Source organism: Rhizobium sp. MHM7A (genome assembly GCF_005862215.1).
Taxonomy (GTDB): Bacteria; Pseudomonadota; Alphaproteobacteria; order Rhizobiales; family Rhizobiaceae; genus Rhizobium; species Rhizobium bangladeshense.
The window spans coordinates 113,035-168,411 of the sequence record NZ_VCHT01000010.1 but is presented as its reverse complement, the minus strand read 5'-3'; the positions used below and the strand labels follow the sequence as shown (position 1 = coordinate 168,411).

Annotated in this window: 57 protein-coding genes and 2 tRNA genes (2 of these 59 cut by a window edge); 24 read left to right on the top strand and 35 right to left on the bottom strand. The window is 61.1% G+C overall.

What is annotated here, in order from left to right; genetic code table 11:
* On the bottom strand, positions 1-318 hold the 5' portion of the coding sequence (locus FFR93_RS27565; protein ID WP_138395570.1) for a RidA family protein. The gene continues 81 nt to the left of window position 1, outside the view; the window shows 318 of its 399 coding nt (coding positions 1-318); the start codon lies at positions 316-318; the stop codon falls past the left edge of the window.
* A 159-nt stretch (positions 319-477) separates the two neighbouring features.
* On the opposite strand from FFR93_RS27565, the gene FFR93_RS27560 reads away from it, so the two are divergent.
* Positions 478-1,071: a TetR/AcrR family transcriptional regulator gene (locus FFR93_RS27560; protein WP_064709817.1), complete on the top strand. Its 594-nt coding sequence runs from the start codon at positions 478-480 to the stop codon at positions 1,069-1,071.
* 75 nt (positions 1,072-1,146) lie between these two features.
* Here the strand turns inward: FFR93_RS27560 and FFR93_RS27555 are convergent, their stop codons facing one another.
* Positions 1,147-1,374 (bottom strand): hypothetical protein, encoded by a 228-nt coding sequence (locus tag FFR93_RS27555; protein WP_138395487.1) that lies wholly within the window; start codon positions 1,372-1,374, stop codon positions 1,147-1,149.
* A gap of 147 nt (positions 1,375-1,521) precedes the next feature.
* On the opposite strand from FFR93_RS27555, the gene FFR93_RS27550 reads away from it, so the two are divergent.
* Positions 1,522-1,896, top strand: a complete 375-nt coding sequence (locus FFR93_RS27550) for a hypothetical protein (RefSeq protein ID WP_138395486.1) — start codon at positions 1,522-1,524, stop codon at positions 1,894-1,896.
* Between the two features lie 63 nt (positions 1,897-1,959).
* Here FFR93_RS27550 and FFR93_RS27545 read toward each other — a convergent pair whose 3' ends face one another.
* The gene (locus tag FFR93_RS27545) at positions 1,960-2,331 is read right to left on the bottom strand and encodes a hypothetical protein (protein ID WP_138395485.1); all 372 of its coding nucleotides are present in this window, start codon (positions 2,329-2,331) and stop codon (positions 1,960-1,962) included.
* A gap of 127 nt (positions 2,332-2,458) precedes the next feature.
* Complete coding sequence (locus FFR93_RS27540) at positions 2,459-3,907, bottom strand: S41 family peptidase (RefSeq protein ID WP_138395484.1); 1,449 nt, start codon at positions 3,905-3,907, stop codon at positions 2,459-2,461.
* Positions 3,908-4,590: 683 nt separating this feature from the next.
* On the opposite strand from FFR93_RS27540, the gene FFR93_RS27535 reads away from it, so the two are divergent.
* Both FFR93_RS27535 and FFR93_RS27530 read left to right on the top strand, forming a co-directional pair.
* Positions 4,591-5,616, top strand: coding sequence for an efflux RND transporter periplasmic adaptor subunit (locus tag FFR93_RS27535; protein WP_138395569.1), 1,026 nt, complete (start codon positions 4,591-4,593; stop codon positions 5,614-5,616).
* Complete coding sequence (locus FFR93_RS27530; RefSeq protein ID WP_138395483.1) at positions 5,613-8,750, top strand: efflux RND transporter permease subunit; 3,138 nt, start codon at positions 5,613-5,615, stop codon at positions 8,748-8,750. The genes FFR93_RS27535 and FFR93_RS27530 overlap by 4 nt, the downstream gene beginning before the upstream one ends.
* Before the next feature lie 333 nt (positions 8,751-9,083).
* Here FFR93_RS27530 and FFR93_RS27525 read toward each other — a convergent pair whose 3' ends face one another.
* From FFR93_RS27525 to FFR93_RS27510, 4 genes are all read right to left on the bottom strand, one after another.
* On the bottom strand, positions 9,084-9,857 hold the full coding sequence (locus tag FFR93_RS27525) for a DUF3313 domain-containing protein (RefSeq protein ID WP_246661364.1): 774 nt from the start codon (positions 9,855-9,857) through the stop codon (positions 9,084-9,086).
* Positions 9,858-10,003: 146 nt separating this feature from the next.
* On the bottom strand, positions 10,004-11,161 hold the full coding sequence (locus FFR93_RS27520; RefSeq protein ID WP_138395481.1) for a patatin-like phospholipase family protein: 1,158 nt from the start codon (positions 11,159-11,161) through the stop codon (positions 10,004-10,006).
* Between the two features lie 488 nt (positions 11,162-11,649).
* Positions 11,650-12,396, bottom strand: a complete 747-nt coding sequence (locus tag FFR93_RS27515; RefSeq protein ID WP_138395480.1) for a response regulator — start codon at positions 12,394-12,396, stop codon at positions 11,650-11,652.
* A 219-nt stretch (positions 12,397-12,615) separates the two neighbouring features.
* Positions 12,616-13,407, bottom strand: a complete 792-nt coding sequence (locus FFR93_RS27510) for a MipA/OmpV family protein (RefSeq protein WP_246661363.1) — start codon at positions 13,405-13,407, stop codon at positions 12,616-12,618.
* Positions 13,408-13,774: 367 nt separating this feature from the next.
* On the opposite strand from FFR93_RS27510, the gene FFR93_RS27505 reads away from it, so the two are divergent.
* The 8 genes from FFR93_RS27505 to FFR93_RS27475 all read left to right on the top strand — a co-directional run bounded on the left by FFR93_RS27505 (position 13,775) and on the right by FFR93_RS27475 (position 22,145).
* Positions 13,775-14,113 (top strand): hypothetical protein, encoded by a 339-nt coding sequence (locus FFR93_RS27505; RefSeq protein WP_138395478.1) that lies wholly within the window; start codon positions 13,775-13,777, stop codon positions 14,111-14,113.
* Between the two features lie 171 nt (positions 14,114-14,284).
* Positions 14,285-15,670 (top strand): ATP-binding protein, encoded by a 1,386-nt coding sequence (locus tag FFR93_RS27500; RefSeq protein ID WP_138395477.1) that lies wholly within the window; start codon positions 14,285-14,287, stop codon positions 15,668-15,670.
* Between the two features lie 250 nt (positions 15,671-15,920).
* Complete coding sequence (locus FFR93_RS27495; RefSeq protein ID WP_138395476.1) at positions 15,921-17,177, top strand: arsenic transporter; 1,257 nt, start codon at positions 15,921-15,923, stop codon at positions 17,175-17,177.
* 322 nt (positions 17,178-17,499) lie between these two features.
* Positions 17,500-17,676, top strand: a complete 177-nt coding sequence (locus FFR93_RS41060; RefSeq protein WP_171049272.1) for a hypothetical protein — start codon at positions 17,500-17,502, stop codon at positions 17,674-17,676.
* Between the two features lie 53 nt (positions 17,677-17,729).
* Positions 17,730-17,981 (top strand): hypothetical protein, encoded by a 252-nt coding sequence (locus tag FFR93_RS27490; protein WP_138395475.1) that lies wholly within the window; start codon positions 17,730-17,732, stop codon positions 17,979-17,981.
* 125 nt (positions 17,982-18,106) lie between these two features.
* Positions 18,107-18,427, top strand: a complete 321-nt coding sequence (locus tag FFR93_RS27485; RefSeq protein WP_138395474.1) for an ATPase inhibitor subunit zeta — start codon at positions 18,107-18,109, stop codon at positions 18,425-18,427.
* A 56-nt stretch (positions 18,428-18,483) separates the two neighbouring features.
* Positions 18,484-21,168, top strand: a complete 2,685-nt coding sequence (locus tag FFR93_RS27480; protein ID WP_246661368.1) for an HAD-IC family P-type ATPase — start codon at positions 18,484-18,486, stop codon at positions 21,166-21,168.
* Positions 21,169-21,437: 269 nt separating this feature from the next.
* The gene (locus FFR93_RS27475; protein WP_138395472.1) at positions 21,438-22,145 is read left to right on the top strand and encodes a CBS domain-containing protein; all 708 of its coding nucleotides are present in this window, start codon (positions 21,438-21,440) and stop codon (positions 22,143-22,145) included.
* Positions 22,146-22,291: 146 nt separating this feature from the next.
* On the opposite strand, the gene FFR93_RS27470 is transcribed toward FFR93_RS27475, so the two are convergent.
* Positions 22,292-22,591 (bottom strand): hypothetical protein, encoded by a 300-nt coding sequence (locus FFR93_RS27470; protein ID WP_138395471.1) that lies wholly within the window; start codon positions 22,589-22,591, stop codon positions 22,292-22,294.
* A gap of 499 nt (positions 22,592-23,090) precedes the next feature.
* Here FFR93_RS27470 and FFR93_RS27465 point away from each other — a divergent pair, with 499 nt between their 5' ends.
* Positions 23,091-23,306 carry a hypothetical protein gene (locus FFR93_RS27465; protein ID WP_138395470.1) on the top strand — a complete coding sequence of 72 codons (216 nt, stop codon included), beginning with the start codon at positions 23,091-23,093 and terminating at the stop codon, positions 23,304-23,306.
* A 132-nt stretch (positions 23,307-23,438) separates the two neighbouring features.
* Here FFR93_RS27465 and FFR93_RS27460 read toward each other — a convergent pair whose 3' ends face one another.
* Positions 23,439-23,702 carry a hypothetical protein gene (locus FFR93_RS27460; RefSeq protein ID WP_138395469.1) on the bottom strand — a complete coding sequence of 88 codons (264 nt, stop codon included), beginning with the start codon at positions 23,700-23,702 and terminating at the stop codon, positions 23,439-23,441.
* Positions 23,703-23,776: 74 nt separating this feature from the next.
* Positions 23,777-24,760, bottom strand: coding sequence for a zinc-dependent alcohol dehydrogenase family protein (locus tag FFR93_RS27455; RefSeq protein WP_138395468.1), 984 nt, complete (start codon positions 24,758-24,760; stop codon positions 23,777-23,779).
* A gap of 220 nt (positions 24,761-24,980) precedes the next feature.
* Here FFR93_RS27455 and adhP point away from each other — a divergent pair, with 220 nt between their 5' ends.
* Both adhP and FFR93_RS27445 read left to right on the top strand, forming a co-directional pair.
* The gene (gene adhP, locus FFR93_RS27450) at positions 24,981-26,054 is read left to right on the top strand and encodes an alcohol dehydrogenase AdhP (RefSeq protein WP_171049271.1); all 1,074 of its coding nucleotides are present in this window, start codon (positions 24,981-24,983) and stop codon (positions 26,052-26,054) included.
* 211 nt (positions 26,055-26,265) lie between these two features.
* The gene (locus FFR93_RS27445; protein ID WP_064713812.1) at positions 26,266-26,988 is read left to right on the top strand and encodes a CBS domain-containing protein; all 723 of its coding nucleotides are present in this window, start codon (positions 26,266-26,268) and stop codon (positions 26,986-26,988) included.
* Positions 26,989-27,104: 116 nt separating this feature from the next.
* Here FFR93_RS27445 and FFR93_RS27440 read toward each other — a convergent pair whose 3' ends face one another.
* The 6 genes from FFR93_RS27440 to FFR93_RS27415 form a co-directional block, all read right to left on the bottom strand.
* Positions 27,105-28,595 carry an acetyl-CoA hydrolase/transferase family protein gene (locus FFR93_RS27440; RefSeq protein WP_138395467.1) on the bottom strand — a complete coding sequence of 497 codons (1,491 nt, stop codon included), beginning with the start codon at positions 28,593-28,595 and terminating at the stop codon, positions 27,105-27,107.
* Position 28,596: 1 nt separating this feature from the next.
* Positions 28,597-28,869 carry a hypothetical protein gene (locus tag FFR93_RS27435; protein ID WP_138395466.1) on the bottom strand — a complete coding sequence of 91 codons (273 nt, stop codon included), beginning with the start codon at positions 28,867-28,869 and terminating at the stop codon, positions 28,597-28,599.
* A gap of 173 nt (positions 28,870-29,042) precedes the next feature.
* Positions 29,043-29,540 (bottom strand): DoxX family protein, encoded by a 498-nt coding sequence (locus FFR93_RS27430; protein WP_138395465.1) that lies wholly within the window; start codon positions 29,538-29,540, stop codon positions 29,043-29,045.
* On the bottom strand, positions 29,537-30,313 hold the full coding sequence (locus FFR93_RS27425) for a DNA-binding domain-containing protein (protein ID WP_138395464.1): 777 nt from the start codon (positions 30,311-30,313) through the stop codon (positions 29,537-29,539). Before FFR93_RS27425 ends, FFR93_RS27430 begins: the two co-directional genes overlap by 4 nt.
* 2 nt (positions 30,314-30,315) lie before the next feature.
* The gene (locus FFR93_RS27420; RefSeq protein WP_138395463.1) at positions 30,316-31,203 is read right to left on the bottom strand and encodes a DUF692 domain-containing protein; all 888 of its coding nucleotides are present in this window, start codon (positions 31,201-31,203) and stop codon (positions 30,316-30,318) included.
* Positions 31,204-31,266: 63 nt separating this feature from the next.
* Complete coding sequence (locus FFR93_RS27415) at positions 31,267-31,554, bottom strand: DUF2282 domain-containing protein (protein ID WP_138395462.1); 288 nt, start codon at positions 31,552-31,554, stop codon at positions 31,267-31,269.
* Between the two features lie 333 nt (positions 31,555-31,887).
* On the opposite strand from FFR93_RS27415, the gene nhaA reads away from it, so the two are divergent.
* Both nhaA and FFR93_RS27405 read left to right on the top strand, forming a co-directional pair.
* Positions 31,888-33,069: a Na+/H+ antiporter NhaA gene (gene nhaA / locus FFR93_RS27410; protein WP_138395461.1), complete on the top strand. Its 1,182-nt coding sequence runs from the start codon at positions 31,888-31,890 to the stop codon at positions 33,067-33,069.
* A 392-nt stretch (positions 33,070-33,461) separates the two neighbouring features.
* Positions 33,462-34,283, top strand: coding sequence for a hypothetical protein (locus FFR93_RS27405; RefSeq protein ID WP_138395460.1), 822 nt, complete (start codon positions 33,462-33,464; stop codon positions 34,281-34,283).
* A 122-nt stretch (positions 34,284-34,405) separates the two neighbouring features.
* Here FFR93_RS27405 and FFR93_RS27400 read toward each other — a convergent pair.
* The 10 genes from FFR93_RS27400 to FFR93_RS27355 all read right to left on the bottom strand — a co-directional run bounded on the left by FFR93_RS27400 (position 34,406) and on the right by FFR93_RS27355 (position 40,419).
* Positions 34,406-34,481, bottom strand: a tRNA-Phe gene (locus FFR93_RS27400).
* Positions 34,482-34,694: 213 nt separating this feature from the next.
* The gene (gene yacG / locus FFR93_RS27395; RefSeq protein WP_064709799.1) at positions 34,695-34,907 is read right to left on the bottom strand and encodes a DNA gyrase inhibitor YacG; all 213 of its coding nucleotides are present in this window, start codon (positions 34,905-34,907) and stop codon (positions 34,695-34,697) included.
* Between the two features lie 31 nt (positions 34,908-34,938).
* Positions 34,939-35,559 (bottom strand): Maf-like protein, encoded by a 621-nt coding sequence (locus FFR93_RS27390; protein ID WP_064709798.1) that lies wholly within the window; start codon positions 35,557-35,559, stop codon positions 34,939-34,941.
* Between the two features lie 36 nt (positions 35,560-35,595).
* A complete protein-coding gene (gene infA / locus FFR93_RS27385) occupies positions 35,596-35,814 on the bottom strand; it encodes a translation initiation factor IF-1 (protein WP_003545338.1) in 219 nt (72 codons plus the stop codon).
* A gap of 123 nt (positions 35,815-35,937) precedes the next feature.
* Positions 35,938-36,423 (bottom strand): low molecular weight phosphatase family protein, encoded by a 486-nt coding sequence (locus FFR93_RS27380; RefSeq protein WP_138395459.1) that lies wholly within the window; start codon positions 36,421-36,423, stop codon positions 35,938-35,940.
* Positions 36,420-36,893: a UPF0262 family protein gene (locus tag FFR93_RS27375; RefSeq protein WP_138395458.1), complete on the bottom strand. Its 474-nt coding sequence runs from the start codon at positions 36,891-36,893 to the stop codon at positions 36,420-36,422. The genes FFR93_RS27380 and FFR93_RS27375 overlap by 4 nt, the downstream gene beginning before the upstream one ends.
* A gap of 8 nt (positions 36,894-36,901) precedes the next feature.
* Entirely contained in the window at positions 36,902-38,197 is a 1,296-nt protein-coding gene (gene hisD / locus FFR93_RS27370) for a histidinol dehydrogenase (protein ID WP_064709795.1), read from the bottom strand.
* Positions 38,198-38,254: 57 nt separating this feature from the next.
* Positions 38,255-38,686, bottom strand: a complete 432-nt coding sequence (locus tag FFR93_RS27365) for a DUF2948 family protein (protein WP_064709794.1) — start codon at positions 38,684-38,686, stop codon at positions 38,255-38,257.
* A gap of 153 nt (positions 38,687-38,839) precedes the next feature.
* Positions 38,840-40,132: a UDP-N-acetylglucosamine 1-carboxyvinyltransferase gene (gene murA / locus FFR93_RS27360; protein ID WP_138395457.1), complete on the bottom strand. Its 1,293-nt coding sequence runs from the start codon at positions 40,130-40,132 to the stop codon at positions 38,840-38,842.
* A gap of 92 nt (positions 40,133-40,224) precedes the next feature.
* Positions 40,225-40,419, bottom strand: a complete 195-nt coding sequence (locus tag FFR93_RS27355) for a hypothetical protein (protein WP_011423945.1) — start codon at positions 40,417-40,419, stop codon at positions 40,225-40,227.
* A 156-nt stretch (positions 40,420-40,575) separates the two neighbouring features.
* On the opposite strand from FFR93_RS27355, the gene FFR93_RS27350 reads away from it, so the two are divergent.
* Positions 40,576-40,650: transfer RNA gene (locus tag FFR93_RS27350), tRNA-Thr, on the top strand.
* 46 nt (positions 40,651-40,696) lie between these two features.
* Here FFR93_RS27350 and FFR93_RS27345 read toward each other — a convergent pair.
* Entirely contained in the window at positions 40,697-41,089 is a 393-nt protein-coding gene (locus FFR93_RS27345; protein WP_138395456.1) for a hypothetical protein, read from the bottom strand.
* A gap of 255 nt (positions 41,090-41,344) precedes the next feature.
* Between FFR93_RS27345 and FFR93_RS27340 the strand changes: the two genes are divergently transcribed.
* On the top strand, positions 41,345-41,587 hold the full coding sequence (locus FFR93_RS27340) for a DUF982 domain-containing protein (RefSeq protein ID WP_064709792.1): 243 nt from the start codon (positions 41,345-41,347) through the stop codon (positions 41,585-41,587).
* Positions 41,588-41,808: 221 nt separating this feature from the next.
* Here the strand turns inward: FFR93_RS27340 and FFR93_RS27335 are convergent, their stop codons facing one another.
* On the bottom strand, positions 41,809-42,072 hold the full coding sequence (locus FFR93_RS27335) for a hypothetical protein (protein WP_138395455.1): 264 nt from the start codon (positions 42,070-42,072) through the stop codon (positions 41,809-41,811).
* Positions 42,073-42,121: 49 nt separating this feature from the next.
* Between FFR93_RS27335 and FFR93_RS41055 the strand changes: the two genes are divergently transcribed.
* The 3 genes from FFR93_RS41055 to FFR93_RS27325 all read left to right on the top strand — a co-directional run bounded on the left by FFR93_RS41055 (position 42,122) and on the right by FFR93_RS27325 (position 44,745).
* Complete coding sequence (locus tag FFR93_RS41055; RefSeq protein WP_171049270.1) at positions 42,122-42,289, top strand: hypothetical protein; 168 nt, start codon at positions 42,122-42,124, stop codon at positions 42,287-42,289.
* A 17-nt stretch (positions 42,290-42,306) separates the two neighbouring features.
* Positions 42,307-42,582 carry a hypothetical protein gene (locus FFR93_RS27330; RefSeq protein WP_082928056.1) on the top strand — a complete coding sequence of 92 codons (276 nt, stop codon included), beginning with the start codon at positions 42,307-42,309 and terminating at the stop codon, positions 42,580-42,582.
* A gap of 102 nt (positions 42,583-42,684) precedes the next feature.
* Entirely contained in the window at positions 42,685-44,745 is a 2,061-nt protein-coding gene (locus FFR93_RS27325; RefSeq protein WP_138395454.1) for an ATP-dependent helicase, read from the top strand.
* A gap of 41 nt (positions 44,746-44,786) precedes the next feature.
* On the opposite strand, the gene FFR93_RS27320 is transcribed toward FFR93_RS27325, so the two are convergent.
* From FFR93_RS27320 to mscL, 5 genes are all read right to left on the bottom strand, one after another.
* Positions 44,787-45,725: an MBL fold metallo-hydrolase gene (locus tag FFR93_RS27320; protein WP_064709789.1), complete on the bottom strand. Its 939-nt coding sequence runs from the start codon at positions 45,723-45,725 to the stop codon at positions 44,787-44,789.
* Between the two features lie 237 nt (positions 45,726-45,962).
* Positions 45,963-47,015, bottom strand: a complete 1,053-nt coding sequence (locus FFR93_RS27315; protein WP_138395453.1) for an enoyl-CoA hydratase/isomerase family protein — start codon at positions 47,013-47,015, stop codon at positions 45,963-45,965.
* Positions 47,016-47,154: 139 nt separating this feature from the next.
* On the bottom strand, positions 47,155-48,189 hold the full coding sequence (galE, locus tag FFR93_RS27310; RefSeq protein ID WP_064709787.1) for a UDP-glucose 4-epimerase GalE: 1,035 nt from the start codon (positions 48,187-48,189) through the stop codon (positions 47,155-47,157).
* Between the two features lie 202 nt (positions 48,190-48,391).
* A complete protein-coding gene (locus FFR93_RS27305; RefSeq protein WP_138395452.1) occupies positions 48,392-49,558 on the bottom strand; it encodes a pyridoxal phosphate-dependent aminotransferase in 1,167 nt (388 codons plus the stop codon).
* Positions 49,559-49,680: 122 nt separating this feature from the next.
* Positions 49,681-50,118 (bottom strand): large conductance mechanosensitive channel protein MscL, encoded by a 438-nt coding sequence (gene mscL / locus FFR93_RS27300; protein ID WP_138395451.1) that lies wholly within the window; start codon positions 50,116-50,118, stop codon positions 49,681-49,683.
* Between the two features lie 220 nt (positions 50,119-50,338).
* On the opposite strand from mscL, the gene FFR93_RS27295 reads away from it, so the two are divergent.
* Positions 50,339-53,842, top strand: a complete 3,504-nt coding sequence (locus FFR93_RS27295) for a PAS domain-containing hybrid sensor histidine kinase/response regulator (RefSeq protein ID WP_138395450.1) — start codon at positions 50,339-50,341, stop codon at positions 53,840-53,842.
* Between the two features lie 8 nt (positions 53,843-53,850).
* Here FFR93_RS27295 and FFR93_RS27290 read toward each other — a convergent pair whose 3' ends face one another.
* Entirely contained in the window at positions 53,851-54,408 is a 558-nt protein-coding gene (locus FFR93_RS27290) for a TetR/AcrR family transcriptional regulator (RefSeq protein WP_138395449.1), read from the bottom strand.
* A 194-nt stretch (positions 54,409-54,602) separates the two neighbouring features.
* Between FFR93_RS27290 and FFR93_RS27285 the strand changes: the two genes are divergently transcribed.
* Positions 54,603-55,377, top strand: the 5' portion of a protein-coding gene (locus FFR93_RS27285; RefSeq protein WP_138395448.1) for an MFS transporter. 428 nt of this gene lie beyond the right edge of the window; 775 of the gene's 1,203 nt are visible here — the first part of the coding sequence; the start codon lies at positions 54,603-54,605; its stop codon lies off the right edge, out of view.

Sequence of the window (55,377 nt, the reverse complement as noted above, 5' to 3'; positions counted from 1 at the left end):
GTTCGGATAGGGCGGCTCGGAGAAAATCTCCTGCTTGACGGCCATGATCGTTTCGAATTGATTCTGGGGATCGGTATGGAACGTCGTCACATCCACTATGTCGTCAAAGGTGCAGCCTGCAGCATTGAGCGTTGCCTTGAGGTTTTCGAAGGCCAGCCGAACCTGGCGTTCGAAGTCCGGTTCAGGTGTTCCATCGGAACGGCTGCCGACCTGGCCGGAGACGAAGAGAAGGTCGCCGGTTCGGATTGCGGCTGAATAAGCATGGTCCTCGTAAAGGGCATGTCTGTTCGCCGGAAAGATTGCTTCGCGTCGGTTCATTGTCATCTCGCTTCCTATTGTTGATTGGATGAGCAGCAGGCGATGAAGGAGCTTCACAGGTCGCCATGCCATCTGATATACGGAGCGTATATGAAATACGCCGAATACGGATCGTATGTCAAGCTTCATATACGATTCGTATGTGAAATTGGAGGTTAGATGGCAAAAAAACGCAGCGAGACGATGGAGGAAAATCGTGTGAAGCTGATCGCGGCCGCCCGAAAGGCCTTTGCCGAGAAAGGGTACGCGGCCGCCTCGATGGACGAGTTGACCGCCGAGGCAGGCCTGACGCGGGGAGCGCTTTATCACAACTTCGGAGACAAGCGCGGGCTGCTTGCGGCGGTTGTCGAGCAGATCGACACGGAAATGGCGTCGCGCGCCCAGGCGATCGGCGCCCGCGCCGGAGACGATTGGCAGGGCCTGCTCGCCGAGGGCGCGGCTTATATCGAAATGGCGCTTGATCCGGAGGTCCAGCGCATCGTTTTGCTCGACGGGCCTGCCGTATTAGGTGATCCTTCACAATGGCCGAGCCAGAGCAGCTGCCTTCAGGCAACCAGGCAGACAATCGATCGCCTTATCGCGCAGGGCGCCCTCAAGCCGGTCGACGCGGAAGCAGCCGCCCGGCTGCTCAATGGTGCTGCGCTCAATGCCGCCCTCTGGATCGCTGCCAGTGACGAGCCGCAGCATGTGCTGCCGAAAGCTGTCGAGGCCTTCGGCGCTTTGGCTGCAGGCCTTCTCAAGGCGTCCGCCTAAGCTTGCGATATCTAGCGGCAAATGGGGAATCTTGATGGGAGAGATATGGCGCTGATTGGCCAACACTGTCTTCTGTCACCAGTAGCTGCCGAAAACCAGAAAAACCGCACCGACCGCGATGACAACCATCGCCGGCCAGTTCCGCGCCAAGCTGAGAAACCTCAGGCCTTGACGCCGCGGTTCGAGCGTGGCGCCGCCTTGCGGCATCAGGTGCGGATCACTCGGCTTTCGACGAAGCGTCGGCCGGAAGAGAAAAACAAGGCCACCAATTATGAGAGCGGCACCAATTAGAACTGCCCACATCGTCGCCTCCGCCGAGGACACGGATTAGGATTAAACAAGACCCGATCGGGATTGTTCCGTTGTGTGCGCGATATCTCTTAACATTAATTGATCCATCTTTACGTCGGCCCGTGTCTAAGTCGCATCCGCTCAACAGGATGCATGATGATGACGAGGAGATTGCCCCGCGATATTCCGCCCATGCGCCACAGGGTCAAGGTGCGCCAAACACCGGTAGTCCGGCCCTATTGGCTGATCGTTGCGACCGCGATTATCAATTTCGGCCTCTGCGCCCTTGCGCTGGTTCTCGTCGGCGGGACGCCGACGCAATACGTCATTCTTTCCGCACTCGCTGTTTCGGCGTGTGTTGCTGTCATGGCAGCGCGCCGGCGAAGAGCCCGCGAGAAGAGCCGCCCTGCCGCCGACTATCTGCTGTCTAGCACAGCTACAGCACTGACAATGCTGCAGTGGTGCTATACTGCCATCGTCACCCTCGGCAGCCTTTCCGGCTCACAGTCGATTATCCTGCGGAGCATCGATTAGGCGTAACGCCTGTTGCGAGCGCGAATGCTCAGCATCGCGAGGGTTTTAGCCCTGGCGCCACCATCATCGCTTCAGCACCCAAACCGTCCTGCCATTCTGCGAGGCCGCTATACCATCTTTCGTCCGGGCCAAATCCAGGCACCTCTCAGCATCGCCAGGCTTCGGCCTGACACAAATCCCACCCGGGACAGCCCTCCACGTCGGATGGATGCTCGCCAAGCCATCGCTGATCGTGCCGCCGCCATCTGGCCGGAATACGAGAATATTGGAAGCGCGCCGTTTCACGACGAACATTTCCCAGGGCTTGCCGTCAGCGATGACCTTGGCCAGCGGCTCGTCGGCTCCGGCGGGTTCGGCGGACAGAGCGGCCAGCATGGCGAACGGGATAAGCGGCGCTTGAATGAAACAAGTTCGTAGCAGGCGCGCGACGGACATGGAGATTTCCTTTCCCTTGATGGGTTTGTTCCAGGCATGCCGGATAGGTTGTTTTCGTGACGTCGTCCTGCTGACCATTCGCCGGAGGCGTTTACCAGCTTGGAAATCCGGCATATCAGCGAAGCCGCTATTCCAGGTGTCGAGCCTGACCATTTCCGGGATCGGCCGGGTAGGCCGCGTGGTGAACCTGCCCCAATACGAGCTTTACCGCATATTGAAGCTGTTCATCATCAGCGCGACCGGAAGGGACATAGATCGAGGAGGTGAAGGTCGCCTCCCCCTGCTCACCCGGCAAATGCCGCGCAAGTCCAGCTTCACCGGCAATGGTGTGGCTGCCGGCAAAGTCCTGGGGAACCGTCTGCATCACCTCGATATCGGGCGCGATTCCCAATGCCTGGATAGACCGGTTGGACGGCGTATAGACGCGTGCCGTGGTGATGCTTATTCCGGCATGCTGGCCGAGCGGGACGATCGTCTGAACGACGCCCTTGCCGAATGTCCGGGTGCCGACGAGAGTTGCCCGACGGTGATCCTGAAGGGCGCCTGCAACGATCTCTGCGGCAGAGGCCGTGCCGCCATTGACAAGGACGATCACAGGCACCGCGGCAATGAGCGCGTCGACCGCATCGGGACGTGCGGCATAGCGGCTGATCCGTCGATCTCGTCCGCGGGAATAGAAGATAGCTCCTCGGGCGAGAAATGCGTCGGCAACCAGCCGAGCCTGATCGAGGGGACCGCCGCCATTGTTGCGCAAGTCGAGGATGATGCCTGCAGGCGGCCGCCCGGTGGTCGAAACGGCCGCGCGGATCACTCGCTCCATACCGTCAGAGGTTCGTTCGGAAAAGGACGCCAGCCTGATGACAGCGACGGCCTGCTCGTAACTCAGGCGTGGCGTCCCCAAAGTTATGATCGCACGCGTGAGCGTCAATCTGATCGGGCTGGCGACGCCTTCGCGAAGGATCGCCAACTCGATGACGCTGCCCACCTCGCCGACAAACAACGCCGCCATCTGTTCCAGAGTCTTTCCTGATGTCGGCTGACCGTCAACCTCAACGATCCGGTCGTTCGCCCGGATCCCTGCTCGCTCGGCCGGGCTGTCTTCGATCAGCGCGGTCACCTTGACCACGCCGTCTTCTACCGCCGCTTCGATCCCCAGACCGCCAAAACTGCCATCATCCTGCCGACGCATCTCGTCGAAACGTTCCGGTGGGAGGTACGAGGAATGCGCGTCAAGCGCCGTGAACATGCCGTCAATGGCGTCGCGGATGAGTTTCGGATCCTTGGGTGCGTCGAGATGCCGGTTTCGCACCTGCTCGAGGACCTCTCCGAAGAGTGCGAGCTCGCGGTAGGCCGCCCCTCCTTCGGCCGATCCGGCGCGGGGGCGTTCGTCTGGCGCGCCGCTCTCGATGGGCAGGAACGCGAGAGCGGCGACTGCAGAGCTTGCGACAATGCTCATCGCAACGGCCAATCGCGCGACAGCACGGTTGTGCAGTGACGCAAAACCGCTCTCCCGTGACCGATTGTCCCGCGGCGGGGTCGGCGCCGGACGCTGGCCGGCAATGGGCTTGATTTTCATCGACGCGCTTCCCGAAAATGCGTTCGTCGAGCAAGCGAAATAACCATGTGTCTACCTGTGATCTTTACAGCCGGCGCACCGGCGGCTGATGTTGCATGCGGGCAGGCTTCGGCTTGCCGCAAAGCAACGGCACGCCTTTGCCCGCGAGCGGCAGCTCACGAGGTCCACATCAAAGGTGCATTTGATCGTCCTAATCGCCCGCTTTGTTACAAAGCCGGCTATGCTGACCGGCATGCGCGGAGTCGATGCCCGCTTTTAGGGTATTGCGCTGTGACTTCCATCTGACGTCGTTCACCTCGAAACTGAACCGGATCGCAAACCAAGGCGATGTGGCCGGATCATCTTCAATGCAGCCTGTCTTGTCATCACGAGTTATGTTTTGATTTGTTAAGGCCGGGCGGCATGACGGGCGTCTCATCGCGCTGCGCGGCATACAGAAGTCAGCCGGCCGGCTTAATCTAACTTAACCGAACTTTGCCGATCTTTGACCGCACAGAGCGGTCTATCCGCTACATCCGGGCTGACAAAGGCGGCACCAACAGCCGTGCGACCGGCGACGACAACTCGTCGCCCCCGCCATCGGCCTTGCGGGCACAATTTTCGTATCCGCTGCGACCACAGCATGAAAGGAGTCCGTGTTGACGCAACGTCTTCCCTTGGCCATTGGCCTTGTTCTCTACGGGTTGTTTGCCGGCCAGGGAGCCACATTGGCGCAAGAGCGCGGCGCGGCACTTACCGTTGCTGTCGAAGCGCTCGCGGAACGAGTCTGGCCAGAAACGGTTCTCGCCGGCGGCTGGCTGAAGCCCTGGCACGAGGCGATCAGCGCCGCCGAAATCAGCGGCCTGCGCATCACCGATGTTTTCGTCGATGTCGGGTCTGTCGTGACGAAGGGACAGGCGCTCGCTCAGCTGGCCGGCGATACCGTGCGCGCCGATCTGCGAAAGGAGGAAGCCCTTTTGGCGACTGCCAAAGCCGATCTTGCGAAAGCCGAGGCCAATGCCGAGCGCGCCCGGAAAATGAAAGGCAGCGGCGTTCTCTCCGATGAGAAGATCATCGAATATCTCAGCGCCGAGCGAACGGCGATGGCGAGTGTCCAATCCGCGCAGGCTCTGGTTGACAGCCAGAAGATCAAGCTTTCTCAAACAACCATCGTGGCGGTCGACGATGGCCTCATCACCTCTCGTACCGCCCAGCTTGGCGCCGTCGTCACGTCAGGCACGGAGCTGTTTCGCCTCGTGCGCCAACAGCGCATCGAGTGGCAGGCCGAGGTGTCGGCGCGGTACGGCCCTCTTATCAAGGAAGGCATGACGGCAACTATCGAGGGGCCCCGCGGCCAGCAGCTGAAGGGAACGGTTCGCCTCGTCGCGCCGACCGTCAGCACCGATACAGGCAGAACGCTCGTCTATGTCTCGCTATCGGCGGACTCTCGTGCTCCGATCGGCTTCTATGCGACCGGGCGGATTAAGCTCAGGCTCGTACTCGCCCTGGCCGTGCCGGAGACAGCACTGGTTACTCGCGACGGCATCGATTACGTCTTTACCATAGACGCCGAAGAGCGCGCCAGGCGCATCCGCGTCAAAACTGGCCGCCGCAACGACGGCGAAGTGGAGATAATCTCCGGCCTCACGCGCTCGGCAATGGTCGTGAAGACCGGGGGCGCCTTCCTTTCCGACGGCGCCCTCGTGCGCGTGGAAGGAGAAGCGCGTTGAATATCTCCGCGTGGTCCATTCGAAACCCTGTTCCGGCCGTCCTCCTATTCATCCTGCTGACTGCGGGCGGGCTTATCGCCTTCGAGCGGCTCTCGGTTCAAAACTTTCCGGATATGGATCTTCCGACGGTTCAGATCCACGCCACACTTGAGGGTGCTGCACCGGCCCAACTGGAAACGGAAGTCGCCCGCAAGATAGAGGACAAGATCGCCTCGCTCAGTCTCCTCGACCACATTACGACAAGGATCACAGGGGGTACGGTCGTCATGAGCGTGTCCTTCCAGATCGGCAAGGACGGCGAGCAAGCACTGAACGAGGTGCGAAACGCCGTCGACAGTGCCCGCAGCGACCTTCCCCCCGCGATGCAGTCTCCGAGCGTGACGCGAACGCAGATTCAGGGATCGGCGCTGATCGCATTTGCATTGCGCTCCGCGCGGCTCGACCAGACCGAGCTTTCCTGGTTTGTCGACAATGACATGACGAAAGCCCTGCTTGCCGTTCCAGGCGTCGGCCAGGTCAGCCGCGTCGGCGGCGTCGATCGCGAAGTTCATATCGATCTCGACCCGCATATGATGAGTTCCCTCAATGTCGGCGCGGCGACCATTTCCTCGACGCTGCGATCCATGCAAACCGACACGTCGGGTGGACGAGGCGATGTCGGAGGAACCAAGCAGACGATCCGAACGGCCGGAGCGGTTTCCTCAATCGATGAGCTGAAGGCACTCGCAATCCCGCTCCCGAGCGGAGCACTGGTACGGCTCGATGAAATCGGCACTGTAACGGACAGCTTTGCCGACCGCTCGTCGATCGCCTATCTCGACGGAAAACCGGTGATCGCCGTTGAGATCAAGCGCTCGAACGGGTTTTCCGACACGGCTGTCGCCGCAGCAATCGAAACCGCGGTAAAGGAGTTCGCCAGGGCCAATCCGGATGTCGAGATCGTCACGGCCTACAGTACGGTCGGCCCGATCATCGAGAATTATGACGGCTCCAAGCAGATGCTCTATGAAGGGGCTATCCTGGCCGTGGTCGTGGTCTGGCTCTTCCTGCGGGACTGGCGCGCAACATTCCTGTCAGCGATTGCGCTGCCGCTATCCGTCATTCCGACCTTCGTCGTCATGTATCTTGCCGATTTCAGCCTCAATACAGTGACGCTGCTGGCGCTATCGCTGGTGGTCGGTATCCTCGTCGACGACGCGATCGTCGAAATCGAAAACATCGCGCGTCACCTGCAGACGGGAAAGTCGGCGAAGAGCTCGGCGCTTGAGGCCGCTGACGAAATCGGTCTGGCGGTCATTGCCACCACATTGACGCTCGTGGCGGTCTTCCTGCCGACGGCCTTCATGAGCGGCATTCCGGGCCTCATCTTCCGGCAGTTCGGCGTGACGGCGTCGGTGGCGGTTCTTGCCTCACTCCTGGTTGCACGGCTTTTGACGCCGATGATGGCCGCATACATGATGAAAGTTCATCCCGTGGAGGCGAAGGATGGGCGGATCATGCGGGGCTACATCGCGCTCGTGAAAGCCTGCCTGCAGCATCGCCTCCTGACGGCATTCTGCGTGCTTGTTTTCCTCGGTCTGTCGCTGGCGGCGATCCCACTCCTCAGTTCGGGTTTCCTGCCAGCGTCGGACGATGCACAGACGCAGGTTACCATTACGCTGCAACCCGGAACACCGATCGAAGAAACGGATGAGACCAGCCGCAGGGCCGCCAAACTCATCTCCGATCTGCCAGAGGTAACACATGTCTTCTCGACCGTCGGGACGATTTCATCAGGTGATCTCCTGGATTCCACGACGACAGCCGATACGGCGAGCGCATCTCTGATCGTGGACTTGAAAAAGGTCGGCCTACGAAAACGTTCCCAGCTCGACATAGAGAGCGATATCCGGCGGGCGCTCGCGCTTCTTCCGGGGGCCCGCATTCAGGTAGGTTCGGGCGGCAATGGCACCAGACTGGATATTACCCTTGCGAGCGACGACGCCGGCGCGCTCGACAAGGCGGCCGGTGCACTCGAAGAACAGCTTCGGACGCTGCGAGGCATCGGGGCTGTGACCTCAAGCGCTTCGCTTCAGGCCCCCGAAATCCAGATCATTCCAGATCTCGATCGGGCCGCCGCTCTCGGTGTCACTGCTGAATCGATCTCCGAGGCTGTTCGGGTCGCAACCGGCGGCGATCATTCCTCCGCCCTCGCGAAACTCAATCTGCCACAGCGCCAGCTCGACATTCGCGTGCTTTTCGATCCGAGCAACCGCAGGGCGCTCGAAGAGATCGCTAACCTGCGCGTTGCCGGGAGCAGAGGCAGCGTCGACTTGGGCTCGGTTGCCACCGTCACTATCGGCAGCAGCCCGTCAGAGATCAGCCGGATTGACCGGTCGCGCAACGTCATGATCTCGGTCGAGCTCAATGGTCGTGTCCTCGGCGATCTTTACCGAGAGGCCCGGGCCCTGCCTGCACTCCGAAGCCTTCCCCAAGGCGTGAAGCTTGTCGAACAGGGCGAACTCGAGCGCCGATCAGACCTCTTCGACAGCTTCGGCATCGCCATGGCGGTCGGCGTCTTCTGCATCTATGCCGTATTGGTCCTGCTCTTTCACGACTTCCTCCAGCCGCTGACGATTCTCATGGCGCTGCCCCTGTCGCTCGGCGGCGCCCTTCTGCCCCTGGTGCTGACGGGAACAAGTTTCTCCATGCCTGTCGTCATCGGTCTGCTGATGCTGATGGGAGTGGTGACGAAGAACTCCATCCTGCTGGTCGAATATGCGATCGTGGCGCGACGCAAGGGCGCCACGCGCTTCGACGCGCTGGTGGACGCCTGCCACAAGCGAGCCCGTCCCATTGTCATGACGACGATGGCTATGGGAGGCGGCATGCTCCCTGTTGCCCTCAGTCTCAGCGGTGGTGACGCGAGCTTCCGGCAGCCGATGGCAATCGTCGTGATCGGCGGCGTGATGACCTCGACCGTCCTTAGCCTCCTTGTTATCCCTGTCATCTTCACCTTCGTCGACGATTTCCTCCTGTTGCTCAGGCGAATTATCAATGGAAAGCTCGCCGAGCACCGGCCGGGAGCTGACAAAGAAGACCGCATCTCGCACGACCAGAGGCCCCGCAGTGGAAAAATCAGCCTGGCAAAATGAAGCAGAGCCCCCCAGTTGCTCGAATCCACGAGCCTTCGCGGCAGCCAGGGCTTTTCGGCCACTCCTGGCGCGGGGAGCCTGACGAGGCTTCCCACCGGAGCCGCTACCAGAGCACCATTCCGCATGCGGCGAGTCCCGTTGAAGCGCCACTTCCCGGTTGCGCGAGAACGCACCCGCGCAGAAGACCGACGGCGTTTCGAGCACCCGCCAACCAAGTAGCCCAAACGCAGCCGCCGACATCTTGGATGCCGGCGGTACAGGGCGTAGATTTCGCTCGTCACAAATATCTAGCGGTGGAGGAGGCTGGCTCGGCAAAGGTCACTTGCCGACCTCTCACGGTGACCACTGGCCGAGGACTGCGGGCTGCTTGTCTGTCCAAGATGGTGGCAGGCCAATATGCGAAGCAGCGAAATCCTTGACGCCAGGCGACCGGCCGAAGCGCTCGCAGGCGGGGTATTTCGGTCTTCCGCCGAGGCTCGACTTGATCTTCTGAGCGGACGGGAATTTGGGCAGCCCCTTGTACGGAGTCTTGCCAGTGACAAGCATCTTTGAGAAATCGCTGCCGAAGCCCGAGGCGAGCGAATAGGCATCCCCGACCTGCGAGACGCGTGCGCTCGTGGTGATGGCGTTGGCACCTTTCGCCCAGACCATCGCGGCCACCTGCCTACCGTCTCTCGCCGTCGCCTCGGCCTCGACCGCAAGGCCTCCGAGACCCACCGGCAGCCGAGGCACGGGAACCGGAACAACCAACGACGCACCGAGCGAAGTCGCGGTCGACACGCCAGCCATCCCGGCGTTTGTGGGCATGATGCGGGTGATGGTGGCATGGACGATGACGTCGGCGTTCTCTCTGCGGTCGACGACCTGAAATCGATCGCTGACGCCGACGCAAAGAGCCCGACTGATGACATTGGCGACAAGGGCGGATTCTGAAGGCTTCTTGATAGAAGATCCCGCCTGTGGCGAAACCGTTGTCGGCTGGATGTAGATGGTCTTGGCCGCCGCAAGGTCCTTCTGATCGACTTTGAGCTTCGCCTTGGTGATCTTGCCGTTGTTGGACGTCAGCCCGTCATAGGATACCAACGTATGCGCCTCTTCCAGCGGCACCGCGGCGCAGCCTGCGGCAGCCGAGGCGATTAGGCAGGACAGGAGTGCCGAGGTTGCGGGACTACAAAGCCGTCGGCCGGAGGCATGGGCAGGATGCGGAAGTGACATAAGTTCTCCTTTGGTTGAAAATTTCTGAGGTCGGGCGGCTATTGCGAGGATTGAGGCGGATCCGCCGCGGCCAGATCGGCAAAGACCGGCTGGTCTTTCCACAGGCGGCCGCTTGCCATTTCGGCGTAGCCGAGGTGGTAGACGGCGCGCATATAGTTGGTGTTGAAGGGATCGGTGATTTTGTAAGGAATTTGTCTATCGATCGAGGCGACCCGAAAGCGGATGCCGTTCTTCTGGGCATAGACGTAAGTTGCGACCAAAGCGCTACGCGTCTGGGACTTGATGAGGGCAGCGCTCGCTCTGGCCATGACAGCCAGCGTATTGTTGGTCGTCGTCGAGAACTCCGGCACAAGCGCGTTGTTGACGATGACATACATGTTCAGTTTCAGGCCCTTCGGCCACCGCACCTGGCGCGGGCTTGCCATCCAACCCTCGGGGATCGTCAGGATCTGGGATGATGAACCGCCGTCGGAGTGCATCTCCTCGAACTCCTCGCCGTTTGCCTTGACCCTGATGAGCACGGCCGGAAACACCCCAGGGATGCTCGCCGAGGCGATGATGACGTCCCGAAAAAGCTTCAGTGCATCAGGCCGACCGCTGTCGGCGATGGCGCCCATGTTCCATACTACCGGTCTCTGTGAATCGAGATTGGAGGTCAGGACGAGCAGGCGCCTTCCTTTGCGGTGCTCGGCGGCGATTTTTTCCAGGATCTCCTGTGTAAGATGGCGTTCGACCATCCGGCGCAGCGGTTCCTGCTTCAGCAGGCTCGGACCAAGCAAGGCCTTTGGCAGAAAATCTGCGTCCACCAACTCCTTTGCGGCGCCACTCGTATAGAGATCGACGAGCGTGTCGTCATAGGCCGGACCGAGGAAAGCCAAAGGTGCAATGAGGGCGCCAGTGCTGACGCCGCTGACGATGTCGAATTCTGGCCGCTCTTTGCTGTCCGACCAAGCCTTGAGCACTCCGACGCTGAAGGCACCCCCGGCCCCGCCTCCGGACAGGACGAGATAATTGACATCCTTATGTCTCGGCATCGCCGGCCATGCTGGCGCATCGGGCAGCTCCCGGCCGGTGTCCGCATAGGTGCGGATATCGCCAAATCCTTCAACATTGGCGTTGGCCGCCGCTGTCGGGCTGTAGCTAACCCGGTCCGGCGCCATGCAGCCAGCCAGAAAGGCGAGAGTCAGGATGGCCATTAGTCGAATCAAGTTGTCGCCCTGTCTTCGGCCACGGTTACGAGCGGCAAGATCACCGCCGGCCGTGGGGCCTTGCTCCGTGCACTTCCTTTCGGATGGCGCCTGATCGCATTAACGCGGATTCGCGATTGCCTTGGATTTTGAATTGTTAAGATTCGTTATCGCCGCCGCTGCGGCAGGGGCAGCTCGTAGGTGAGTTTTGAACCACCTTGGAAACGTTTCTTTACCAGGCGCCTCGGTTTGGTCACGCTTCTGACATCGCCCGGCTTCCCACGTCGACTAATCAAGTCGGAGAGAAAGGGAGATAACAATGCGCCATCAGGAGATGACGGCCGCCGAGGTCTTGCGAGATCCGTTGATCAGACAGGTGATGTGGGTCGACGGGGTCCGTGTGGAACAGCTGGAAGAGCTGCTTTTGGACGCCGCGAGGAGACTATCTCATCTAAAGCCTTGGCGGCAGCGTTGCCGACAAGCTTCGATTCGGCTGATCAGTCCCGCGCCAGCGAAACTTCAGGGGTGAAAATATAACCGCCCAGCCGTACCGTCTTGATGAACGTCGGCTCCTTGTAATCGGGCTCGATCTTTTGCCGGACACGACTGACATGGACGTCGATACTGCGCTCGACTGGGCCGGCCGAGCCTGCATGCGTGCGGGCAAGGATTTCCTGGCGATTCATGACCTGCCGCGGGTTTTGGCAGAATACCAGCAGGACATCGAATTCTGCCGTTGTCAGCGACACATGAACGCCTTCGCTATCGGTCAGCTCGCGCGTGACGGGGTCGATTCGCCAGCCGGCGAAGGTCATCGCCTCCTGAATGGGCCTGACTTGCATGGAGTAGGACGAGCGCCGCAGCAAGGCCCTGATCCTTGCCAGCAGCTCCCTGGAATTGAAGGGTTTCGTGACGTAGTCGTCGGCACCAAGCTCCAGGCCGATCACTCGGTCGACCTCCTTCGTCAGCGCCGTCAGCATGAGGATAGGAACCGTGTTGGTCGATCGGATCCGCCGGCAAATACTGAAGCCGTCTTCGCCTGGAAGCATGCCGTCGAGAACGATGAGCTGGAACTCCTTCTTCTTCAGAAGGCGGTCCATTTCCATGGCGGAGCCGACCGCTTCGGCGGCGTAGCCGGCATCCTTCATCAGGTCGATCAGCATGCTGGCAATATCGCGGTCGTCCTCGACGATCAGGATGCGCACGGAAGTCTGCATGGGTGAATTGAATGCGATATTGCTCATATCCGGCGCCTGAATCTGAAAAAGCATCCGCTTCGGTTCCTGTTTAACAGAAAAATGTGTGCGCATCGTCTTATTGTCTTACCGTGACTGGCGACCGGCAACTTCGCAGGAGGTGTGCAGCCACGCCGATCTGCACGAGGTGCAGCCCACCGGAAACCATGACGTGACATCCAGGAGGCAGCCGGCGGTTCAGCTCGGAAGTCGAACGAGCTAATGAGGTCAGAACTTGTAGCCGACGAACATCATGACGGAAGGCTGGGTGTCCTTCTGAACCACCGGGCTATTGCGCGCGTCGCCGGTCAGGATCCCCAGTTCGGCCTGACCGCGCACGAACCAGTGCTCGGATGCCAGATAAGTCACGGATGCGGTGAGATCGATGCGTTTGAAGCCCGCGCCTGCATCGTAGACGTCAAGGCCAGACCTTGCCGACTGCAAGGGAGTGACGCCGAAATAGGACTTCATGTAATTCTTGTCCGCCCAGGTAGCCGATGCCCCGGCGGAGAAGATGAAATGGCCGACCATGTGGGAATATTCAGCACCGAATGTCCCGGTGACACCGTCGCTGCCGCCGATGATCTTGTCGACACCTGCACTAAGCTCGATGGGTCCAAGCTCGTAGGATATCACGCCGCCGACCTTTGCACCGGAATCGATATCCCCTAATCCCTCCAGATGATCGGCGTCGTCTTCGTCGCGACCGAATTCCATGCCGCCCCTGGCGCTGATCTTGAAATTCTCCACCTTGTAGATATCGATCAGCAAGCCAGTCGGTCCGACATGTACGCGATCGTTGAAGAAGCTTGCGGAAACAAAAGGAACCGGCATGACCTCAAAATCCTTCGACCCCTCGAATTTCGGGCCATACACAGCACCAGCTCCCACAACGACATTCCAGTCGTGAAGCTTGCCGCGGAAACCCGTGGGACGCTCGCCGGATGGTGCAGGCGGTTCACCGGCGCCAAGTTCGCTCGGGTCCGCCGCCCACGCCCTATTGCCTGCTGAAAGGGGCATAACCAGCGCCGGCAAAATCATCAAACCAATATTCTTCTTCATAAAAGACAAAGTTCGCTCCTGGGTGTTTTCCGAGGCTTACTGCCCTCGACCGGCGGCACCCTGCAGGCAAACCGTTTTGGGATGGATTTTGTCTTGTTAAGAAATGTTTCCGAGCGTCATTGCCGAGCCCCGAGTTGACGCCCCTGAACAGGCGGGCGCGCGCATGACGCGAGGCAGATAAAAATAATCGCCTGGTGACTTCCCGCCGGCAAGAGCGTCGGGATGGACATATCGGCACGCGAAGACACAACACTTAACGTAATGAAACACATCTTTGAAACGAAATTCCTACTTTGCCAGGTGCGGCCCAAGAAAGAGGAATTGAATGATGATCGGCGAGAACCCCGCACCTCCTGTTCTTGTCTACATCCCCGACCAGCGCGGATTACATCTTGCCGGCGAAGTCCTGCGGAGCCGGGGCTTCGACGTGAGGAGCGCAAGCACCATACCGGAACTTCAGCTCGTGCTGGAGCTCCTCCTCTGCAAAGTGATCGTCACCATCACTTCGAAGATCCGCGAGGTGCGATTTTTCTCCAATCTCCCCGTGGTGAACATCCAGGCCTTTGTGCTGCCCAACATCGACGCGGCGTCATCCGAACAGCCTGTCCTTTTCGACAGGACCGCCTTTCTTGAGCGCGTTCGAACACTCGCGGACCCACGTTAGCGGTTCCTTGCCACAGCGGGTTAACAAATTAAAACACCATTGCCGCTGGCATATTGATACCATCTCAACGGTAGCTACACGCTTTGCGCTATGCCGACAGGCGACAAGCGGCCTGCGGCGAAATGAGGCCGGCAGCATCCGGCTGTTGCGTGCCGATTTGGAGGGCTGACGATGCTGGTGCGATTTCTTGCAGGTTCCATCCACCGGCAGATCGCCCTGCTTGCCGTCGCGCCCGTCGTCCTCTTTGCAATCCTCGGCATCATCAGCGAAAACCTGACAATCAAGGAGCCTGAAAGCGTCTCTCAGGCGCGCGCGGTTGCCATGCGCATCGAGTTCGTTACCGAGATGATCCGCTCTGCCGAGACCGCTGATCAGGAGACCGCCATTCTTGACGCTGCGAGAAGGACAGGACTTCAAGTCGCCGAGGTCTCAGCGGCAGAACTGCAAGGCCCCGAGCTGGAGGTGGAGGAAGGTGACTTTCGTTCCGAAATCCAGAAAAATCTTTCGCCGGACGTCGACGCCAAGCTACGGGCGGCGACCGAGACAGGCCACCTTAAGCCGTCGCTGGTCGTTAGCATCGATCAGCGCCGCGCCCTTGCTTTCTTACCGCCGCCTGCCGTGCCCGACTCCCGCATCACAGATCGCGAAATCAGCGACTTCCTCGCGACCATGGCAATGTTCGTGCCCGTCGTCCTGCTGTCCCTCTACGGCAGCCGCATGATCGCTTCGCCGCTTCAACGCTTTTCTCAGGCCGCACGCGATCTCGATCCGGATAAGGGCCCGGAGCGCCCCTTCGACGAAATCGGGCCACCTGAAGTCCGTACACTTGCGAAGTCGCTAAACGACATGCGGAGCCGCGTCCGGGGGATGATCGAGGCGCGCACGCGCATGTTGCGCGCCATCAGCCATGATCTGAGAACGCCGCTGACGCGTTTGCGCCTCAGGGCCGAGCGTTCAACCGAACCGTCCCTGCGCGCCGCATTGCTGGCGGACATCGACGCCTTGGCGCTGATGGTCGATGAGACCTTGGTCTACCTCAGGAAGGACGCTTCGAAGGAAACCCAGCTGAGAGCCGACCTGCCGAGCCTTATAAACACCGTCTGCAACGATTTTGCCGATATGGGCTATTCGGTTTCCTATGACGGGCCTGATCGCTTCGCCTATCCGTGCCGACCTCACGCGCTCAAACGCGCTATCGCCAATCTCATCGACAACGGCACCAAATTTGCCCGGCACGTGAATGTCGAGCTTCATGTCAAGCCAGATCGGGCAATCAGCATCAGCGTCACCGACGACGGCCCCGGCATTCCTCTGGAATTCCCCGCCCATGTCCTGGAGCCGTTCTATAAACTGGATTCTGCGCGTAACGATCGCGGATTCGGTTTGGGGCTTTCCATCGTGAGGGATATCGTCGAAAGCCATTTTGGAACGCTGAGGTTAGAAAATGCCACGCCGCGTGGCTTGATCGCCGAACTCAATCTGCCATCGCCCGATTCGATCAATACGCAGGCAAATACGACTGCGGCCGAATCCACAGTGACGATGACGCCATCATAGTGGGCAGTATAGCTCTGCGGAGGCGGAGCCCGCGAGGACGCAATTGCGCGGACATCAGTTCTGCCAGTATGAAGCTCGTTTGGCTGTAAGCTGCTATGCACGACCTTTTGAGCGAATGTTCTTTCGGCATTGCACTTAGCGAAACATAAACAGATTTGTCACTGCCCGAGCAAACATGTATTCGATCGCAGAAAAACTCTTACCAACCTAGGCGGCTGATCCGCCGCGAGCCAACCGAACGCGATTCCGAATGACCGAACATGCCATGACCTGGGGTATCGCCGGCCTCACTGCGATGGGCGTCGTCGCCCGTCCCTTTCGATGGCCGGAGGCGATCTGGGCCGTATTCGGCGCCCTGCTCCTGCTCGCCTTCCGCCTGGTCGGACCCGAAGATGCCCTGGCCGGCGTCGCCAAGGGCGGCGACGTCTATCTGTTTCTGATCGGCATGATGCTGCTGTCCGAGCTTGCCCGGCGCGAAGGCCTGTTCGACTGGATCGCCGCCATTGCCACAGCCTGTGCCAAAGGTTCACCTCGACGTCTTTTCGTGCTGGTCTATCTTGTTGGCGTGGTTGTCACCGTCTTTCTTTCCAACGATGCGACGGCCGTGGTGCTGACGCCGGCCGTCTATGCCGCCTGCCGGACGGCGCGGGTGAAGGACCCGATGCCTTATCTCCTGATCTGCGCCTTCATCGCCAATGCCGCAAGCTTCGTTCTGCCGATTTCCAATCCGGCCAATCTGGTGATCTTTGCCGGCGGCGACATGCCGTCGCTGTCCCGCTGGCTGTCGACATTCATGCTGCCGTCGATCATTTCGATCGTCGCGACGTTCCTCTGCCTCTACTGGACGCAGCGCCGCGCCCTTGCAGACGATACGCTTGCCGCGGATACGCAACGGCCGCCCCTCTCGCGCAGCGCCCGCCTGGCCGGATGGGGGATCCTGCTGACGGCGATTGTTCTTATCGCTGCGTCGGCCATGCATGTCGATCTCGGCGTGCCGACCTTTGCTGCAGGCACGATCACCACCGCGATTGTTCTGCTGCTGACGCGGCAAAGCCCGGCCGAGACGCTGAAAGGCATAAGCTGGAGCGTTCTGCCGCTGGTCGCGGGCCTGTTCGTCATCGTGGAATCTCTCGACCACACCGGCTTGACGAAGCTTCTCTCCGATCAATTGGCTTCACTAGCCTCGGCTTCGCAATCGCAGGCGATCGGCGTTGCGGGCCTGCTCGTCGGTGTGATCTGCAACCTCGTGAACAATCTTCCGGCGGGCCTGCTTGCCGGCAGCGTAGTGCAGGCAGCCGGTGTCTCCGACAAGATCGCGGGGGCCGTACTGATCGGCGTCGATCTCGGACCCAACCTGTCGGTGACGGGGTCGCTGGCGACGATCCTGTGGCTGTCTGCGCTCCGGCGCGAAGGCCTGCATATCGGCGCCTGGACGTTTCTAAAGCTCGGAACCGTCGTCATGTTCCCCGCGCTCATTCTGTCTCTGGGGTCGCTCCTCCTGTTTTGAGGTGCTGCCGGCGCTACGACCGCTCAATCACCGGATCCGGATAGAGCCGCAGCAGCAAGTTCGCCGCTATCAGCGCCGATCTAGGTGTCCCATTCGTCTGCTTCCCAGAAGAAAGACATCTTTCAGCTAATCTTGGAACGCCGACATGCGGCGGTCGCCGATTATGTCCACGAGACGGTGTCGGATCCGTCAAATATCCTGCGATGCTGCCGCCTTGTTCGACAATAAATTACTTCGTTTCGAGAGCTCATTGATCGAGCGCAATGCGCCGGGGGCAAGATCGCTCGAAGATGGCCATCTCACGGAGCGAAAGGAATGCGCTATGCCGAAGATAGTGACCGTAACAGCCGTGATCCTACTTGCCGTCCTGGCCGGCTACGGCAGTGCGGCGTGGTGGCCGCAGCCGGATCAGTCGGATGATGCGCCGCAGACGAAGACGGCACCCAAGGAAGGCTATCCGGATCCATTCATCCCGCCGACCAAGGGTAACGGATTTTGATCGTGCCGAGGTCGGCGGAATCGGCGCCGGCGACTGTGAGGGTTCTTAGCCGCATGCAGCAGACCTGGCGTGACTTCTTGAAATTGGTCCACCTTGCCGCGAGCAGAGAAACGATGATCTTTAAGCAAAGGACGAATGCGGACTGCGATGAGCCGGTCTATGTTCAAGGTGGCAATGCGGGCGCCGGATACGATCCGCAGTACAGGCGAGGCTCGAATTCCTTGCCACGAATGGAAAGGTTCGAAGAAGCAGTGCAGATTTGCGAAAGAAATCTGTTCTGCGGCATTGCGCGGACAATTGTCTGATCAAACGCAGGCGGTTTCCGAAGCAAGAATGATTACGTGCCGCCGTATGCACCGCTCCGAGCTGATCCCGGCGACACGTCGACGAGCAGCCATCAAGCGGCTGATGACTATTCGCTGGAGGACCGATGATGGGCATCATCGACGAGCGTGAAGAAGCACTTGAGAAAGAGTACATCATGAAGCTCGAGCGTACGTTCCATATCCGGGCGAGGCGCGACCGGATGCTGGCACGCTGGGCGGCCGAGCTCATCGGACGAAATGACTTTGACGTCTATTTCGACGAAGTCATTTCCGCCGGGTTGCTGGAGTCAGGAGACGAGAAAGTCTTCAAAAAGGTTCTGAGCGACCTGCAATATGCGGATCTCGCGATCAACGCTCAGACGGTTCGCGAGAAAATGGAGCAGCTTCTGCTTGAAGCGGCAAGGTCTCTCGACGAGGCCGGGTAGATCCGGGTGATGTGGCCAGGCTGCCGGCAATTTCGTGCAGGAGAAATCTCGTGACCATTCCCATTCCCCACCCATTCGCCGCCGGTCTCGGCAGTCGTAGCGGCCTCGTCACTGAAGAGGCCGAGAGCCGGCTGGTGCGTTACGGTCCAAATATTCTGCCCGAGCCTGAGACCCCCTCTTTCGCGTTTGTCTTCTTGCGGCAGTTCCGCAGCCCCCTGATTTATATCCTGGTTCTGGCAGCCGCCATCTCCCTGGTGGTCAGCGATACCAAGGACGCAGTCTTTATCGGCGTCGTCTTGCTGCTGAACGGCTTGATCGGCAGTCTGCAGGAATATTCGGCAGGCCGAGCTGCGCTGGCGCTTCGAAAGCTCGAACAACCGCGTGCCGCCGTCATTCGCGACGGAGAGGTGCGGGAAATTGAAGCACGCCTGCTGGTGCCGGGAGATCTCGTGCTTCTGGAAGCCGGCGGAAGAGTTCCGGCCGACCTCGCACTGGTTGAGGCGACCGACCTTCTGTGCGACGAATCCCTCCTTACCGGAGAATCGCTGGCGACGCGCAAAGCGGCACGGCCCGCTGGCGTGCCGGTTGAGGAGGGCAAGACGGCAACCGCATTCGCCGGCACGCTGGTCACGCGTGGACGGGGCACGGGCGTCGTGACAGGGACAGGACTTAGAACCGAGATCGGCAAGATTGCCGCCGAAATCGGCAGGGCATCCGCATCGCAACCGCCACTGATGATCCGGCTTGCTCGTTTCTCCAATGCGATCGCCTGGGCGGTGGGGGTGACGTCACTGGTCTTGATCGGCATCGGCCTCATGCGAGGGCTCGCGTGGAGCGATCTTTTCCTTATGTCGGTCGGTCTTGCCGTGAGCGCAATTCCAGAAGGCCTGCCCATCGCAATCTCGATTGCCCTCGCGATCAGCATGCGTCGCATGGCGAAGCGCAACGTCATTGTGCGGCGAATGCCGGCGGTCGAATCGCTGGGCTCCTGCACCATGATCGCCACCGACAAGACAGGGACTCTGACGCTCAACGAGCTCACGGTTACCGATATCCGGCTCCCGGACGGCACCGATCTTGCCCTTGATGCGGGTACTGACCTGGACACCTGCGAGATCAAGGCGGCCAATATGAGCGTGGCGGAGGCACGCGTGCGCGCCGGCCGACTGCTCAGAGCGGCCGCGCTTCCCAACGAGGGTTCGCTCATACAGGACGAGAACGGCTGGAAAGGCGTCGGCGACACGGTCGACGTCGCCCTATTGGCCGCCGCACGTAAGGCGGGATTGGCGCAAGAGAAGATGGCAGCGGATTATCCCTTGCTCGCCCGCATCCCTTATGAGCCCGATCTGAAATATGCTGCCTCCTTCCATCGCGGGAGCGAACGCGTGCGCATCTTCGCGAAGGGCTCGACTGAGACACTGCTCAGCATGGCCGACCGGATGGATGTCGGCGACCGGGTGGTGGAAATCGACAGAGACAGGCTTCTCGCCCAGAAGGAGGAGATGGCGGCCCGCGGGCTTCGGGTTCTCGCTTTCGCAGAGGGCGAAATCCGCAGTGATGCCGACGCCACCTTCGGCCACCATCATCTTATCGACCTCGTATTCCTTGGTATTGCGGGCATGCAGGATCCGATCCGCCAGGAAGTTCCGCAGGCGATCCGAGAATGCCGCGCCGCCGGCGTCGAGGTAGCGATGGTGACGGGCGACGACCCCAAAACAGCAGCGGCCATCGCCGCTCAGGCGGGTTTGCACTTCGGCCCGAGCCAAATCACCACCGGCGACGCGGTGCGCGAGGCCGAAGCCGCAGGCCCGGAGCGGCTGGATGAGCTTACGAAAAGCGCGCGCATCTATGCCCGCGTTGTTCCCAATCAGAAGCTTGCGATTGTGCTCTCCATGGCGCGCAACGGCCATTTCGTGGCGGTGACCGGAGACGGCGTCAATGACGCTCCAGCCCTGAAACACGCTCATGTCGGTGTCGCCATGGGCGTGAAGGGTACGGAGGTCGCCAAGGAGAGCGCGGACATCGTCGTTGCCGACGACAATTTCGCCTCCATCGTCAGCGGCATTCGCGAGGGTAGAACCGCCTATTCCAACATTCGCAAAGTCATCCTCATGTTGACGGCGACAGGAGCTGCGGAAATGCTGCTGTTCCTGCTGGCGATTCCGCTCGGTCTTCCAATGCCACTGCTTCCCGTGCAGCTTCTCTGGCTGAATCTCGTCACGAATGGCATTCAGGACGTGACGCTCGCGGGAGAGCGACCTGAGGGCGACGAACTGGCCAGGCCACCTCGCCTCCCCAAGGAGCCGATCTTCGACGGGCTAATGGTTCGCCGGATCGTCCAATCCGCGCTCGTCATAGGCGGCGGTGGCTTTGCAGTCTTCTATTGGCTGCTGTCACAGGGCTACCAGGTCTCCGAGGCGCGCAATCTACTGCTTCTGCTTTTCGTCATGTTTGAGAATGTACAAACTCTCAGCTGCCGTTCCGAGCGTCGCTCGCTCTTCTCGCGATCCTTTTTCCAAAACCCGCTGCTGCTCGCCAGTATCGTAGCGGCCCAAGCCATCCATATCGGCGCCATGCATGTCCCGTGGTTCCGTGAGGTGCTTGGCCTGGCGCCGATCTCGCTGGCGGAATGGGCGCTGACGCTTCTGGCCGCCGCCTCGCTTCTGCTTGTAATAGAGATGGACAAATTGCGTGGACGTACCTCTTCAAACACGCACCTGCACGAGATCGAGGCTGAATGAACTCTCGGCAGAGGCAGCGTTGCTCGCGGCACCAACACGCATTTCATTACGATGGCACAAGCGGTAATCTATCGCGGCGCCGGCTTTTCATCGTCTGGCAATTCCGTTGGCTTGCAGTGACTGCCGCGGTCCTGTTCGCTTTTGCACTACGCGGATTCGCAGGTCGCTGAAGTGACCCCGGAAGTGCTGCGGTCGACGTCCATTGACGGCGATCAAGGAAATGACGTTGCAGAGGCTTTATCCTGCCTTCAGTTTCAGGAGCTTGGAAGATGCTACAAATTCGATCAATCATGACTCCCAACCCGACGACGATCGGGCCGAACGCGAAGATCTGGGAGGCTGCCAATGCTATGGTCGATCGCCACATCAGCGGGTTACCGGTCGTCGATCAATCCGGCGACCTGCTTGGCATCATCAGCGAAAGCGACTTCCTGCGGCGCGGCGAAATCCACACGCAAGCTCCCCACAGCCTCTGGCGTGATTTCTTCGCTTCCCGCGGCGGGTTGGCCGAGGAGTACGCGAAAAGCTTCGGAAACGACGTTGGAGAAGTAATGTCTTCCCCGGCAGTGACCGTGCAGCCGGATGCATCCATCGAAACCGCCGCCAAGCTGATGGCGGAAAAGAACGTGAAGCGTCTTCCGGTGGTCGAAGGCAACCATCTCATCGGTATCGTCACGCGCTTCGACGTCATGGCCGCACTCGTCCGCGAGCTTACCAGGCATTGCGCCGCACGAACGGACAGCGATATCCAAAGTGCGCTGGAGGCGGAACTCGCTCGGCAAAAATGGGGAGATTCCGTGACTCTGCACGTCGCCGATGGCGTGGTCACGCTGGAAGGCCGAGTGCTGGACTCGCGGGAAAAGACGGCCCTGCACGTGGCTGCAGAAAACACCATCGGCGTAAAGCGGGTGGATGATCGAGTCCAGGTCGTGGCGCCTCCGGACATGCCGGTGCCGCCACCCGGCTTCTATCTTTGAGCCTCTGAACTGTCTCCTCTTCCCAGAGGCCGTAGTGGCCAGGAAACGCCGCGGCATGGCGGGAGGAAAGATGCCAGTTCATTTCGATGACAAGGGGACCACTTTACCGGGGCTAGGCCGTCGATGCGCATCTGCAGGTCCGCACGCTAGAAGACGTCCTTGCCGTTTCGTCCAACGAACTCAGTCCGGAAACCTTTTTCATGCGCTTCCTTCACAAAGGAATTCGCGCTGAGTGCATCTGCGTGTATGACGTCGTTGAAGCATTGTGCAAAGGGACAGCAGAGTTCATCACGCACCCAGGCGCGCGCCTGGGGCGACACTGCCGAAATCTGCCAATCATGATTGCTCATTCGCTCGAGACGAAAATCGATGCTGCAGGACGGTTGGTCGGAGCTGCCTGCACCAATCAGCGCCGCCTCAGCGGGCCGAGAGAGAATGTGGTTCATATCGTCTCCTTTCCTTCAAAGGCAACCACCTCATGATGACACCGGCGCACCACCTGTTATCAATGTTACACCCGGAAGCTGTTTCTGCCGCCCGGGCAAAACGCGAACGTCGGAGACGCCGTAGCAAAACCCAATCCGGTAAATCTCAATAAGACAACCTTCGGCGTCTTCCGCCATTGATGCCGGTCAAATGTGAGTAGAAATCACCTTCTTAAGCTCGCTGCTCCGATGCGCGCTAATCAAAACTCACCGCCAAGCGACCGACCCCGCCGATCTATTCTAACGGTAGCGCTGGTGACGCCGCTCCTTCGTTCCCGACATCGCGTGATGACTTTGACCAGCGTCAAAAGCAGCCGCCAGCAGATCGCACGGCGGCAATTTGATCCTCCGCAATGCCTGTTCATCAACGCGCTTCAGACTGTGGTTTCCTGATAAATCGGAGAAGTGCCATGAAGACCATGGTTGCCATTGACTCGCCGCGTGCGATCGGAGGAATGCCGTGAATCATTTCCCCGTTGGACGATGGCTGCGATGGCTTATCATCGATCACCTTCTGTTGATCGTTCTCATTCTCATGCTGGCCACTGTCTTCAGCGTCCCGCTGATCAACGGTGATCCAGCACGATCAGAGAAACGCACCATTGCTGCGCTCGACACCCCAGTAGCAGATGCGGGCAAGGGAGGAGACACTCATTCGATCTCCAGCGAACGGTAAATCTCTTCCTCCTGCCGTGGAACAGTCGCTGGGCCTCATAAAGCTGCGCCTGTGTCGGTGTGCCGCTGTCGAACGTCTTGCGCATGACGGTGAGATTGTGAATTTGCCGTTGCATTTCCATGTGCGTTCGGCTCATTCCGGCCAGAACATCCGGCGCTGCATGTTTTCGGCGAAGACGCGCGTAACTTGTTCGTCTCTCCTCTCGTGGGGAAGGAGCCGGTCACGCAGGCAACAATCCAGCCTTTCGAGCTTGTCTTTTGCCCTTTCCCAAGGCGAGCGTGCAATCCGATCGGCCATCGTGCCGATGTCATCCACCACGTCAGCCAACGCCCTATGCTCAGCCTCCAGTGCCAGCAGCTCCTCTTTGCTCAGCCGAGGAGAGGCCATGCCGAACACGATCGGCGCCCCAAGGCACGCAGGACGTTGACGGCACAGCCTCGATTCTCAGGCCGAGGCAGTCAACACGCTCCCTACGGCGTCAGCAGGGCTGCGCCGCTCAAGCGGCCGGCCCTGAGATCGTCGAGCGCCCTATTCGCGTCCATCAATGGATAGGTGGTCGTGTGGGTCCTGACTCCTGCCTGACGAGCGACGGGAAAGAACTCTTCGGCATCCCGCCGGGTGAGATTTGCAACAGATACAAGACTTCGTTCGCCCCAGATGAGCGCATAGGCCATTGCCGGAAGATCGCTCATATGGATGCCACCGCAGACCACCCTACCTCCTTTCCGCACTGCCTGCAAAGCCGCAGGCACGAGTTGGCCAACCGAAGCGAAGATGATCGCCGCGTCTAGCATGACGGGCGGGCGTTGATCCGAACCTCCCGCCCACGCGGCGCCGAGGTCAAGCGCGAAACGCTGTGCCGCATCGTCGCCTGGGCGTGAAAAAGCATAGACTTCGCGGCCCTGCCAACGGCAGACCTGCGCGATGATATGGGCGGCCGCACCGAAGCCGTATAACCCAATCCTGGCGCCGCCGCCGGCCTGCTTCAGTGAACGCCACCCTATGAGACCAGCACACAGCAACGGCGCAAGCGCTACCGGATCGGCCTGCTCATCCAGCACAAAGGCGTAATCAGCATCGGCAACGACATGAGTGGCAAAACCGCCATCACGCGTATAGCCGGTGAACTGCGGCTGATCGCAAAGGTTTTCCTCATTGTTCAAGCAGAAAGAACAGCAGCCACAGGTGTGGCCAAGCCAGGGAACGCCGACCCTCTGTCCGACCCGCTGTGAAGGCACACCCTCTCCCACCGCCTCGACGCGGCCGACGATCTCATGGCCGGGAATGAGCGGAAGCTTCGGCGCGGAAAGATCGCCGTCACAAACGTGAAGATCGGTCCTGCAAACAGCGCAAGCTTCCACTCTCAACATCAGTTGCCCGCTTTGCGGGACGGGATCGGGCCACTCGACCGGACGCAGAGGGGATCCGACCGCTTCGAGAACCATTGCTTTCATCAGGCCTGCCTCCGAACGCCTCCCGCAGATGCGGCAGGGTACCCTCTTCTTCCGACGGGATGAAGCCAAGACTGCACCTGCATGGGCATCGTGCGTCGATGGCCGTAAAATCCAAGCTCGATCCGGTCAACGGAACTGCTCTTTGCGATGGGTCAATGTGCGGAGTGTGCGATGCCAGCACTATCCGCGCCGGACAATCATCGTGAAGGGAATGAAGATCATGACGAGCAAGATGATGAAGGCGGCGGTGGTTCGGGAGTTCGGCAAGCCTCTCGCAATCGAATGCGTGCCGGTGCCTGTTCCGGGTCCAGGTGAAATCCTGGTGAAGGTCGTTGCCTGCGGAGTATGCCACACTGATCTGCATGCCGCTGAGGGCGATTGGCCCGTCAAGCCGTTGCTGCCCTTCATTCCCGGCCACGAGGCGGCCGGGGTCGTCGCGGCTCTCGGTCCAGGCGTCACCGAATTCAAGGAAGGCGATGCCGTCGGCGTCGCCTGGCTGCACGACGCCTGCTTGCGCTGCGAATATTGCGAAACAGGTTGGGAAACCCTCTGTGAACACCAGCACAATACCGGCTACAGCTGCAATGGCGGCTTTGCCGAATATGTCATTGCCTCGGCCGCTTTCGCCGCCCGCCTTCCTGCCGGTGTCGATTTCGCGGAGATCGCGCCAATCCTCTGCGCCGGTGTCACGACCTATAAGGGACTGAAGGAAACCGAAGCTCGGCCCGGCGAATGGGTGGCGATATCGGGCGTCGGCGGCCTCGGCCATGTTGCGATCCAATATGCCAAAGCGATGGGTTTCAAGGTGATCGCTCTCGACGTCGCTGCCGCCAAACTTGACCTTGCCCGCCACGTCGGCGCCGATCTAGCGCTCAACGCGCGCTCCGAAGACACCGTCGAAAAGGTGCTGAAGGCGACGGGCGGCGGAGCGCATGGCGTTCTCGTCACCGCCGTCTCGCCGCCTGCCTTCTCGCAGGCACTTGGCATGGTGCGTCGCAAAGGCACCGTTAGCCTCGTCGGCCTGCCTCCGGGCAACTTCCCGATGCCGATTTTCGACGTCGTGCTGAAGCGCATCACCGTGCGCGGCTCGATCGTCGGTACGCGCCGCGATCTCGACGAAGCGCTCTCTTTCGCTTGCGAGGGCCGAGTCCGAGCTGAGATCGCCAAGGCGCCGCTCGATGACGTCAATGATATTTTCGCCGGCCTCAAGGCGGGAACCATCGAGGGCCGCACGGTGCTCGATATTGCAGGAGAGGCGAGCATCTTCGCAGCGCAGGATCAGTCCGCAGCATAGCTGACAGCGTTGCGTGTCTCCGCCGCCCGGGGAAGCGGCGGAGACACCTTTACTTCTACAAACAGAGCGCCTGGGCCCGCCGAACGGGTAATCAGACAAGGCGCCAACTGGTCGACTGAGATCGAGACGCCGGGTTCCCGGCGGATGCTGCCTACTGGAAGACTCCCGTGCACCACCCTGGCCGACGGGATCCCAAACATCAGGAGTCGAAATGCTCGTTCAAGACATCATGACATCACCGGCGATCACTGCGACGACATCCTGTTCCGTCGCCGAAGCCGCCAAGCTGATGCTCGACAACAGGATCAGCGGTCTACCGGTCGTCGATGCCAACGGAGCGCTCGTCGGCATCGTCAGCGAAGGGGACTTCCTGCGCCGCAGCGAATTGAACACCGAACGCAAGCGGCCGTGGCTGCTCGAATGGCTGACGAGCTCCGGAAAGATCGCCGCAGAATATGTCCGAACCCATGGGCGGCGGATCCAGGAGGTGATGACCGCGCAGGTCAGCACGATCGCGCCGACCGCTGCCATTTCGGACGCCGTCAGATTGATGGAACGTCAGGATATCAAGCGTCTGCCCGTGGTGGAGAACGGCAGGCTCGTCGGCATCGTTGCGCGCTCAGACCTCTTGCGAGCCCTGTCTCGGGCGCTCCCGGCGGCACCGCTTTCGCCCGAGGACGCTCAGATCCAGGCGGCAATCGAAGCAGAACTTGCAAAGCAGAGCTGGAGCCGCAACGGCTTCATCCATTGCCACGTCGCCAGTGGTGTCGCCGAGTTGACGGGAACGATTTTTGATGAACGCGAGCGCTTGGCCGCAAAGGTCGCGGCCGAGAACATTGCAGGCGTGACGTCGGTCAGGGACCTGCTCGTCTGGGTCGATCCTTATTACGGCATCGCCCTGCCGCCGCCGGATGCTGAGGTGAGGCAGGCTTGAAGCTCCAAGGATCCCGTCAGGCCGGTCGGTGCTGCAGAGCAGAGGCGCGGCGGAAATATCTTGGCTCCTGACCGGCTTCGTGCCGTTGATGTGATCGGGGATCAACAGGACCGGCACTACGGCAGCATCTTTCCCGTCCGGCGCAAGACGTCATGCCAGCTGAGCGCCTCCTCGAGGAGATGAGGCGTGTGGCCGCCGCGCAGCAGCGCGCGCCGATAATAGTCTGCCAGCGTTTCACGATAGGTCGGGTGCACGCAGTTGGCGATGATGACCTCCGCCCGCTCCCGCGGGGCTAGGCCGCGAAGATCGGCGAGGCCGATTTCCGTCACCAGAATATCGACGTCGTGCTCGGTATGATCGACATGGCTGACCATCGGAACGACGCGCGAGATTGTTCCTCTCTTGGCACGCGACTTCGCTACGAAGATCGACATGTGGGCGTTGCGGGCGAAATCGCCGGAGCCGCCAATGCCGTTCATCATTTGGGTGCCGCCGACATGGGTTGAGTTGACGTTGCCGTAAACGTCGAATTCCAGCGCCGTGTTGATGGCGATGATGCCGAGCCGCCGGATGACTTCCGGATGATTGCTGATCTCCTGCGGGCGCAGGATGAGCCGCCGCTTGTAGTGTTCGATCTCGGAAAGCACACGCCGGTGTTTCCCCGTTGACAGCGTCATCGACGACCCTGATGCGAATCCGAGCTTGTCGGCGTCGATGAGGTCGAACGTCGAATCCTGCAACACCTCCGAATACATGGTTAGATCGTGGAACGGTGTCTCCGTGAAGCTCTGGAGCACAGCGTTGGCGATCGTTCCGATGCCCGCCTGGAGCGGTAGCAATCTCTCCGTCAGGCGGCCGCGCCGCACCTCACGCAGCAGGAACTCAGTAAGATGACAGGCAATAGCATCGGTTTCGGTGTCAGGTGCCTCCACCGCCGAATCGCTGTCGCTGCTCTGGGTGACGACGATCGCGGCGATCTTTTCCGGCGGGACCGGAATGAAGGGTACGCCGATGCGGCTGTCGGGCGCAACGATGGGGATCGCCTCCCGGCTCGGTCGCGCGGCCGGGATATAGATATCGTGGAGACCTTCCAGTGCTTCCGGCTGCGACAAGTTTATCTCAACGATCACCTTCGGTGCGAGGACAGCGAAACTTGCCGAATTGCCGACGGAAGTTGTCGGCACGATGCCGCCGCCCTCGGTAATCGCGGTCGCCTCGACGACGGCCACATCCACCGGTGCAAGCTGGCCGCTGCGCAGGAATTCCACCGTCTCCGACAGATGCTGGTCGACGAACATCACTTCGCCGGCATTGATCGCCCGGCGTAAGACGGGATCGGATTGGAACGGCATGCGGCGCGCGATGACATGAGCCTCGGTTAGCGTGCTGTCGAGATTGTGGCCGAGCGAGGCGCCGGTCATCAGCGTGATCTTCAGCGGATCGCGTCTTGCGCGCTCCGCCAGCGCCAGCGGCACGGCCTTCGCCTCGCCGGCTCTGGTGAACCCACTCATGCCTACGGTCATGCCATCGGTAATTAGCCGCGCGGCCTCTGCGGCATCGACGATACGACCCAACAGCCGAGTGTTCCGGAGCCGGTCCCTGAACATCTCAAGCAAGCCTCAATGCGACAGCGGTACCGGCCGGCGCACCAATTCGCGTAGGCGAGGATGGCCGAAGCCCACCTCGGCGTCGCGCGCCCATCTCCGCCGCATCCATGATCAGCGACGACAGGGCAGTAGGGTTTTCGGCAATGATCATCTCCACCGCACAGACGGTCAGCGTCGCCTGCGGGTGGTACGCGCGTGCGACGCCATTGGCGATCACGGTTTTGGAAGTGGCATCCGGATAGGTTACGCGCGGAAACGAGATTTGCGGTTTCATGATTTGCTCCGAACGAGCGGGGACCTGACCCCGCCATTCTGGCGCACGCGCCGAACTGCGCTTTGACATGCCTCAACCAAACCAGCCGAGGTGCCCAGCGGAAGCCGCGGAGTGTTGGCAACAGTCGCTTCACCAATGGGTGTATGGCGCCCCGACAAATTGCTATCCTAGCGTCATTTGCGGCGCGGCATCACAAGCGGATCAACCGCGATCCCGCCCCCACCAAACACGACCAATGCCAACGCCATTGCCGCCCAGGGCAGGTGAAAATTCGCCCAGCCCTCCGGGACGGTCAGCTGGATAATCGCCGTCATCAACAGCAGGCCGAGAGCGGCGAAGCGTGTGGCCAAACCGAGGATCAAAAGAAGCGGCAGGATCAGTTCTCCAATTCCGGCCGCCATCGCCATCGTCAGAGGAAACGGGTAGGGAATTGCGCTGCCGAAGATATGAAGCTTGAATTCCTGCTCGAAAAGATACCTTGCGCCCGACGAAAGCGTCAGGAAACCATCCCACTTTGTCAGCCCCGACTTAAGGAACGGGATAGCCAGCGCAAAACGCAGTCCCAGCAGGGGCAGCGACTTGGGAACGGAGGCGAGCAGGTCTTCCGCGCGTGTGACAAGAGAGACAGCGGCAGCACCAAAGCCGTGGGAAGGGGCCACTTCGGTTTTCATGTGGAGTTTCCTTTATACTGTTGAAGGGCGCTAAACGCACCGAGACCGGCAAGGCCGACAAGCGCCGTTCCGAAATCGAATTCGGGGGCAGCTGCAAATGCCGCCTCTGCCGCCTCGCCAAGGGTGGCGGCGTGGAACAAGGAGGCAGCAAAGACCGCGTCCTGCGGCGGCAGGACATGAACATTGACCGACATCTCCGGTCGTAGGACCAGGACAGCTTGCCCGCCCCAGTCGGAGACCGGCGAAACCACCTCCTCTTGATGTGCGCTCCAGATCGAACCAACCGGAAATCTCGACTGGATCAAGCGCGCGGAGGGGTGCGGGAAGAGCCGCAGGTTGGAAAGCATCTCGGACGCCACGGCTCCGAGTGCCGCAAGATCGAGGGGCTCGCAGTCGGCGGCGTGGTAAGCGTCTGTCCAGGCGGCTTCGAGCCGGGCGATATCGGGCAGATAGGCAAGCGGCCTAGCAGGCTCAAAACCTGTTATGAAGTCGGGGAAATCGTCGCCATATTCCATGATCAGCGGTGAGGACGGCTTGTGATCCTGGGCATAGGCCCGCGCCATGGCCACGAAGAATTCCGCGCCAACGAGCCTCTCGGTCACCGGAAAACGTTGCGCCAACGCCTTTGTCAGCCCGACGAACACATTGTTGCGGTACACGGCAAACCGCGCCGCGTCGGGTTTGCCGCGCGCGTTGATGATGCCACCCGGCACCGGCCGGTCAGCATGCAGCAAGGCATCGGCAAAGGCGGTTTGGCTGGTTGCGAAATCCATCGTCACGCCGCCCGGATCCCGCGCCCGCCGCGGCGAAACCTTTCGGAAGCGAGCATCGCATCCACACTTTTCGCCTCTGAATACAGCGTAGCGAAATCCGGAATATTGTTGTCCCATTCGATCAGCGTCGGGAGCGCCCCGGTGCGCGCGAGGGTATGTTTGTAGAGGGCCAAGACGTCGCTCTTCACCGCCGTCGCGTGCGCGTCGATCAGCAGCCGATCGCCGGCAGGGTCGATGGTTTCGTCGTAACCGGCGAGGTGAATCTCGCCGACGAGTTCGACCGGAAAACGATCTATGTAGGTGGCGGCATCGAGCCGATGGTTCACCGCCGAGACCATCACATTGTTGACGTCGAGCAGAAGGCCACAGCCCGTCCGATCAGCGATCGTCGCCAGAAAATCCACTTCATCGATCGTACTCTCTGCGAACAGTATATAGGTAGAAGGATTTTCCAGCAGCAATTGCCGCCCTAGCGCCTGTTGCGTTTCATCGACATGGTCGACGACGCGCGCCAGCGTTTCTTCCGTATAGGGCAGCGGCAACAAGTCGTTGAGAAATCCCGTGTCATGCGTCGACCAGGCCAGATGTTCGGAAAAACTCTGCGGGCGGTAGCGGTCGAGCAAGCTGCGAAGCCGCTTCAGATGTGCCTTGTCGAGCCCACGCGCCGCGCCGATCGACAAGCCGACGCCGTGCAGCGAAAGCGGATAGTGTTCCGTGATGGCTTGGAGATAGCGATGCGGCGGCCCACCTGCGCCCATGTAGTTCTCGGCGTGCACCTCAAAGAAGCCGACATCCGGCAGATCGGCCAGAATAGTCCCGTAATGCTCGGGTTTAAGGCCGAGGCCGGCCCGCGGCGGCAGGAGGACGGGCTGGTTTGCTGAAGCGGTCATCGCAGTTCTCCCGGTTTAGCCAGAAAGAACGGAGGCCCGGGCACCGGGCCTCCGCTTTCGTGGTCAGCCTTTGGTCGGCTCGAGCTTACCCATGTGCCCGTTGACGTTCATGCTGGTGCAAGTGCCGGCCGGGACAGCCTTCCAGGCGTTGCCCTGATAATCCATCGTCGATGTGCCCGCGCAGGTCGTGCCGGCACCGGCGGCGCAATCATTTTGACCCTTGAGCGCGATGCCATAGCATTTCTCGTTGCCCACCATTTTCTCCGCCGGCAGCGGTGCGGCGAAGGCAGCGGATGTAAGGGCGGTGGCGAGCGAGCCTGCGAGGGCAAGGGTCAGAGTGGAACGGTTCATAGATGGTCTCCTCTTGAAAGGTCCGCGCACCGGTCATCGGCCGCGTAGTCCTTCCTTCGAGCTAGCAATCCCGTTTGTTACAGACCCCGCAAACACGAATTGGTGATCGGCGTTCGGTGGCGCCTGCGGCGTCATTGCCCTCACGCCATCTGCTAGCAGGCCGGAAGAAATTGTTGATATCCCCCTCCGGGGGGGGGTAGGTCGATTTCGCTGGAAATGGCGATGCGACCCCTTTATCTTGTGCGCGATGGCGTGTGCTGCGTGCGCCGCGGGCTTTCCCGAAATCGACGGAGACTGAAGATCAACCTTCCAAAACACAGGGAGCGCTGACCGGTGTCGTCGCCCATCTCTCCAGGTCTCATCCGATCCACGCTTCGCCAATTCCTCGACAGCGAAGCTTCAGGCGGTCTCGTCCTGATGGCGGTGGCCTTCGCTGCCATCGTGACGGCGAACTCACCGCTTGCAGAAGGCTACTTCCACGCCCTTCACGTCTATCTGGGGCCGCTCAGCCTGCTGCACTGGATCAATGACGCGCTGATGGCGCTGTTCTTTCTCCTCGTTGGGCTCGAGATCAAACGCGAAATGCTGGACGGCCAGCTCTCCAGCTGGAGCCGCCGTATTCTTCCGGGCGCGGCGGCACTGGGAGGCATGGTCTTCCCTGCCCTCTTCTACATCTTGTTCAACTGGGAAAACCCGGCCGCGCTGCGTGGCTGGGCGATTCCGACCGCGACGGACATCGCGTTCGCCCTGGGCGTCATCTCGCTGTTCGGTCCGCGCGTGCCTGCGTCGTTGAAGATCTTCCTGGCGGCACTGGCGATCATCGATGACCTGGGGGCCGTCGTGGTGATTGCGCTGTTCTACACGAATGATCTCAACCTCCTGGCGCTTGCAGGGGCCGCGGCGGTGCTCGCGGCGCTCTATGGCATGAATCGCAATAAGATTTTGAAGCTCTGGCCATATCTGATGCTCGGCGCCGTTCTCTGGGTGCTCGTCTTCGCATCCGGTATCCACGCGACGCTGGCCGGCGTTCTTCTTGCTCTTACCATTCCGCTGAAGGTGACGCCGGGAACACGCGAGGCAAGCCACGACCAGTCGCCGTTGCACCATCTCGAGCACATCCTGCACAAGCCCGTCGCATTCGTCGTCGTTCCGGTCTTCGGCTTCGCCAATGCCGGCGTCTCCTTCTCCGGCGTCTCCGCCGCGACGCTGACGGAACCACTGACACTCGGCGTGGCGGCAGGTCTGCTGCTTGGAAAACTGGTCGGCGTCCTCGGCACGGTCTTCCTGCTCGTCAAACTCGGCCTCGCCGACCTCCCCGCAAAGGCGAACTGGGGGCAGATGACCGGTGTTGCCGTCCTCTGCGGCATAGGCTTCACCATGAGCCTTTTCATCGGGTTGCTTGCATTTGACGATCCCACCATCCAAGACCATGTGAAGATGGGCATCCTGCTGGGGTCTCTGCTGTCCGGCATGGTCGGCGCGGCGCTCCTCGCAACGTTCAAGCGGCGATTGTGAGGCAGCGGGGGCTGAAGGCGCCGATCCCTTGCAACAGAGAGCGACACCGGCAGGTTCCGTCGACGGTCCCGCGCCCAGCGACGAGCCAAGTCATCTGCAAGGCTCGGCTGCCCTGAAGAACCCGGCCGATAGCGCTTGTTTGAGAAGAACAGGATGCTCGATCAAAGCCTGGCAGCAACCATCTGACGATAACAAATAAAAGTCTGTTCGAATTCTGCGCAAGTTTGGGTAAAATCGACAGATCACTGGCTCCTGCAGTGACTTTTCGTCCATTCGCTGTTTTCTTCATTATCCCGAGTTAACATCGCTTACACTTCGGTTTCAGAATGTCGATACCTTTACGTTCAGTCTCATTGCAGAACAGCTGCCGTAGCTACCGTGTTGAAGATCTCATGGCGGACGCTTCTTTTGCCGCAGCTCTGCGCGATTCCGCGCTCGAGTTGCTGGCAATCCATCGCAGAGCGCCGAGAATAGTGCGTTATGTTGCTGATCTGCAGAAGTGGCTGCTTAGCCAAGCGGCATTGGCATTGCATTTTGAGCGGAAGCTTGATCCATCCCGCCCTCCCTTGACCGCTTCCAACCTCGCGAAGTTTCTGGTTGAGAACCGCATCGCCAGCCAAAACACCGCAGTCTCACATCTGAAGGAGATGGCGCACTACAAACTACTAGAGCCGGTGGAGACGACGGATCGGCGTACAAACCCGTTACAAGCAAGCGGCTATGCTGAAACGCTAATTCGGCAATGGTTCGAAGGGCACCTTCGTTCGCTGGACGGTATGGACGCGGGAGACCGGTATCGACGGTCGCAAGCGGATGAGACAATTCTGTATCGCGCTCAGCCGCGGATCGCCCGGCGGCTGTTTAATGACCCTGATTGGTATAACCCGCCCGAAAGCATTGCACTGTTCGCGAGGTCCGAATCTGGGAGCAATATATTGCATGACCTTATGTCGCGTGTACCACTGGCACCGGTGCTCGGTGAGCGAAGCTGGATCGGCGATGTCTCTGCAAGGCTTACGGCGGCCGAATATGTCATTTCCCGCAGTCATGCCGGCAGATTGCTTGCGGCCGCGCAAAATCAAGGCTTGCTGGGATGGGAGACTTCCCAAAAAAGCGGCGATTGTTGGATTTCCGTGAAACTCGTACTCGACTACAGACGGTGGCAGGCCTCGAAATTCTCCGTTATCTCTGAGGCTGTGGCTGAGATCGAGTAGATGCCTGGCTGGCTTTCTCGGGGAAGCCGACCGATGCTAATTCGACAAACGCACTCATGGGCCAAGCCTCGAAGTAACTAAGACAATTTCGCGAAGTGCACCTGAGACTGGTTTTGGGAGTGTGGTGCCCAGGGGCGGAATCGAACCACCGACACGCGGATTTTCAATCCGCTGCTCTACCAACTGAGCTACCTGGGCCAACCTGCTTCGCGATGGTGCTCTTGACGAAAAGAACCGTGGGCCTTGGTTCGCCCCGGAAGCGAGCGGGGTTATAGCATCTTGTTCGCCCATGGCAAGCGTCAAATGACTCTTTTTTGACGGTCTCGTGGATTTTGCCGATTCATGAGGAAATATAATAGCTTCGCCGGCTGGGTTTTCCTGTTCCCCAGCCGGGAAACCGGAACATAGGGATCAATTTTCCTCGTCGGAATAATCCGCCTTCGTCTCGTCGTCGGCCACCGGAATGGCATAGGAGCCGGTCAGCCAGCGAGAGAGATCGACCTCACGGCAGCGGTTGGAGCAGAAGGGGTAATGTTCGCGGTTCGATGGTTTGCCGCATTCCGGGCAAGGGTGCGTCTTGCGCAGCGGTTCGACCTTGGCGGCGGTCTTCTTGTCTTCGGGCATTGCTCGGTCCGTCCTATGGCATGGCCGTCGGTCAGGCCTCGGGCCACCGGCTATGCACATCGAAGCCCTCGCCGGTCAGAAGCAGAATGGTTTCATAAAGCGGCAGGCCGACGACATTGGTGTAGGAGCCCACCATCTTCTGCACGAAGGTGCCGGCAAGGCCCTGGATGCCGTAAGCGCCCGCCTTGCCGCGCCACTGGCCGGAGGCCAGGTAGTTCTCGATCTCGAAACCGGACAGCCGCTTGAAGCGCACCTTGGTCTCGACGATCTTCTGGCGGATCTTGCGATCCGGCGTCACCAGGCAAACGCCGGTATAGACGAGATGGTTGCGTCCCGACAGGAGATGCAGCGCGCTCAACGCCTCATCGGCGAACTCGGCCTTGCCGAGAATGCGCCGGCCGACGGCGACCACGGTATCGGCAGACAGGATATAGCTGCCCTTCCAGGTGATATCGCCCTTGATCGCTGCAAGTGCTGCCTCGGCCTTCTCGGCCGAAAGCCTTCGGGCGAGCGAACGCGGATGCTCCGATTTCTTCGGCGTCTCGTCGATATCCATCGGCATCAGGCGCGAAGGCTCGATGCCGGCCTGGTTGAGCAGGTCGACGCGGCGGGGCGAGCCCGAGGCCAGAATGAGCTTGTATTTCAGCGCCATGAAACCTCGACCATCGGCGGACGGGAGCGGGCAGACTTACTTGAAACGATAGGTGATGCGGCCCTTGGTCAGATCGTAGGGCGTCATTTCCACCAGCACCTTGTCGCCGGCGAGAACGCGGATGCGGTTCTTGCGCATGCGGCCGGCGGTGTGGGCGATGATCTCGTGTTCGTTTTCAAGCTTCACGCGAAACGTCGCATTCGGCAGAAGTTCGGTGACGATTCCCGGGAATTCGAGGACTTCTTCTTTCGGCATATAGTGGTTTTCTTCCTGTGGGTTGAAGAGGCAGCGCAACGCGCGCCTTTAAAATTTGGGCGGAAACTACACAATCAAGGCGGGTTTGTGAACCTTGTTGATCGGGCTTTCCTTTATTTGTTTTCACGCCGATTGCGCGGCGATGCCATTTCGTTTGAGCAGCCGGCTTTCGATGAGGCCGGCGAGGTGATCGCGAACCTCGCGATAGCTTTCCAGTATCTGCTCGCGCGTTCCGCTGACGACCGTCGGATCCATGGTCGGCCAGTAGACGACGTCGATCGCATTCGACCGCGTCAGTTCCAGTGCCGCGTGATGGGCCTGCGGCGACAGGGTGATGATCAGATCGAAATAATCGTCCTCGAGCTCTTCCAGCGTCTGCGGCTGGCGGCGCCCGAGGGAAAGCCCGATTTCCTCGAGCACGACATCGACGAAGGGATCGCGCTCGCCGGCGCGAACGCCGGCGGACCTTATATAGGTATTACCAGGCAGAATACTACGGGCGATCGCTTCGGCCATCGGGGAGCGGATGGCGTTCAGCCCGCACATGAAGAGGATGGCGCCTGGCCTTTTTGCGTCCTCGACATCGGCGGCAAGCTCCATCGCCGTCATCCGCGCCAGTAGAGCACGCAGACCAGCGTAAAAAGACGCCGGGCGGTGTCGAAATCGACCTCTATCTTGCCGGCCAGCCTGTCTTTCAGCGTCTGCGAGCCTTCGTTGTGGATGCCGCGCCGGCCCATGTCGATCGCCTCGATGCGGCTTGGCGTCGCCGATCGGATCGCTTCGTAATAGCTTTCGCAGATCATGAAGTAATCCTTGACGAGCCGCCGGAAAGGGGTGAGCGACAGGATATGGGTGGCGACATCGCCCCCTTCTTCCGTCTTGATGGCGAAGACCAGCTTCGAATCGACCAGCGAGATGTTCAACCGGTAGGGACCGCCGGAATGGCCGAGCGGCTCGAACCTGTTCTCCTCGATCAGATCGAAGATGGCGACGGCGCGTTCATGCTCGACATCGGGCGTCGAGCGGCCGATCGTGTCGTCGAGGACGACGTCACAAAGCCGGAAATCGCCCGCCACCATCCCCTCACCTAATCAAGGTTGAGGCGGATCGCGACCGACCGCGCATGGGCATCGAGGCCTTCGGAGACCGCAAGCGCGATCGCCGCCGGGCCGAGGCTGCGCAACTGCTGCGGCCCAAGGCGCAGGATCGAGGTACGCTTGACGAAATCGAGCACCGAAAGGCCGGAGGAGAAGCGCGCCGAACGCGCCGTCGGCAGCACGTGGTTAGAACCGCCGACGTAATCACCGATGACCTCGGGCGTATGAGCGCCGATGAAGATCGCGCCGGCGTTGCGGATGCCATTGAGCAGCCGATCGGGATCGGCGACGGCGAGCTCGAGGTGCTCGGCTGCGATGCGGTTGGCGAGCGGGATGGCCCGTGTCAGATCGGCAACGAGGATGACGGCGCCGAAATCGCGCCAGCTTGCCGCTGCAGTCTCGGCGCGGTTCAGCGTCCTCAGCTGCCGCTCGACCGCCTGCTCCACGGCCTTGCCGAATTCGGCATCATCGGTGATGAGGATCGCCTGGGCGCTGGCATCGTGCTCGGCCTGCGCCAAAAGGTCGGCGGCGATCCAATCCGGGTTGTTATCCCTGTCGGCGATCACCAGCACCTCGGAGGGGCCGGCGATCATATCGATGCCCACAGTGCCGAAGACGTGGCGCTTGGCGGCGGCGACATAGGCATTGCCGGGGCCGGTGATCTTGGCGACCGGTGCAATGGTCTCGGTTCCATAGGCGAGAGCGGCGATCGCCTGAGCGCCCCCGACACGGTAGATCTCTGTGACACCGGCAAGCCGGGCGGCGGCGAGCACCGCCGGATTGACGGCGCCGCCGGTGGCGGGAACGACGATGACGACGCGCTCGACGCCGGCGACCTTGGCCGGCACCGCATTCATCAGCACCGAGCTCGGATAGCTCGCGGTGCCGCCTGGAACATAAAGCCCGACCGCGTCGATCGCCGTCCAGCGCGAGCCGAGACCGACGCCCATGTCGTCCTCATAGATATCGTCCTTCGGCAGCTGACGGCGATGGTGGCTCTCGATGCGCAATGCCGCGAGCTTCAGGGCGCCCAGCACTTCGGCAGGCACCGCCTCGATCGCGGCGTCGATCTCATCCGCCGTCACGCGCATCGGCACGGCGGCGAAATCGATGCCGTCGAACTTCAACGAATATTCAGCCAGCGCCACATCGCCCCGCGCCCTGACATCATCGATGATGGCGCGTGCGACGGCGTTCACATCCTCGGAAACTTCGCGCTTCGTCGTCAGAAAGGCGGCAAAATGCTGCTCGAAACCTTCCGATGCCTGATCCAGCCAGATTGCCAAGACCGATATTCCTTTTCCACTCGAACCGCGATGTTCAAACTTCAGGCGTCAAGCCATTCAGGGATGGCGAGGTTTGGCAGCCGCCTGCCATGCGCCGCCAATATCGGCCATCTGGACCTCGATGCATTCGACGTCGAGCGCAATCGAGGCCGTGCCCGACAGCGCCAGTTCGATCGTGCCATCCGGTCCCTCGCCCTTCTTCTCGAAACGCAGCGCCAGCAGCGACAGCACCTCATCGCGATTGCCGCGATCGATGCCGAGCGAGCGAACGGCAAGCACGCGCTTGAAGACCAGAGCAGCGCGGCGGCGCTCGAACCCTCTGCGCTTGCGCGCCGCACTTTCCCAGACGAAGCGATTGGCGGCAAGCGCGAACTGGGCGCCGCGCGGCGACCAGTCGATATCACCGACCTTGAAGACGCTATCCTGCATATGCGCGGATATGATCGCGAGATCCTCGTCATCAAGCGCAACAAGCTTCAGATCGGTCATTCAGGCTCAATCCCCAAAGCAGGATGCCGAAAAGTGTGAGCGGTTTTCGACATCATGCTCTTGCTATCAAACAGGCATCGCCGGAATGGCGATGCGTCAGACAAGGGAAATAAGATGCTGCGACCGATTACGCAACCGGAATGAAGCTCTGAATTACTCGCTGATGCGCTCGACGACGGCGCCGCATCGGGTCAGCTTCTCTTCGAGCCGCTCGAAACCGCGGTCGAGGTGGTAGACGCGGGAGACCGTGGTTTCGCCCTCGGCGGCAAGCCCGGCGATGACGAGCGAGACGGAGGCGCGCAGATCGGTCGCCATGACGGGCGCGCCGCGCAGGCGCTCGACACCCTCGATCTTCGCCGTCTGGCCGGAGAGCGAGATCCTGGCGCCAAGCCGGGCAAGCTCCTGCACGTGCATGAAGCGGTTTTCGAAGATGGTCTCGGTGACATGCGAGATGCCGGAGGAGCGGGTCATCAGCGCCATGAACTGCGCCTGCAGATCCGTGGGGAAGCCCGGGAAAGGATCGGTGACGATATCGACCGGCTTGATGCCGGCGCCATTGCGCCTGACGCGCATGCCGTTATTGGTCGCGGAGATATCAGCGCCAGCACGGCGGAGCGTTTCCAGTGCGGTTTCGAGCAGCGCGACATCGGTATTTTCGAGCACGACATCGCCGCCGGCCATGGCGACGGCCATGGCATAGGTGCCGGTCTCGATGCGGTCCGGCAACACGCGATGACGGGCGCCGGAGAGCGAGGTGACGCCTTCGACGGTGATGGTCGAGGTGCCGGCGCCGGAGATCTTGGCGCCCATGGCGTTCAGGCAGTTGGCGAGATCGACGACTTCGGGTTCGCGGGCGGCGTTACCGATGACAGTCGTGCCGCGGGCAAGCGTTGCCGCCATCATCATCACATGGGTGGCGCCGACGGAGACCTTCGGGAAAGTGTAGCGCGCGCCGATCAGGCCGCCATCCGGCGCCCTGGCATTGATATAGCCAGCATCGATCTCCATGGTCGCGCCAAGCGCCGTCAGGCCGTCGATGAAGAGATCGACGGGGCGCGTGCCAATGGCGCAACCGCCCGGCAGCGACACGCGGCAATGGCCCTCGCGCGCCAAGAGCGGTCCGATGACCCAGAAGGAGGCGCGCATCTTCGAGACCAGTTCGTAAGAAGCGGTGGTATCGACAATGGTGCGGCAGGTGAAATGGATCGTGCGGGCGTAGGAGTCCTCCTGGCGCTCGCGGCGGCCGTTAACGGCGACGTCGACGCCGTGATTGCCGAGGATGCGCATCAGAAGTTCGACATCGGCCAGATGCGGCACGTTTTCCAGCGTCAGCGTGTCACTGGTCAGAAGCGAGGCGATCATCAGCGGCAGTGCGGCATTCTTGGCGCCGGAAATCGGAATGATGCCATTCAGCTCATTACCGCCGACAATTCTGATACGATCCATGTGCGCTTACTTCCTGAAAGTTCTGCCTTGAAAGAAGGAGTGAGGTGTTTAGGGGATTTATGAAGAGGCTTCAATTCGTCCGGGACGGAACATTACGATTCGTCCATTTTTGCGGCGGGCAACCCATTTGTTTCGTCGGCTTGGCCGGAACGGCGGGCGCGCACCTGTTGCTTGCGTCTCGAGAGATTTTCCCTGAGCTTTTCGGCGGCGCGCTCGCGGCGCAGTTTCGCCTGTGCCTCGATCGCCTCTTTACGGCTCTTCTGGCCGGTTTCGGTCTTGTCGTTCATGTCAACAGAATTAGCCGAATTCGCGCTGATCCAAAAGTCCCCTGCACCTCTATCCACGCGAAGTTGGATTTTGCGGCTTGCGCTTGTCGTCAAGCTGTGGCAATAGCCGCCCCGTTCCCGCAATTGAGCCGCCCGGCTCGCACGGGTCCTGGTCCTGCTGCCGTAGCTCAGTGGTAGAGCACACCCTTGGTAAGGGTGAGGTCGGTGGTTCAATCCCACTCGGCAGCACCAGTTTTCTTCCAGCGATCGACTTTATTTCGTCTGCGCCCGGGAAACCCTAACGGCAAGTGGGAAGCAGTACCCTGCCATGAACGCAATCGGGAATGTCAGTCGCTTCGAGATAGTAGGGCAGGGATGGCGACTCCGCCCAACGCTCAAGCTGCTCAGCGGTTAACTTCGTTGGTACCGCGTTATATATACCCTCGATATACCATTGTTCTAATGTCTGCTCTCTCATCACGCGTGCGCGCAATGCGGCGATATCGATTGCGTGCACAAACTTGCCGACGGCAGTCTGCATATATTCCCGCTGCATTTCAGGGATGACCTCAGTAGAGACGTGCGAGAGCAGCGCCTCGTCAGCGGCCCCCTCTGCGCTGTGGGAGAAAACCGGCATTGCAAGCGCCGCACAGAGAAAAACAGCCTGGATCAATTTTCGATCTAAACCCATCTGACCCCCCTCGGCGTTCCCGGCATGGTAGCGGCAGTAGCGCCCAGCGCCATACAGCTTCTCTGCGACTGCTCAAAATCCCCTGGCGTGCCCCCGGACGATCCGCCTCACTCAAGCTGGCATTTCGCCTCATCAACAGCAAACGATTCACCATTGTTGGCGCGAAAAATCGCGCTAGAATGCCTATCATGGCGGCGTCTGTCTAACCGAAGGCGTCGCACCCGTGTTTCTGTCGACAATCGTGGAGGAGTATCGATGGCAACGGAAAAATGGAACGACCCAGTCAAGGTCGGCTTCGAAGGCGCCGACCTCAGAACCGTCAATGGGCCGTTCGATGCGTTGAAATGTCTGGCAGATTTCTGGCCGAGTTCGCGCGGGCTTCATTATATCAAAGCCCGTAGCACCTGCCGGGCGGCGCTGGACGGCCGCAAAAGCATGGACGAGGCAAGAGCCGAGTTTCTGGCGGCGGCCGAAGAGGCGAAGCTGAAGCTGCATTGATGCAGCAGGGACGCCTGCGGTTTACAGTTGGTCATCGAACTGTGCCGCGACGATACATTGTTTAATTTTCGCTTAACCTTGCATCGAGCAGGTGCCGGGTTTTGGAGCAAAGGGCGTTGCGCCTGAGCCAGCTGTTTCGATAGAAAACACGCAGCCATCATGATGATGGTCAGAGGCTCGTCACCGGAAACGCAGGCGAGCCTCGTTCGAGCTGATCGGTTTCAGCAATCCGCGCCGGTCTCATTCTCCATCTCGATATATCCCACACCGATGATCGTGCCGTCGGCCGCGCGGATGAAGGACGGCAGATAGTGCGGCTCCGGTGGCTCGCAGGCGGTCGTCTCGGTATATTCGTTAAGGGCGATCTGATCCTTCGGCAAAGCGGAATAATCCATGCCGGTCTCAAGTGAAGCATTGGCTGAGCCGGCAAAGACGCCGCAGCCGATGATCAGGGTGGACGCCCAGAGGCGAGAAAGCGTCTGCATGATGGTCTCCAGCGTTTCAGATCCGGCATTTCAACCCGTGGGAGGACACTTGGTTCCCTCAGCGCCGCAGCAGGCGACTGCGCACATAGCCTCGGCCGACGATGCGCGCCGCTATCTCGGTCGCCCGGTCGACACCGCCGCGCCGGCGCACGAAACCTTCGAGAATGGTGACTGGCAAGCAGCCCTTGGCGAAAGAGGCTGCCCGTTCCATATCTGATGGCAGTCTGAGAAGGGATGACGATGATGAAAGCGTTTCTGCCCGCCTTGTTTGCAGCGGCATTGCTGGCCGGCTGCTCCTCGGCCGATACGGCCGCGCTCGAACCCATTCCCGGCAGCATCACCTATGGCGGCCAACCGCGAACCAAGCTCAGCAAATCGCCGGTCGGCAGCGTCGTCTACAACCAGTTCTACAATGAGACGGGCCAGCGTGTGGAGGAAACCTATATTCTCCAGCCCGACCGCAGCCTGAAGTTAGTGCGGCGCGAGGTGGGACCGGATTTCCCCGATTGAGGATCGCCGCGCTGCAGACTTGACAGCGGCTGAAATCGCGAACATTCAAGGAACATCTAATCTTCTCGCACTGATTCTGCGGGAGCCCGACCGGACGGCTGGATGTATCTCGAAAAGCTCAATCCGCAGCAGCGCATGGCCGTGGAGCATGGCACGCTCACCGACGGCAGCCATATTGCCGGACCGCTGCTGGTCATTGCCGGCGCCGGCTCCGGCAAGACGAACACGCTGGCGCATCGGGTCGCCCACCTGATCGTCAAGGGCGCCGACCCCCGCCGCATCCTGCTGATGACCTTCTCGCGGAGGGCTGCCGCCGAGATGGCGCGGCGCGTCGAGCGCATCTGCCGCGACGTGTTGGGTTCGAATGCCGGCGTTATGGCCGATGCGCTGTCCTGGTCCGGCACCTTCCACGGCATCGGCGCGCGGCTGCTGCGCGATTATGCGCAGCAGATCGGCCTCGATGCCGATTTCACCATTCACGACCGGGAAGACAGCGCCGATCTGATGAACCTCATCCGGCACGATCTCGGCTTCTCGAAGACGGAAAGCCGCTTTCCCGCCAAGGTCACATGCCTTGCCATCTATTCCCGGGCGGTGAATTCGGAGACCGCGCTCGACCAGGTGCTGCGCGACGCCTTTCCCTGGTGCGCGGCGTGGGAGAAACAGCTGCGTGAGCTTTTCGCCTGTTATGTCGAGGCGAAGCAGGCTCAGAACGTGCTCGATTACGACGACCTGCTGCTCTACTGGGCGCAGATGGTGGGCGAGAGCGTGATCGCCGAGGATATCGGCAGCCGCTTCGACCATGTGCTCGTCGACGAATATCAGGACACGAACCGGCTGCAGGCCTCGATCCTCCTGGCGCTGAAGCCCCAGGGACAGGGGCTGACCGTCGTCGGCGACGATGCGCAGTCGATCTATTCCTTCCGGGCGGCGACGGTGCGCAATATCCTTGATTTTCCCGCCGCCTTCAGCCCGGCCGCCAATATCGTCACCCTCGATCGCAACTACCGCTCGACGCAGCCGATCCTGGCGGCGGCCAATGCGGTGATTGATCTCGCCTCGGAGCGCTTCACCAAGAATCTCTGGACGGAGCGGCAGTCGGCGGAGCGGCCGCGCCTCGTTTCGGTGCGCGACGAGGCCGAGCAGGCTCGTTATGTCGCCGACAAGGTGCTCGACAATCGCGAGGAAGGCCTCAAGCTCAAGCAGCAGGCTGTGCTCTTCCGCACCGCCCATCACAGCGGGCCGCTGGAGGTGGAACTGACCCGGCGCAACATTCCCTTCGTCAAGTTCGGCGGCTTGAAGTTTCTCGACAGCGCTCATGTGAAGGACATGCTGGCCGCCCTGCGCTTTGCGCAGAATCCGCGCGACCGGGTGGCGGGCTTCCGGCTGATGCAGATCCTGCCGGGCGTCGGCCCGTCGACGGCGCAGAAGGCGCTCGATCTGATGGCGGAGGTTGCGAGCCCGTTGTCTGCTCTGGCATCTATGCCGGCGCCGCCGCGCTCCGGCGAGGACTGGACGGCCTTCGTTTCGATGCTGCAGGAGCTGAAATCCGGCAAGGCCGGTTGGCCGGCGGAAATCGGGCTGGCGCGGCAATGGTATGCGCCGCATCTGGAACGGCTGCATGAAGATGCGGCCACGCGGCAGGCCGATCTGCTGCAGCTCGAACAGATCGCCGGGGGTTATGCCTCACGCGAGCGTTTCCTCACCGAGCTCACCCTCGATCCGCCGGATGCGACCAGCGACCAGGCGGGCGTACCGCTTCTTGACGAGGACTATCTCATTCTGTCGACCATTCATTCCGCCAAGGGCCAGGAATGGACACGGGTCTTCATGCTGAACGTCGTCGACGGCTGCATTCCAAACGATCTCGCCGTCGGCACCACCGCCGAGATCGAGGAGGAGCGTCGCCTGCTCTATGTGGCGATGACGCGCGCCCGCGACGGTCTCGATCTCATCGTGCCGCAACGCTTCTTCACTTACGGACAGAATGCGCAGGGCGACCGGCACGTCTATGCCGCGCGCAGCCGTTTCATTCCGGCGACGCTGCTGCAGTTCTTCGAGGCCTGCAGCTGGCCGCAGGTGAAATCGGAAGCCGCCGCTCAAGCGCAAGCGCGCCAGGTGCGCATCGACGTCGGCGCCCGCATGCGCGGCATGTGGCGATAGAGCGTTGCATAGAGCCGATCTACGCAACGCGCTTTCGGCGCTCAATAGTCCCAGAAGACCGGCACCCAGCGGAAGACTTCGCCGTCCACCGCCACCCGGCCGACGGACGGGAACGGCAGGTGGGTGGCCACCAGCTGTTCGCCGGTCGCCGCCAGCTCCCGCAAAAGATCGAGGCGGACACGAGCCGCTTCCTCGGGATAGTGCTCGAAGCCATTGTACCAGTCGGGGTGCTCGAACCCGACCGCAAAGATGGCGTCGCCGGCGAATGTCAACCTGTCGCCGCCGGAAGCCAGTCGAACGACGCTATGCCCCGGAGTATGGCCGCCGGTACGTTGGGCGACCACCCCTGGCGCCACCTCGGACTGCTCGTCGAACAGCCTGAGGTAGTTGCCGTACTCGCTCAGGAACCGCTTTGCAGTTGCCCGCAGCGCGTCCGGGAAGCCCGGCGGCATCGACACATGGCTGAAATCGGGCGCTTCCCAGAACTTCGCCTCGGCGGCCGCCACATGGATCCTGAGGTCCGGACGCAGCCGGTCCTTTACCCCATCGATCAACAGCCCGCCGATGTGATCCATGTGCAAGTGGGTCAGCACCACGTCGGTCACAGCAGCAAGATCGATACCAGCAGCCTCCAGCCGCCTGATCAGCTGCCCGGCCCGCGGCAAGTTCAGGTCCGGGTCCAATCCCAGCCCGGCGTCGATAAGGATGGTCTGCCCGCCGCTGCGGACCAGGACGACGTTCAGCGCCCAGTCGAAAGCGTCCATCGGCAGGAACATATCGCCCAGCCACGCTGCCCGGTCAGCCGTACCGACATTATGCCCCAGCATCGCGGTGGGGAGCGGCAGCACCCCGTCGCTGATGATCAAAACCTCGATATCGCCGATCCGCACGGCGTAGCGCGACGGAACCAATTCTTCATGCTTCGGCCTGCCAGGCTCCTGCTGACCGGTCGTACGGGTTCTTGCTTCTGCCTGCGACATGCTGCACTCCTGTTTTGATCGAGAGGTCGGTTATGGGTCACATCGCGGACACTATGCCGAAGCATATCTGGCGGTCGATCAGGTCAAGGGAGAGGGAAAGCTAGGCTTTAGAACAGGGCGGCCTATAGTTTCGGCGCATCGCGCCGGAGATTTGGTGTCGAAGAGGCTGGCATCAGGAAGCAAGGGCTCTTGCCCGCCGCAGGGTGCCGCGCATTCAGCATTCAGAGGATGACAGCGTCAGAGTGAAAGCCGCGGTTCGGCCGGTTTCAAGAAACGCTCGACAGTTGCCGGCTCCACGCCCTCGACTGATGCCGGCGACCATTTGGGATTGCGGTCCTTGTCGATGACGGCGGCGCGGATGCCTTCGAAGAAATCCGGATTATCCAGCATCTGCAGGCAGGCGCCAAGTTCGCGGCCAAGGCATTCGGCGAGCGAGGCGCTGCGGCGGCCTGATCTCAGCAGCCGCAGAGCGAGTTTCAGGCTGGTCGGCGAACGGGTCAACAGCACCCGGCGGGTCTCGGCGGCGAACTCACCCTCTTGCTCGGCGAGAGCCGCGAGGATTTGCTCGACGCTGTCGAAGGAAAATGCGCGATCGATGATCGCTGCGTTCTGCTGCAACCGGCTTTCTCCCCGAGGCTCGCAAAATGCCTGCAACGCGGCATTGACGTCGCTCGATGAACTCCCGCGCGGCAGGTCCGAAAGAGCATCGATCACCGCGTCGAGCCGCGACGAAGCGACCTGAAGATCGGCCAGACCGGCGTAGATCGCGTCCGCAGCACCAATATCGAGCCCGGTCAGGCCGAGCCATGTTCCGGCTTCGCCGGGTGCCTTCGGCAGCAGCCATGTGGCGCCGACATCAGGGACATAACCGATGCCGGTTTCCGGCATGGCAAGGCGTGTGCGCTCGGTGACGACGCGGTGGCGGCCGTGCGACGACAGGCCGACGCCGCCTCCCATGGTGATGCCGTCCATCAACGCGACATAAGGTTTGGGATAGAAGGCGATCATATGGTTGAGGCGGAATTCCTCGCGCCAGAAGGTTCCGGCGAGACCGTCGCCGGCGCGGGCGCTTTCGTGCAGGGCACGGATATCACCTCCGGCACAGAAGCCGCGCTCACCCTCGCCCGTTATCACAAGGCTGCTCACGTCAGATTCGGATGCAAAACCATGAAGTGCTTCGGCAAGCGTGCGGATCATTGGCAGCGTCAAACTGTTCAGCGCCCGCGGTCGGTTGAGCCGGATGATGCCGGCAGTGCCCCGCCGTTCGATGATCACTTCGCCCTGCTGCATGGTTCACCTCGTCTGTTGAACCATGCATAGACGAGGATGCGGAATCGCTCCAGAGTATTTCCGGCCAGCATCCACCGATTGCTCAGGCTGACAGCCGCGGGTGCGGGAGACGTCAACGGCAGTTGCCGCTGAGCACCGCTCAGAAGGATGCGGCGGCGAGTGCCCGGTGGATGCTGTGCAGGTCGTCGACGTTTCTGTCCGAGAGGAAGAGCTCCCAATCGAGCGAGCTCTGGACGATCGTCTCAAGCGAATCGTATCGCGGCTTCCAATCGAGCACCTGCCGCGCGAGCGAAGCGTCGGCGACAACGCTTGCCGAATCGCCGGCGCGCCGCGGCGCCATGTGGATCTTGAAGGAATGCCCGTGCAGGCGGGTGACCATGTTCAAGACGTCGAGCACGGAATAGCCGCTGCCATAACCGCAATTGGCAACGAGCGACCCCTTATCCCTGCGCAGGTGCTGCAGCGCTTTCAGATGCGCATCGGCGAGGTCAGTGACATGGATGTAGTCGCGCACGCCGGTGCCGTCATGCGTTGGATAGTCGATGCCGTAGACATGGACGCTGTCGCGCTTGCCTAGTGCTGCCTCGCAGGCGACCTTGATGAGATGCGTGGCGCCCGAAGTCGACTGGCCGGTGCGGTGGTGCGGGTCGGCGCCGGCGACGTTGAAGTAACGAAGTGCGACATAGCTGAAATCATAGGCGGCGGCCGCGTCGCGCAGCATCAGCTCTGTCATCAGCTTCGACTGGCCGTAAGGATTTTCCGGATTGAGGGGAGCAGTCTCCTTCACCGGCAGGTCCGTCTGCTGCTGGCCGTAGACGGCGGCCGTCGAGGAAAAGACGAAGTGGCGGATGCCGGCATCGATCGAGGCCGACAGAAGCGCCCGGGTCTTGCCGGAATTGTTGTCGTAATAAGAGAGCGGATCGGAAACCGAAACCGGCACGACGGCGGAGCCCGCAAAATGGATGATCGCCTCGATGTCGTTTTCGATGAAGATCTTCTTCAGGATATCGGCATCGGCGATGTCGCCGAGGTAAAAACGCGCCGCCGGCGCCACCGCCCAGCGGAAGCCGGTGGAAAGGCGGTCGAGCACGACCACATCCTCGCCGGCATCGATGAGCGCCCAAACCATGTGGCTGCCGATATACCCGGCGCCGCCCGTCACCAAAACCGCCATGCCCCATACCCCGCTTCAACTAATAAGCAGGGGCATCAGGCGCCGGTTTTCTTTCCAATTTTCTTATCAAAGCGCCGCTGGAAGGCTTTTGAACGGGTATGTTTGGAGTTGTGGTTAGAGGCCGATTTCGGTCTTTGCTACAGTTTTATCGATCGGGCAATTCCGACACGAAATCGCCCGAGGCAAACGTGCCCGCGCCCTCTCAAAGGCTGAGGATATAGTCGCAGAGACGATCGGCCGCGATCGCCACCTGGGCGGGGTCGCGCAGGAAACAGGCGCGCAGGAAGAGCTCGCCGCCGGCGCCGAAGGCAGCCCCCGGGGCAAGGCCGACGCCTGTCTTGTCGACGATATCTATGGCGGCGCTCCGGCTGTCGGTGACGCCGTCGATCTTCAGGAAAGCATAGAGTGCGCCGTCCGGCTTGAGAGTCTCGACGCGGTTGGTGGCGATCAGCGCATCGCAGAGGATATCGCGGGAGCGGGAGGCCTTTGCGATGTTGGCGGCGACGAAATCATCGCCGAGATCAAGGGCGGCGACGGCGCCCTTCTGCATGAACTGCGCCACACCCGATGTTGAATATTGGATGAGGTTTTCCAGCACCTGCCCCATATCGGGCGGCGCAACGATCCAGCCCACGCGCCAGCCCGTCATGGACCAGTTCTTCGAGAAGGAATTGACGAAGACGATCTTGTCGTCCGGCTCCATTACGTCGAGGAAAGAGGCGGCTCGGCCGCCGGCGAAGTAATATCGCGCATAGATCTCATCGGCCATGATCCAGACATCATGTTTGCGGGCGAGCGCCAGGATATCGCCGAGATCCTTTTGCGTCGCCGTCCAACCCGTGGGGTTCGACGGCGTGTTGATGAAGATACCTCTGGTCTTCGGCGTAATGGCGGATTCGAGACGATCGAGATCGACAGTCCATCTACCGCCCTCGAACTGCAGCTCGACGCCGACGGAGCGCGCACCCGCTATTTCGAGGGCTGCGGCGATATTGGGCCAAGCCGGGGTGAGGTAAACGAACTCGTCACCCGGCGAGGTCAGCGCGTGAATGCAGATCTGGATCGCCTGCATGCCGGAGCCGGTAACATAGAAATGCTCGACCGGGAGCCGGGCGGAAAAGTGCCTCGCATAATAATCCGACAGCGCCCGGCGAAGCTCGGGAATGCCGCGCTGCCATGTGTAGAAGGTTTCGCCGGCGGCCAGCGCCTCCATCGCCGCCCTGCTGATGAAATCGGGCGTCGGCAGATCGCCTTCACCCACCCAGAGCGGCAGCAGGCCTTCGCGGCCGCGGGCATAGTTGACGACTTCGACGATCCCGCTTTCGGGCGCCGCCATGGCGCGCGGGCTGAGGCTCTTCATGATCGACATGCGTATCTCCGGTTTTCACCTTCATAGAAGATTTGTGTCGGCAAATCCCATGATAACAAGTGATGGCATATCGATTTTCGTGATGAGTTACGTCCTTGCCCAATGGCAAGGCCAAAAGCCCGTCAGACGGCCGAGCGGGTTGCCAGCAGGTCGCGGATCTCCGTCAGCAGCTGAACATCCGCCGGCGGTGCGGGCAGTTCTTCCGGTGCGGTCTTTTCCTGGCGCTCGACCTGCAGACGCAGATAGTTCACTGCCTTGACCATCAGGAAGATGATCCAGGCGAGGATCAAGAAATTGATAAGAACGGTCAGGAAGCTGCCATAGGCGAAAACCGCTCCCTGCGCGCGGGCGGCGGCAAGCGTCGGCGCGTTGACGGCCGACGAAAGCGGGAGGAAGTAATTGGAAAAATCAAAGCCGCCGAAGACGGCGCCAACAACAGGCATGATGATATCGTCGACCAGCGATTTGACGATGCCGCCGAAGGCGCCGCCGATGATGACGCCGACTGCAAGATCCATGACATTGCCGCGGGCGATAAAGGCCTTGAACTCGTTGAGCATCGGATCCGTCTCCTTCGATCCCATTTCGGAGATATGCAGTTGTTTCGATTAGCTACATCTTCATTGCAATTAATCAATCGGCAATCGCAATTATCTGGGGAACTCGCCAACTGGTCTTTGACTTAAGGCGTAGACGGGCGGGAATTTTCAAGGCAGCTGAAATGACTTAAGCTGACGTCATTGCGGGAGGTGCCGGCGGCTTTTCGCCGGCGGAGGGTCAATGCTTCCAGGCTGGGTCATATTCGCGTCTGCCTTAGGCTATCTGCTCCTGCTTTTCGCCGTGGCAAGCTACGGCGACCGCAAGAACCGCGGCCCGGGGGCACTCGAAGGCGGATGGCCCGTCGTCTATGCGCTGAGCCTTGCGATCTATTGCACCTCCTGGACCTATTTCGGCAGTGTCGGGCTTGCCGCGCAACGCGGCCTGGAATTTGCCGGCATCTATATCGGCCCCATCCTCGTCTTCACGCTCGGCATGCCGCTGCTCCGCCGCATCATCGAGCTCGCCAAGACAGAGAAGCTCACCTCGGTCGCCGATTTCGTCGCCGCGCGCTATGGCAAGAATCCCACGGTCGCAACGCTCGTGGCGCTGATCTCGCTGATCGGCACCGTTCCCTATATCGCTCTGCAGCTGAAGGCGATCTCGAGCACCGTCGGCGCCATGGTCAACCCGTCCGATTACGGCATCGGCAGCGGCAATCTGTATTTCCTCGACCTGCCGCTCATAGCGACCCTGGTGCTTGCCTGCTTCGCCATCATGTTCGGCACGCGGCATACGGATGCGACGGAACATCAGGACGGCCTGATCCTCGCCGTTTCGATGGAATCGGTGGTCAAGCTGGTCGCCTTCCTGACGGCCGGCGTCTGCGTCATCTGGTTTCTTTTCGACGGTCCGACCGATCTCTGGCAGAAGACCGTCAACAACGAGCTGGTCGTGTCGGCGCTGAACTACCATACGCCGATCAGCCGCTGGATCACCCTGATCCTGTTGTCGGCCTTCGCAATCATCATGCTGCCGCGGCAATTCCACGTGACGGTCGTCGAAAACCGGACGGCGAAGCAGCTGAAACTCGCAGGCCTCCTGTTTCCCGGTTACCTCATCGCCATCAATCTCTTTGTGCTGCCGGTGGCGATCGGCGGACTGCTGACCTTCGGCGGCAGCGGTAACGCCGACTTCTACATGCTGTCGCTGCCGCTTGCCGGTGAGATGCCGGCGGTGACACTGATCACCTTCATCGGCGGCTTCTCCGCCGCAACGGCGATGGTCATCGTCGATTCCGTGGCGCTGTCGATCATGGTGTCGAACGACATAATCATGCCGATCTTCCTCCGGCGCAAACTTGCCGGCCGCGCCGGCCAGCGCGACGATTTCGCCAAGACGCTGCTCAACATCCGCCGCAGCGCCATCTTCGCCGTGCTGCTGTTCGGTTATGCCTATTACCGCTCGACCGACAGCACCGCCGGGCTCGCCTCGATCGGACTTCTTTCCTTTGCGGCGATCGCGCAGATCGCCCCAGCACTCTTCGGTGGGCTGATCTGGCGGCGGGCGAACGCGCGCGGCGCCATCCTCGGGCTGACCTCCGGCTTCGTCATCTGGGTTTATCTGCTGTTCCTGCCCTCGCTCGGCGGGCCTGATTATTCCTATGTGGCGAGCGCCGTGCTCGGCTTCATCTTTCCCGGCGCAACCTTGTTTACCGCGCCCGACGCCGATCCGCTGGTTAATGCCACGGCGATGAGCCTGCTCGTCAACACTGCCTTCTTCATCGTCGGCTCGCTCACCCGCAATGCCAGGCCGCTGGAACGCATCCAGGCCGGCATCTTCGTCAAACGGCATTCGCGCTCGCAATTTGCCACACGCGGCTGGAAGACGCGCGTCAGCGTCGGCGACCTCAAGGCGGCGATCTCGCGCTATCTCGGCGAAGAGCGGATGCAGCGCTCCTTTACCACCTACGAACAGAGCTCCGGCCGAAAGCTGGAGGACGAGCAGCAGGCCGACATGGCGCTCATCCATTTCAGCGAACAGCTGCTTGGCAGCGCCATCGGCTCGTCCTCGGCCAGGCTGGTGCTGTCATTGATCCTGCAAAAGACCGAGGATGCCTCTTCCGACACCGCCTGGCTGCTCGATCAGGCGAGCGAGGCGCTGCAATATAACCAGGACATGCTGCAGACTGCCCTGTCGCAGATGGATCAGGGCATTGCCGTCTTCGACAGTTCCAACCGGCTGACGATCTGGAACCGGCGTTTCCGGCAATTGCTGGATCTGCCCGAGAATGCCGGCCAGGTCGGCTTTCCCCTCTCCGAGATCGTCACCATCCTCAGCCAGCGTGGCGACATAGCCCCCGGCGATCTGACGCAGACGGTGCGGCATTTCCTGACGCTCGACAAGCCCTTCTCGCTGGTGCTCGGCGGCGGCGAGCGGATCATCGAGGTGCGCTCCAACGCCATGCCCGACAAGGGCATCGTCGCCACCTTCACCGATATCACCCAGCGCGTCAACGCCGACCAGGCTCTGAAACAGGCGAACGAGACGCTGGAGCAGCGCGTCGCCGAGCGCACTGCCGAGCTTACCCGCGTCAACCGGGAACTTGCCGAAGCGCGGGCCGCCGCCGACGAGGCGAATATCGGCAAGACTCGCTTCTTCGCGGCCGCCGGCCACGACATCCTGCAGCCGCTCAACGCCGCCAGGCTCTATTCCTCGGCGCTGGTCGAGCGCATGGCCCAATCCGACAACAGCCCGATCGTGCGCAACATCGATTCAGCGCTGGAATCGGTGGAGACCATTCTGGGTGCGGTGCTCGACATCTCGCGGCTCGATACCGGCGCCATGCGGCCGCGGCTTGCCTCCGTCGCGCTTTCCGACCTGTTGGAGCGGATCGAGACCGACTTTGCGCCGATCGCCCGCGAAAAACAGCTGAAGCTGGTGGTCATGCCGACATCGCTGCGCGTTCGCTCCGACCCCAATCTTCTGCGCCGACTGGTGCAGAACCTCGTTTCCAACGCCATCAAATACACGATCACTGGCAAGGTGCTGGTCGGCGCCCGGCGGCGCGGCAACGAGGTGATCATCCAGGTGATCGATTCCGGCATCGGCATTCCGCCATCGAAATTCCGCACGGTTTTCAAGGAATTCGCGCGGCTGGACGAAGGGGCAAAGACCGCCGCGGGCCTTGGGCTCGGCCTTTCGATCGTTGATCGCATCGCCCACGTGCTCAACCATCCGGTCGAACTGCACTCGACGCATGGCAAGGGCACAGAATTCCGGATCGCCATGCCACTCGACGTCTCGCGGCCGGCGGAGGCCGCAACGGCAATCACCCCGCCAGAGCGTTCCGGGCAGCCGCTCAAGGGGTTGAACATCCTCTGTATCGACAATGAGCCGAAGATCCACGAAGGCATGCGGCTCTTGATCAGCGGCTGGGGCTGCGAGGTCGAGGCGCTGGCCTGCCTTGCCGAGGTGATCGCTCTCGAAGGCCGCCACGGTCCGCCCGACATCATTATCGCCGACTATCATCTCGGCGACGGCACCGGCATTGCCGCAATCCTGCATCTGCGCCGGCAGTTCGGCGCGGATATTCCCGCCTTGCTGATCACCGCCGACCGCACGCCCGAAGTGCGCAGCGAGGCCGAGCGGCACAATATCGCCGTTCAGCACAAACCGGTGCGGCCGGCGGCGCTACGCGCCTATATCACCCAGATCTCCGGCCTCAAACGTGCGGCTGCGGAGTAGAAGGCAGCTCAGTCGGTCGCACTCACGGCGCGCTCGACGAGAGCGCGCACACGCTCGATATCCGGCATGTCGCCGAACAGGATGCGGTACATGATCGGCGCCACGACCTGATCCATGACGAAGTCGACATCCGGGAAGGTTTCGCCGCGCGACTTTGCCCTTTCGGCGATGACGACGATCTGCTGGCGGGTATATTCGCAGCATTTGCAGGCATTGGCGCCGGTCTGCGCCGCCAGCACGTCGCGGATCATCTCGCGGCCCGGCCCCGAGGACATTTCCTCGGCATATTGCTCCGCCCATGCCTGGAGATCGGCCTTGCCGCTGCCAGCATCGATCGGCTGCATATCCGGGCGTAACCGCTCGACGGCGACATCGGCAAGCAACTCCTGCAGCTCGCCCCAGCGGCGATAGATGGTCGAGGGCGTCACCCCCGCCTTGGCTGCAATCAGTGGGATCGTTACCTCGGTTCGGCCCGTCTCGGCCAATAATTCGCGAACCGCCTTATGCACCGAGGCCTGAACCCTGGCGCTTCGGCCGCCCGGACGAAGATTCTCTTTTACTGCCATGCCTGCAACCCGAATTTCGCTCCCAATGCTCTTTGCATACCCTCGTCCCAACACCGCTGCACATGGGTAACATGGATGAGAACTCATGGTTCAAAATCTTTGACAGAACCATAAACGCAAAGAATTTGCCTTTGCGACCCATCCGCCCTATATGTCCTCTAACGCAACGACTTAGCTTTAAGAGGGCTTAATATATGTTCGCCGCAGTCAAATCTACAGAGAATGCGCCGCGCCCCTCGATCGGCTTTCACGCGCTGACGCTTGCCACCTTCTTCGGCGCCTCCTCGGTGCCGACACCGCTCTACCGGATCTATCAGGAGAACTTCTCCATCTCGCCGGTGCTGATCACCGTCATCTTCGCCGTCTACGCCTTTGCGCTCTTGGCGGCGCTGCTGATTGCCGGTTCGATCTCCGATCATCTCGGCCGCAGGCCGGTGATCTTTTCCGCCCTGCTGCTCGAAATCATCGCCATGGGGTTCTTCGTCGTCGCCAGCGGTCCCGGCTGGCTGATCGCGGCGCGGATCGTCCAGGGCATTGCCACCGGCATCGCCGGCGCCTCGCTCGGAGCAGCCCTTGTCGATGTCGACCGGGCGAAGGGACAGATCGTCAATTCGATTGCGCCGCTTTGCGGCATGGCGCTCGGCGCGGTCGGCACCAGCGCCTTGATCCAGTATGGCCCCTTCCCGATGCATCTGGTCTACGCGCTGCTGCTCATCGTCTTCACGCTGCAGGCAGCGGCCGTCTGGCTGGTGCGCGAGACCGGCAGCACGCGGCCGGGCGCGCTCGGCTCGCTGGTTCCGCGGGTTTCCGTTCCGCCAGAGGCAAAAGGACCGCTCTCCCTGGTGACGCCGATCAATATCGCCAATTGGACGCTCGGCGGATTCTACCTATCGCTGGTCCCCTCATTGGTCGCCAGCACGACGGGCAGCACCGCGCCGCTGACAGGCGGGGCAGTCGTCGCTGCCTTGA

Excerpts from the sequence above, each read along its gene's own strand:
- FFR93_RS27560 (WP_064709817.1), top strand. The coding sequence starts at position 478 with ATGGCAAAAAAACGCAGCGAGACGATGGAGGAAAATCGTGTGAAGCTG.
- FFR93_RS27555 (WP_138395487.1), bottom strand. The coding sequence starts at position 1,374 with ATGTGGGCAGTTCTAATTGGTGCCGCTCTCATAATTGGTGGCCTTGTT.
- FFR93_RS27550 (WP_138395486.1), top strand. The coding sequence starts at position 1,522 with ATGACGAGGAGATTGCCCCGCGATATTCCGCCCATGCGCCACAGGGTC.
- FFR93_RS27545 (WP_138395485.1), bottom strand. The coding sequence starts at position 2,331 with ATGTCCGTCGCGCGCCTGCTACGAACTTGTTTCATTCAAGCGCCGCTT.
- FFR93_RS27540 (WP_138395484.1), bottom strand. The coding sequence starts at position 3,907 with ATGAAAATCAAGCCCATTGCCGGCCAGCGTCCGGCGCCGACCCCGCCG.
- FFR93_RS27520 (WP_138395481.1), bottom strand. The coding sequence starts at position 11,161 with ATGGCCATCCTGACTCTCGCCTTTCTGGCTGGCTGCATGGCGCCGGAC.
- FFR93_RS27515 (WP_138395480.1), bottom strand. The coding sequence starts at position 12,396 with ATGAGCAATATCGCATTCAATTCACCCATGCAGACTTCCGTGCGCATC.
- FFR93_RS27510 (WP_246661363.1), bottom strand. The coding sequence starts at position 13,407 with ATGCCCCTTTCAGCAGGCAATAGGGCGTGGGCGGCGGACCCGAGCGAA.
- FFR93_RS27505 (WP_138395478.1), top strand. The coding sequence starts at position 13,775 with ATGATGATCGGCGAGAACCCCGCACCTCCTGTTCTTGTCTACATCCCC.
- FFR93_RS27500 (WP_138395477.1), top strand. The coding sequence starts at position 14,285 with ATGCTGGTGCGATTTCTTGCAGGTTCCATCCACCGGCAGATCGCCCTG.
- FFR93_RS27495 (WP_138395476.1), top strand. The coding sequence starts at position 15,921 with ATGACCGAACATGCCATGACCTGGGGTATCGCCGGCCTCACTGCGATG.
- FFR93_RS41060 (WP_171049272.1), top strand. The coding sequence starts at position 17,500 with ATGCCGAAGATAGTGACCGTAACAGCCGTGATCCTACTTGCCGTCCTG.
- FFR93_RS27490 (WP_138395475.1), top strand. The coding sequence starts at position 17,730 with ATGCAGCAGACCTGGCGTGACTTCTTGAAATTGGTCCACCTTGCCGCG.
- FFR93_RS27485 (WP_138395474.1), top strand. The coding sequence starts at position 18,107 with ATGATGGGCATCATCGACGAGCGTGAAGAAGCACTTGAGAAAGAGTAC.
- FFR93_RS27475 (WP_138395472.1), top strand. The coding sequence starts at position 21,438 with ATGCTACAAATTCGATCAATCATGACTCCCAACCCGACGACGATCGGG.
- FFR93_RS27470 (WP_138395471.1), bottom strand. The coding sequence starts at position 22,591 with ATGAACCACATTCTCTCTCGGCCCGCTGAGGCGGCGCTGATTGGTGCA.
- FFR93_RS27455 (WP_138395468.1), bottom strand. The coding sequence starts at position 24,760 with ATGAAAGCAATGGTTCTCGAAGCGGTCGGATCCCCTCTGCGTCCGGTC.
- adhP (WP_171049271.1), top strand. The coding sequence starts at position 24,981 with ATGACGAGCAAGATGATGAAGGCGGCGGTGGTTCGGGAGTTCGGCAAG.
- FFR93_RS27445 (WP_064713812.1), top strand. The coding sequence starts at position 26,266 with ATGCTCGTTCAAGACATCATGACATCACCGGCGATCACTGCGACGACA.
- FFR93_RS27440 (WP_138395467.1), bottom strand. The coding sequence starts at position 28,595 with ATGTTCAGGGACCGGCTCCGGAACACTCGGCTGTTGGGTCGTATCGTC.
- FFR93_RS27435 (WP_138395466.1), bottom strand. The coding sequence starts at position 28,869 with ATGAAACCGCAAATCTCGTTTCCGCGCGTAACCTATCCGGATGCCACT.
- FFR93_RS27430 (WP_138395465.1), bottom strand. The coding sequence starts at position 29,540 with ATGAAAACCGAAGTGGCCCCTTCCCACGGCTTTGGTGCTGCCGCTGTC.
- FFR93_RS27425 (WP_138395464.1), bottom strand. The coding sequence starts at position 30,313 with ATGGATTTCGCAACCAGCCAAACCGCCTTTGCCGATGCCTTGCTGCAT.
- FFR93_RS27420 (WP_138395463.1), bottom strand. The coding sequence starts at position 31,203 with ATGACCGCTTCAGCAAACCAGCCCGTCCTCCTGCCGCCGCGGGCCGGC.
- FFR93_RS27415 (WP_138395462.1), bottom strand. The coding sequence starts at position 31,554 with ATGAACCGTTCCACTCTGACCCTTGCCCTCGCAGGCTCGCTCGCCACC.
- FFR93_RS27405 (WP_138395460.1), top strand. The coding sequence starts at position 33,462 with ATGGCGGACGCTTCTTTTGCCGCAGCTCTGCGCGATTCCGCGCTCGAG.
- yacG (WP_064709799.1), bottom strand. The coding sequence starts at position 34,907 with ATGCCCGAAGACAAGAAGACCGCCGCCAAGGTCGAACCGCTGCGCAAG.
- FFR93_RS27390 (WP_064709798.1), bottom strand. The coding sequence starts at position 35,559 with ATGGCGCTGAAATACAAGCTCATTCTGGCCTCGGGCTCGCCCCGCCGC.
- infA (WP_003545338.1), bottom strand. The coding sequence starts at position 35,814 with ATGCCGAAAGAAGAAGTCCTCGAATTCCCGGGAATCGTCACCGAACTT.
- FFR93_RS27380 (WP_138395459.1), bottom strand. The coding sequence starts at position 36,423 with ATGACGGCGATGGAGCTTGCCGCCGATGTCGAGGACGCAAAAAGGCCA.
- FFR93_RS27375 (WP_138395458.1), bottom strand. The coding sequence starts at position 36,893 with ATGGTGGCGGGCGATTTCCGGCTTTGTGACGTCGTCCTCGACGACACG.
- FFR93_RS27365 (WP_064709794.1), bottom strand. The coding sequence starts at position 38,686 with ATGACCGATCTGAAGCTTGTTGCGCTTGATGACGAGGATCTCGCGATC.
- murA (WP_138395457.1), bottom strand. The coding sequence starts at position 40,132 with ATGGATCGTATCAGAATTGTCGGCGGTAATGAGCTGAATGGCATCATT.
- FFR93_RS27355 (WP_011423945.1), bottom strand. The coding sequence starts at position 40,419 with ATGAACGACAAGACCGAAACCGGCCAGAAGAGCCGTAAAGAGGCGATC.
- FFR93_RS27345 (WP_138395456.1), bottom strand. The coding sequence starts at position 41,089 with ATGGGTTTAGATCGAAAATTGATCCAGGCTGTTTTTCTCTGTGCGGCG.
- FFR93_RS27340 (WP_064709792.1), top strand. The coding sequence starts at position 41,345 with ATGGCAACGGAAAAATGGAACGACCCAGTCAAGGTCGGCTTCGAAGGC.
- FFR93_RS27335 (WP_138395455.1), bottom strand. The coding sequence starts at position 42,072 with ATGCAGACGCTTTCTCGCCTCTGGGCGTCCACCCTGATCATCGGCTGC.
- FFR93_RS27330 (WP_082928056.1), top strand. The coding sequence starts at position 42,307 with ATGACGATGATGAAAGCGTTTCTGCCCGCCTTGTTTGCAGCGGCATTG.
- FFR93_RS27325 (WP_138395454.1), top strand. The coding sequence starts at position 42,685 with ATGTATCTCGAAAAGCTCAATCCGCAGCAGCGCATGGCCGTGGAGCAT.
- FFR93_RS27320 (WP_064709789.1), bottom strand. The coding sequence starts at position 45,725 with ATGTCGCAGGCAGAAGCAAGAACCCGTACGACCGGTCAGCAGGAGCCT.
- FFR93_RS27315 (WP_138395453.1), bottom strand. The coding sequence starts at position 47,015 with ATGCAGCAGGGCGAAGTGATCATCGAACGGCGGGGCACTGCCGGCATC.
- galE (WP_064709787.1), bottom strand. The coding sequence starts at position 48,189 with ATGGCGGTTTTGGTGACGGGCGGCGCCGGGTATATCGGCAGCCACATG.
- FFR93_RS27305 (WP_138395452.1), bottom strand. The coding sequence starts at position 49,558 with ATGTCGATCATGAAGAGCCTCAGCCCGCGCGCCATGGCGGCGCCCGAA.
- mscL (WP_138395451.1), bottom strand. The coding sequence starts at position 50,118 with ATGCTCAACGAGTTCAAGGCCTTTATCGCCCGCGGCAATGTCATGGAT.
- FFR93_RS27295 (WP_138395450.1), top strand. The coding sequence starts at position 50,339 with ATGCTTCCAGGCTGGGTCATATTCGCGTCTGCCTTAGGCTATCTGCTC.
- FFR93_RS27290 (WP_138395449.1), bottom strand. The coding sequence starts at position 54,408 with ATGGCAGTAAAAGAGAATCTTCGTCCGGGCGGCCGAAGCGCCAGGGTT.